The sequence below is a fragment of the Rhodococcus sp. GQ147 genome (assembly GCF_059759155.1).
The window spans coordinates 228,233-283,776 of record NZ_JCAXDU010000003.1; the positions used below are offsets into that span (position 1 = coordinate 228,233).

Annotated in this window: 56 protein-coding genes and 2 pseudogenes (2 of these 58 running past the window's edge); 26 read left to right on the forward strand and 32 right to left on the reverse strand. The window is 67.9% G+C overall.

Annotated features, from left to right (window positions below; translation table 11 throughout):
* On the reverse strand, nt 1-856 hold the 5' portion of the coding sequence (locus AC6CID_RS05540; protein WP_498353667.1) for a glycerol-3-phosphate 1-O-acyltransferase. The gene continues 1,547 nt to the left of window position 1, outside the view; 856 of the gene's 2,403 nt are visible here — the first part of the coding sequence; it begins with the start codon at nt 854-856; its stop codon lies beyond the left edge, outside the window.
* A gap of 162 nt (nt 857-1,018) precedes the next feature.
* Here AC6CID_RS05540 and AC6CID_RS05545 point away from each other — a divergent pair, with 162 nt between their 5' ends.
* On the forward strand, nt 1,019-2,530 hold the full coding sequence (locus tag AC6CID_RS05545; RefSeq protein ID WP_064255940.1) for a bifunctional aminoglycoside phosphotransferase/ATP-binding protein: 1,512 nt from the start codon (nt 1,019-1,021) through the stop codon (nt 2,528-2,530).
* Nucleotides 2,531-2,600: 70 nt separating this feature from the next.
* On the opposite strand, the gene AC6CID_RS05550 is transcribed toward AC6CID_RS05545, so the two are convergent.
* Both AC6CID_RS05550 and AC6CID_RS05555 read right to left on the reverse strand, forming a co-directional pair.
* Complete coding sequence (locus AC6CID_RS05550) at nt 2,601-3,494, reverse strand: universal stress protein (protein ID WP_494292725.1); 894 nt, start codon at nt 3,492-3,494, stop codon at nt 2,601-2,603.
* Nucleotides 3,495-3,642: 148 nt separating this feature from the next.
* Nucleotides 3,643-5,175, reverse strand: coding sequence for a CYTH and CHAD domain-containing protein (locus AC6CID_RS05555; protein ID WP_498353668.1), 1,533 nt, complete (start codon nt 5,173-5,175; stop codon nt 3,643-3,645).
* A gap of 163 nt (nt 5,176-5,338) precedes the next feature.
* Here AC6CID_RS05555 and AC6CID_RS05560 point away from each other — a divergent pair, with 163 nt between their 5' ends.
* Nucleotides 5,339-5,884: a flavodoxin domain-containing protein gene (locus tag AC6CID_RS05560; protein ID WP_037217072.1), complete on the forward strand. Its 546-nt coding sequence runs from the start codon at nt 5,339-5,341 to the stop codon at nt 5,882-5,884.
* A 46-nt stretch (nt 5,885-5,930) separates the two neighbouring features.
* Here AC6CID_RS05560 and AC6CID_RS05565 read toward each other — a convergent pair whose 3' ends face one another.
* Nucleotides 5,931-6,437 (reverse strand): SRPBCC family protein, encoded by a 507-nt coding sequence (locus AC6CID_RS05565; protein ID WP_006551738.1) that lies wholly within the window; start codon nt 6,435-6,437, stop codon nt 5,931-5,933.
* A 28-nt stretch (nt 6,438-6,465) separates the two neighbouring features.
* Nucleotides 6,466-7,386 (reverse strand): pseudouridine synthase, encoded by a 921-nt coding sequence (locus AC6CID_RS05570; protein WP_064062134.1) that lies wholly within the window; start codon nt 7,384-7,386, stop codon nt 6,466-6,468.
* Between the two features lie 174 nt (nt 7,387-7,560).
* On the opposite strand from AC6CID_RS05570, the gene AC6CID_RS05575 reads away from it, so the two are divergent.
* Both AC6CID_RS05575 and AC6CID_RS05580 read left to right on the forward strand, forming a co-directional pair.
* The gene (locus AC6CID_RS05575; RefSeq protein WP_051121583.1) at nt 7,561-8,550 is read left to right on the forward strand and encodes an alpha/beta hydrolase; all 990 of its coding nucleotides are present in this window, start codon (nt 7,561-7,563) and stop codon (nt 8,548-8,550) included.
* Nucleotides 8,540-9,406 (forward strand): oxidoreductase, encoded by an 867-nt coding sequence (locus AC6CID_RS05580; protein WP_498353669.1) that lies wholly within the window; start codon nt 8,540-8,542, stop codon nt 9,404-9,406. Before AC6CID_RS05575 ends, AC6CID_RS05580 begins: the two co-directional genes overlap by 11 nt.
* A 50-nt stretch (nt 9,407-9,456) precedes the next feature.
* On the opposite strand, the gene AC6CID_RS05585 is transcribed toward AC6CID_RS05580, so the two are convergent.
* From AC6CID_RS05585 to AC6CID_RS05605, 5 genes and pseudogenes are all read right to left on the reverse strand, one after another.
* Nucleotides 9,457-9,891: a GNAT family N-acetyltransferase gene (locus AC6CID_RS05585; RefSeq protein ID WP_072740567.1), complete on the reverse strand. Its 435-nt coding sequence runs from the start codon at nt 9,889-9,891 to the stop codon at nt 9,457-9,459.
* A gap of 53 nt (nt 9,892-9,944) precedes the next feature.
* Nucleotides 9,945-10,616 carry an aspartate/glutamate racemase family protein gene (locus tag AC6CID_RS05590; RefSeq protein WP_498353670.1) on the reverse strand — a complete coding sequence of 224 codons (672 nt, stop codon included), beginning with the start codon at nt 10,614-10,616 and terminating at the stop codon, nt 9,945-9,947.
* A 6-nt stretch (nt 10,617-10,622) separates the two neighbouring features.
* A pseudogene (locus AC6CID_RS05595) lies at nt 10,623-11,971 on the reverse strand (NCS1 family nucleobase:cation symporter-1).
* Nucleotides 11,972-12,111: 140 nt separating this feature from the next.
* A pseudogene (locus tag AC6CID_RS05600) lies at nt 12,112-12,546 on the reverse strand (GntR family transcriptional regulator); the annotation flags it as partial.
* A gap of 102 nt (nt 12,547-12,648) precedes the next feature.
* Nucleotides 12,649-13,824: an RNA polymerase sigma factor gene (locus AC6CID_RS05605; protein WP_498353671.1), complete on the reverse strand. Its 1,176-nt coding sequence runs from the start codon at nt 13,822-13,824 to the stop codon at nt 12,649-12,651.
* Between the two features lie 165 nt (nt 13,825-13,989).
* Between AC6CID_RS05605 and AC6CID_RS05610 the strand changes: the two genes are divergently transcribed.
* A complete protein-coding gene (locus AC6CID_RS05610) occupies nt 13,990-14,877 on the forward strand; it encodes an oxidoreductase (protein WP_024103050.1) in 888 nt (295 codons plus the stop codon).
* Between the two features lie 29 nt (nt 14,878-14,906).
* On the opposite strand, the gene AC6CID_RS05615 is transcribed toward AC6CID_RS05610, so the two are convergent.
* From AC6CID_RS05615 to AC6CID_RS05625, 3 genes are all read right to left on the reverse strand, one after another.
* Entirely contained in the window at nt 14,907-17,207 is a 2,301-nt protein-coding gene (locus AC6CID_RS05615) for a DEAD/DEAH box helicase (protein ID WP_064852768.1), read from the reverse strand.
* 75 nt (nt 17,208-17,282) lie between these two features.
* Nucleotides 17,283-17,705, reverse strand: coding sequence for an organic hydroperoxide resistance protein (locus tag AC6CID_RS05620; RefSeq protein WP_006551727.1), 423 nt, complete (start codon nt 17,703-17,705; stop codon nt 17,283-17,285).
* Entirely contained in the window at nt 17,702-18,166 is a 465-nt protein-coding gene (locus AC6CID_RS05625; protein WP_498353672.1) for a MarR family winged helix-turn-helix transcriptional regulator, read from the reverse strand. Before AC6CID_RS05625 ends, AC6CID_RS05620 begins: the two co-directional genes overlap by 4 nt.
* Before the next feature lie 150 nt (nt 18,167-18,316).
* Between AC6CID_RS05625 and AC6CID_RS05630 the strand changes: the two genes are divergently transcribed.
* Entirely contained in the window at nt 18,317-20,746 is a 2,430-nt protein-coding gene (locus AC6CID_RS05630) for an ATP-dependent Clp protease ATP-binding subunit (RefSeq protein WP_498353673.1), read from the forward strand.
* A gap of 64 nt (nt 20,747-20,810) precedes the next feature.
* On the opposite strand, the gene AC6CID_RS05635 is transcribed toward AC6CID_RS05630, so the two are convergent.
* Both AC6CID_RS05635 and treS read right to left on the reverse strand, forming a co-directional pair.
* A complete protein-coding gene (locus tag AC6CID_RS05635; RefSeq protein ID WP_228045099.1) occupies nt 20,811-22,145 on the reverse strand; it encodes a maltokinase N-terminal cap-like domain-containing protein in 1,335 nt (444 codons plus the stop codon).
* Between the two features lie 56 nt (nt 22,146-22,201).
* On the reverse strand, nt 22,202-24,025 hold the full coding sequence (treS, locus tag AC6CID_RS05640; protein ID WP_498353674.1) for a maltose alpha-D-glucosyltransferase: 1,824 nt from the start codon (nt 24,023-24,025) through the stop codon (nt 22,202-22,204).
* A gap of 125 nt (nt 24,026-24,150) precedes the next feature.
* On the opposite strand from treS, the gene AC6CID_RS05645 reads away from it, so the two are divergent.
* Together AC6CID_RS05645 and AC6CID_RS05650 are read left to right on the forward strand one after the other, a co-directional pair.
* Entirely contained in the window at nt 24,151-25,335 is a 1,185-nt protein-coding gene (locus AC6CID_RS05645; protein ID WP_183079167.1) for an acyl-CoA dehydrogenase family protein, read from the forward strand.
* Between the two features lie 148 nt (nt 25,336-25,483).
* Entirely contained in the window at nt 25,484-25,663 is a 180-nt protein-coding gene (locus tag AC6CID_RS05650) for an ANTAR domain-containing protein (protein ID WP_228044897.1), read from the forward strand.
* Here AC6CID_RS05650 and AC6CID_RS05655 read toward each other — a convergent pair.
* Together AC6CID_RS05655 and AC6CID_RS05660 are read right to left on the reverse strand one after the other, a co-directional pair.
* Nucleotides 25,605-26,066 carry a PPOX class F420-dependent oxidoreductase gene (locus AC6CID_RS05655; protein WP_006551722.1) on the reverse strand — a complete coding sequence of 154 codons (462 nt, stop codon included), beginning with the start codon at nt 26,064-26,066 and terminating at the stop codon, nt 25,605-25,607. The genes AC6CID_RS05650 and AC6CID_RS05655 overlap by 59 nt on opposite strands.
* Nucleotides 26,067-26,089: 23 nt before the next feature.
* Nucleotides 26,090-26,494: an SRPBCC family protein gene (locus AC6CID_RS05660; RefSeq protein ID WP_024103059.1), complete on the reverse strand. Its 405-nt coding sequence runs from the start codon at nt 26,492-26,494 to the stop codon at nt 26,090-26,092.
* 177 nt (nt 26,495-26,671) lie between these two features.
* On the opposite strand from AC6CID_RS05660, the gene AC6CID_RS05665 reads away from it, so the two are divergent.
* From AC6CID_RS05665 to AC6CID_RS05675, 3 genes are all read left to right on the forward strand, one after another.
* Entirely contained in the window at nt 26,672-26,806 is a 135-nt protein-coding gene (locus AC6CID_RS05665) for a hypothetical protein (RefSeq protein ID WP_498353695.1), read from the forward strand.
* A 233-nt stretch (nt 26,807-27,039) separates the two neighbouring features.
* On the forward strand, nt 27,040-28,137 hold the full coding sequence (locus AC6CID_RS05670; RefSeq protein ID WP_217580158.1) for a 3-deoxy-7-phosphoheptulonate synthase: 1,098 nt from the start codon (nt 27,040-27,042) through the stop codon (nt 28,135-28,137).
* 81 nt (nt 28,138-28,218) lie between these two features.
* Nucleotides 28,219-29,103, forward strand: a complete 885-nt coding sequence (locus AC6CID_RS05675) for a glycosyltransferase family 2 protein (RefSeq protein ID WP_064060235.1) — start codon at nt 28,219-28,221, stop codon at nt 29,101-29,103.
* Nucleotides 29,104-29,167: 64 nt separating this feature from the next.
* On the opposite strand, the gene thpD is transcribed toward AC6CID_RS05675, so the two are convergent.
* The 3 genes from thpD to AC6CID_RS05690 all read right to left on the reverse strand — a co-directional run bounded on the left by thpD (nt 29,168) and on the right by AC6CID_RS05690 (nt 32,450).
* Complete coding sequence (gene thpD, locus AC6CID_RS05680; protein ID WP_193903189.1) at nt 29,168-30,058, reverse strand: ectoine hydroxylase; 891 nt, start codon at nt 30,056-30,058, stop codon at nt 29,168-29,170.
* Between the two features lie 193 nt (nt 30,059-30,251).
* Complete coding sequence (locus tag AC6CID_RS05685; protein WP_006551717.1) at nt 30,252-31,256, reverse strand: AraC family transcriptional regulator; 1,005 nt, start codon at nt 31,254-31,256, stop codon at nt 30,252-30,254.
* Nucleotides 31,257-32,450: a pyridoxal phosphate-dependent aminotransferase gene (locus tag AC6CID_RS05690; protein WP_498353675.1), complete on the reverse strand. Its 1,194-nt coding sequence runs from the start codon at nt 32,448-32,450 to the stop codon at nt 31,257-31,259.
* 112 nt (nt 32,451-32,562) lie between these two features.
* Here AC6CID_RS05690 and AC6CID_RS05695 point away from each other — a divergent pair, with 112 nt between their 5' ends.
* Nucleotides 32,563-33,147: a carboxymuconolactone decarboxylase family protein gene (locus AC6CID_RS05695; protein WP_006551714.1), complete on the forward strand. Its 585-nt coding sequence runs from the start codon at nt 32,563-32,565 to the stop codon at nt 33,145-33,147.
* Between the two features lie 3 nt (nt 33,148-33,150).
* On the opposite strand, the gene AC6CID_RS05700 is transcribed toward AC6CID_RS05695, so the two are convergent.
* Nucleotides 33,151-34,077: a sigma-70 family RNA polymerase sigma factor gene (locus tag AC6CID_RS05700; RefSeq protein WP_498353676.1), complete on the reverse strand. Its 927-nt coding sequence runs from the start codon at nt 34,075-34,077 to the stop codon at nt 33,151-33,153.
* Between the two features lie 102 nt (nt 34,078-34,179).
* On the opposite strand from AC6CID_RS05700, the gene AC6CID_RS05705 reads away from it, so the two are divergent.
* Together AC6CID_RS05705 and AC6CID_RS05710 are read left to right on the forward strand one after the other, a co-directional pair.
* Nucleotides 34,180-34,821, forward strand: a complete 642-nt coding sequence (locus AC6CID_RS05705; protein ID WP_498353677.1) for a GyrI-like domain-containing protein — start codon at nt 34,180-34,182, stop codon at nt 34,819-34,821.
* Nucleotides 34,821-35,312, forward strand: a complete 492-nt coding sequence (locus AC6CID_RS05710; protein ID WP_217580155.1) for an NUDIX hydrolase — start codon at nt 34,821-34,823, stop codon at nt 35,310-35,312. Before AC6CID_RS05705 ends, AC6CID_RS05710 begins: the two co-directional genes overlap by 1 nt.
* A 197-nt stretch (nt 35,313-35,509) precedes the next feature.
* Here AC6CID_RS05710 and AC6CID_RS05715 read toward each other — a convergent pair whose 3' ends face one another.
* The 4 genes from AC6CID_RS05715 to AC6CID_RS05730 form a co-directional block, all read right to left on the reverse strand.
* Entirely contained in the window at nt 35,510-35,923 is a 414-nt protein-coding gene (locus tag AC6CID_RS05715; RefSeq protein WP_006551709.1) for a DUF302 domain-containing protein, read from the reverse strand.
* A gap of 33 nt (nt 35,924-35,956) precedes the next feature.
* Nucleotides 35,957-36,226, reverse strand: a complete 270-nt coding sequence (locus AC6CID_RS05720) for a metal-sensitive transcriptional regulator (RefSeq protein ID WP_006551708.1) — start codon at nt 36,224-36,226, stop codon at nt 35,957-35,959.
* A gap of 116 nt (nt 36,227-36,342) precedes the next feature.
* Nucleotides 36,343-37,167 carry a cytochrome c biogenesis CcdA family protein gene (locus AC6CID_RS05725; protein WP_498353678.1) on the reverse strand — a complete coding sequence of 275 codons (825 nt, stop codon included), beginning with the start codon at nt 37,165-37,167 and terminating at the stop codon, nt 36,343-36,345.
* Nucleotides 37,164-37,874 (reverse strand): DsbA family protein, encoded by a 711-nt coding sequence (locus AC6CID_RS05730; RefSeq protein WP_498353679.1) that lies wholly within the window; start codon nt 37,872-37,874, stop codon nt 37,164-37,166. Before AC6CID_RS05730 ends, AC6CID_RS05725 begins: the two co-directional genes overlap by 4 nt.
* Before the next feature lie 123 nt (nt 37,875-37,997).
* Between AC6CID_RS05730 and AC6CID_RS05735 the strand changes: the two genes are divergently transcribed.
* Nucleotides 37,998-38,489 carry a hypothetical protein gene (locus tag AC6CID_RS05735; RefSeq protein WP_254707582.1) on the forward strand — a complete coding sequence of 164 codons (492 nt, stop codon included), beginning with the start codon at nt 37,998-38,000 and terminating at the stop codon, nt 38,487-38,489.
* Here AC6CID_RS05735 and AC6CID_RS05740 read toward each other — a convergent pair.
* From AC6CID_RS05740 to AC6CID_RS05760, 5 genes are all read right to left on the reverse strand, one after another.
* Complete coding sequence (locus AC6CID_RS05740; RefSeq protein WP_455900642.1) at nt 38,479-39,435, reverse strand: M56 family metallopeptidase; 957 nt, start codon at nt 39,433-39,435, stop codon at nt 38,479-38,481. The genes AC6CID_RS05735 and AC6CID_RS05740 overlap by 11 nt on opposite strands.
* Entirely contained in the window at nt 39,432-39,809 is a 378-nt protein-coding gene (locus AC6CID_RS05745; RefSeq protein WP_006551702.1) for a BlaI/MecI/CopY family transcriptional regulator, read from the reverse strand. The genes AC6CID_RS05740 and AC6CID_RS05745 overlap by 4 nt, the downstream gene beginning before the upstream one ends.
* A gap of 127 nt (nt 39,810-39,936) precedes the next feature.
* Entirely contained in the window at nt 39,937-40,251 is a 315-nt protein-coding gene (locus AC6CID_RS05750) for a rhodanese-like domain-containing protein (RefSeq protein ID WP_006551700.1), read from the reverse strand.
* 57 nt (nt 40,252-40,308) lie between these two features.
* Complete coding sequence (locus tag AC6CID_RS05755; protein ID WP_006551699.1) at nt 40,309-41,187, reverse strand: sulfite exporter TauE/SafE family protein; 879 nt, start codon at nt 41,185-41,187, stop codon at nt 40,309-40,311.
* Entirely contained in the window at nt 41,175-41,789 is a 615-nt protein-coding gene (locus tag AC6CID_RS05760) for a rhodanese-like domain-containing protein (RefSeq protein WP_217580150.1), read from the reverse strand. Before AC6CID_RS05760 ends, AC6CID_RS05755 begins: the two co-directional genes overlap by 13 nt.
* A 235-nt stretch (nt 41,790-42,024) precedes the next feature.
* On the opposite strand from AC6CID_RS05760, the gene AC6CID_RS05765 reads away from it, so the two are divergent.
* The 8 genes from AC6CID_RS05765 (at nt 42,025) to AC6CID_RS05800 (ending at nt 49,471) form a co-directional block, all read left to right on the forward strand.
* Complete coding sequence (locus AC6CID_RS05765; RefSeq protein ID WP_220666681.1) at nt 42,025-43,404, forward strand: MBL fold metallo-hydrolase; 1,380 nt, start codon at nt 42,025-42,027, stop codon at nt 43,402-43,404.
* Nucleotides 43,405-43,435: 31 nt separating this feature from the next.
* On the forward strand, nt 43,436-43,810 hold the full coding sequence (gene trxA / locus AC6CID_RS05770) for a thioredoxin (RefSeq protein ID WP_006551696.1): 375 nt from the start codon (nt 43,436-43,438) through the stop codon (nt 43,808-43,810).
* A gap of 45 nt (nt 43,811-43,855) precedes the next feature.
* A complete protein-coding gene (locus tag AC6CID_RS05775) occupies nt 43,856-44,029 on the forward strand; it encodes a DUF8730 family Cys-rich protein (RefSeq protein ID WP_496559996.1) in 174 nt (57 codons plus the stop codon).
* A gap of 411 nt (nt 44,030-44,440) precedes the next feature.
* Nucleotides 44,441-45,526 carry an ABC transporter substrate-binding protein gene (locus tag AC6CID_RS05780; protein ID WP_498353680.1) on the forward strand — a complete coding sequence of 362 codons (1,086 nt, stop codon included), beginning with the start codon at nt 44,441-44,443 and terminating at the stop codon, nt 45,524-45,526.
* Nucleotides 45,523-46,350 (forward strand): ABC transporter ATP-binding protein, encoded by an 828-nt coding sequence (locus AC6CID_RS05785; protein ID WP_024103071.1) that lies wholly within the window; start codon nt 45,523-45,525, stop codon nt 46,348-46,350. The genes AC6CID_RS05780 and AC6CID_RS05785 overlap by 4 nt, the downstream gene beginning before the upstream one ends.
* Nucleotides 46,337-47,200, forward strand: a complete 864-nt coding sequence (locus tag AC6CID_RS05790) for an ABC transporter permease (RefSeq protein ID WP_024103072.1) — start codon at nt 46,337-46,339, stop codon at nt 47,198-47,200. Before AC6CID_RS05785 ends, AC6CID_RS05790 begins: the two co-directional genes overlap by 14 nt.
* Nucleotides 47,201-47,237: 37 nt before the next feature.
* A complete protein-coding gene (locus tag AC6CID_RS05795) occupies nt 47,238-48,563 on the forward strand; it encodes an MFS transporter (RefSeq protein WP_498353681.1) in 1,326 nt (441 codons plus the stop codon).
* Nucleotides 48,485-49,471, forward strand: coding sequence for an LLM class F420-dependent oxidoreductase (locus AC6CID_RS05800; RefSeq protein WP_498353682.1), 987 nt, complete (start codon nt 48,485-48,487; stop codon nt 49,469-49,471). Before AC6CID_RS05795 ends, AC6CID_RS05800 begins: the two co-directional genes overlap by 79 nt.
* 101 nt (nt 49,472-49,572) lie before the next feature.
* Here AC6CID_RS05800 and AC6CID_RS05805 read toward each other — a convergent pair whose 3' ends face one another.
* Nucleotides 49,573-50,241 (reverse strand): DUF3239 domain-containing protein, encoded by a 669-nt coding sequence (locus AC6CID_RS05805; protein WP_498353683.1) that lies wholly within the window; start codon nt 50,239-50,241, stop codon nt 49,573-49,575.
* Nucleotides 50,242-50,513: 272 nt separating this feature from the next.
* Between AC6CID_RS05805 and AC6CID_RS05810 the strand changes: the two genes are divergently transcribed.
* The 3 genes from AC6CID_RS05810 to AC6CID_RS05820 are packed head-to-tail and all read left to right on the forward strand — an operon-like array spanning nt 50,514 to nt 54,248.
* Nucleotides 50,514-51,884 carry a CitMHS family transporter gene (locus AC6CID_RS05810; protein WP_024103076.1) on the forward strand — a complete coding sequence of 457 codons (1,371 nt, stop codon included), beginning with the start codon at nt 50,514-50,516 and terminating at the stop codon, nt 51,882-51,884.
* A 49-nt stretch (nt 51,885-51,933) separates the two neighbouring features.
* Entirely contained in the window at nt 51,934-53,604 is a 1,671-nt protein-coding gene (locus AC6CID_RS05815) for an ATP-binding protein (RefSeq protein WP_498353684.1), read from the forward strand.
* Nucleotides 53,586-54,248, forward strand: a complete 663-nt coding sequence (locus AC6CID_RS05820) for a response regulator (protein ID WP_006551688.1) — start codon at nt 53,586-53,588, stop codon at nt 54,246-54,248. Before AC6CID_RS05815 ends, AC6CID_RS05820 begins: the two co-directional genes overlap by 19 nt.
* Before the next feature lie 40 nt (nt 54,249-54,288).
* Here AC6CID_RS05820 and AC6CID_RS05825 read toward each other — a convergent pair whose 3' ends face one another.
* Nucleotides 54,289-55,544: the 3' portion of a DNA repair helicase XPB gene (locus tag AC6CID_RS05825; RefSeq protein ID WP_019289944.1), read on the reverse strand. Its footprint extends 403 nt past the window's final position; 1,256 of the gene's 1,659 nt are visible here — the last part of the coding sequence; its start codon lies beyond the right edge, outside the window; its stop codon occupies nt 54,289-54,291.

A 55,544-nucleotide genomic window follows, 5' to 3' on the forward strand; every position in this document is an offset into this window, starting at 1 on the left:
CCAGCACGAAGGCATCGGCGTAGGACCGGTGCGAGGGGAGGAAGACCAGGGCGTACCGGCGGTTGGACTCGCGCAGTGCGCGCAGACCGGCCTCGTCGGCGTGCACGGTCCATGCCGACGCGTGCAACGGCCGCATCGCCTGCGTGAACAGGTCGGTGACCAATCGTGACTGCACGGCCACGAGTTCGTCGAGGGAACTGCGCGCCCGCGACTCGACCTCGGCGCGCGAGAGGCCGTGCTCGGCGGCGATCTCGTCGAGACGGCGCCGGAAGATCGGCGAGTCCATGATCTGGGCGGCGACGAGCCGCGGGACCTTGTAGCGGTCGCCGATCACCGCTCGCTCCGCGCGTTCGAGCGCGACGACGGCGCGACGGGTCACGTACCGCGCGAGTGCCCCGTCGTCACCGTCACCGCCCTCCGCTCTGAGCGCGTCCCGCAGTTCGGACAGGCGGGCCGGTTTCGCGACGACGATCCGGTAGCGGTCGGCACCCTTGCGCACGAGCCATTTCTGCAGCAGCAGATTCGGATTGCGTGGGTTCGTGAGGGCGAGGACGTCGGCGAACCGGATACGCCGCGCACCGTCGCGCTCCGCCGGGAGCCACACGACCCGCAAGGGCAGGATCAGCGGATCGTCGGTGCGGGTCACGAGCTCCTCGGTGAGCACCCGTGAGTCGAGGTCGAGCGACTCGGGGCGGGTCGGCGTGCGGTACTCGGCGGGAAGCTCGTCCGAGCGCAGCCAATCCTCGATCATCGTTCGTTCGAGAGCCGTCGTGTACGCGAGGACCGCCACCGTGGGTCCGTCGTCCGCCCGCACGGTGTCGTCTCCTCGTACCCGGCTCGGTTGATCGTTTCTCATCTCACCCCGTCCAGAAGTCACCTCGGTGTGAAAGCTACCTGTCGCGGCCGGTTCGTTCGGGCGATCCGGAGGAGAACACACACTGTGCGGATGCACCGGTGGGCGCTGTGCAGATGCACCGGGGGAGTGTCTGAACGACAATATGGTGGACGAGAGGACTCGGTGGGAGCCGCCGACGACAGGGAGGGCGCAGTGACCACAGGTGCCGGACCGGAGGGTGTCGGCTACGCGGGGGTGAGGGAGACGCATTCGTCGGTGGTCTTCTTCGTCGGCGAGCGCGTGCACAAGCTGAAGAAGCCGCTCGACCTGGGCTTCCTCGACAACCGCACGCGTGAGGCCCGTGAACGGATCTGCCACCGGGAGGTGGAGCTCAACCGGCGTCTCGCACCGGACGTCTATCTGGGCGTCGCGGACGTCCACGGCCCGGACGGACAGTTGTGCGAGCACCTCGTCGAAATGGTGCGGCTGCCCGACGACCGGCGCCTGGCCGCCGCGGTCCGCCGAGGTGAGGACGTGTCGGTGGTGATCGACGAGGTGGCACAGCAGGTCGCCGCACTGCACGCCTCCTCGCCGCACGGTCCCGAGATCGACCGGTGTGCCTCCGCGGATTTCGTCGCCGAGCTGTGGGATCTCAGTCTCGACCATCTCGGCCGGCTGGAGGTAGGGGCGGATCGTGCCGGGGCGTTGACGCGGATCCGGGAGTCCGTGCACCGTTACCTCGCCGGCCGGGCGGTGCTGTTCGACGAACGCATCGCGGCGGGCCGGGCCGTGGACGGACACGGCGACCTGCTCGCCGACGACATCTTCTGTCTCGACGACGGTCCGCGCATCATCGACTGCCTCGAGTTCGACGACGAGTTGCGCTACGGCGACGCAGTACTCGATCTCGCCTTCCTCGCAATGGATCTCGAACGTCTCGGTGCCGAACCCGCAGCACGGCGGTTGCTCGAGCAATATGGTGAGGTCTCGGGCGATCACCCGCCTTCCTCTCTTGTGCACCACTACATCGCCTATCGAGCGTTGGTGCGCGCGAAGGTGACCGCCCTACGCTACGAGCAGGGTGATGCAGCGGCGCGGGAAACGGCGACCGGTTTCGTCGAGTTGCTCGAGGGACATCTCGACCGGGGACGCGTGCGCATGGTGCTCGTCGGTGGTGTCTCCGCGACCGGCAAGACGACACTGTCGCGCACGGTCGGTGCGTATCTCGGAGCGGACGTAGTGCGCAGCGACATCGTCCGCAAGGAGTTGGCGGGTCTGCAACCCACCGACCGCACCGGCGACGGTACGGATGCCGGTCTGTACGCACCGACGCATTCGGAGGCGACCTACCGCGAACTGCTGCGCCGTGCCGAGACCGCTCTGGCCCGGGGACGATCCGTCGTGCTGGACGCGACCTGGTTGTCGTCCGGGCAGCGCGACGCGGCCCGCAAGGTCGCGGACGGTGCTTCCGTGGATGTGATCGAGATCGAGTGCCGTGCAGACAAGGGAATCCTGTTGCAACGGATGGCATCCCGAGCCGAGCGCGGCGACGATGCCTCCGATGCGACCCCTGCCGTGCTCGAACAGCAACTCCGCCGGCGGGATCCGTGGCCGGAGGCAGCGGCGATCGATACGGGTGTCGAGACCGTCGACGCGGCGCGACTGGAGAGCATGCTCGGTCCAGCGCCCTGGTGATCGCGCCCCGAGAACAGTGAACGGGGATCGCTTCGTCGAAGCGATCCCCGTCGGACCGGAACGATCGGTTCTAGACCTTGCGGGCGATGAGCACCGAGCACGGAGCCTTGTGCAGCAGGTTCTGGCTCGTGGATCCGAGCAGGGCGGCGCGGAACTGGCCACGTCCGTGGCTTCCGACGGCGACGAGTTGGGCGTCGTCGAGGTGCGCGAGCAGGACCTTCGAGGCCGGGCCCCGGTCGATCACACGCTCGACGGTGACCTCGGGGTGGCGATCACTCCAGCCGGCCAGCGTCTCGGCGAGAACCGCGGTCTCCGAGGTCTCCACGGCATCCCAATCGACCAGCGCGGCCGTGGCGCCGACACCGAGTGCGGCGTCACCGAGCCAGGAGTGCACTGCCCGCAGCGGAACCTCGAGGGCCGACGCGAGATAGAACGCGTGAGTGACTGCGGCAGAGGACAATTCGCTACCGTCCACACCGACGACGATCGGCCGGGAATCGGGCAGCGGAGAATCGGTGTTGCCGCGCCACACGACCACCGGGCAGGGCGCATGGTTCGCGACGCGCAGAACGGTGGAGCCGAGGAGGAAGTTCTCCAGCGCACCCGCGCCGGTGGCGCCCATGACGACCAGGCGTGCGTCCTCGGCGGCCTCGAGCAGCGACTTGGCTGCGGGACCGGGACCGATGAAGCTGCTGATCTCGAGCTCGGGGTGATCTGCGCGGACTCGCTCGGCGGCGTCGGCGAGGAGCTTCTTGCCGTCCTCCTCGAGCTGCTGGATCATCTGCGACTGCACGAGCACTGCGGCCTCGCTGTAGAAGATGCCCTCCGGGGGCATCGAGTGCACGAGGTGGAGGGGTGCTCCGATGCGCGACGCGACGGCACCGGCCCACCGCGCTGCCGCTACAGCCGTTTCGGAGCCGTCGACGCCTGCGACGACTGCCTTGCGGGTGCTCGGTGTGCTCATGGATGTCTCCTTCTCGTTGCGACGCGCGGCTTCCCGCGCGCAGGTCGGCCCGAGGCCACGTTACCGCCACGACGCGGCCGTGACCCGGTGTCGACGATCTTCATGATCCCCGATCGGGGAGGCCCCGACCAGAGCCTTCCGGCCTCGATCAGGTCCACAATCGGCGAGCGGCGCGGTATGCCTTCCGCCATCCGCTGTCCAGATGTGCGGCCTGCGCGTCGCCGATCTCGGTCTCGATCCGGAACAGGATCCCGAGCCCGAAACTGGTCTCGGCGGTGTGGCCCTGCTCGGAGAGCATGTCCAGGAGGTGTTCCCGCGCCACGACGGAGTCCTGGAATTCACCGAGCAGATCCTGGAAGTCGTCGAACCGGTCGAGGATCCGCCCGGAAAGCTTCGGATGCAGCGGCGCGATCACCTCGATGGCATACCGCATCCGTTTGGCGCCCTTGCGTGCCCGGTGCATCAGCGCGTCGCGCTCCGCCGGGTTCTCGGCGTCGCCGACCCTGTCGACGCGGCGCGAGACCTTTTTCGACAGCGCTGCGACCGCGCGCAACAGTTCCTTCCGTGCCACTTTCGGCCGTGCCCCCGCCGCTTCTGTGGCGGGCGCTATGTCGGTGATCGCCGCGTCGAGGCGGGTGAGCAGCCCGACGTACCGGTCCGAGTCCAGTGTGTCGACTGCTTCGAGGCGGGCGGCCTCCGACCGTGCCGAGAAGTACTCGTCGATACGGGCTCTCGTCGCTTCCCGGTGCGATTCGACCGGGATGTCGGCCACGCGATCCGTGAGCCGTTCCCATTGGACCTCGAGATCACGTGACGGGCTGAGACGTCTTCCGAGCCAACGGAGTTCGTCGACGAGATCGGGATCCACGACGATCTCGTCGGAATAGGTCTGCAGTGCGCTGCGCAGACGCCGCGCGGCCTTGCGCATGCTGTGCACCGCGTCGCGTGCGTCGCGGCGGACGGCGATGTCGGACAAACCCAGGGTGTGCAGTTCGCTCGAGAGATAGTCGCGTACCGGGATCAGGCCCTTCGCGATCGGCGGGCGGGCGGGGAGCAGGTCGCCGAGCACGCGGTGGAGCTTCGACGGGCTCTCCGAACGGGTGATCCCGACGGCCGCGAAGCGTTCCTCGAGTGCTGTGAGGAATCGGCCGATCGTCCTGTCGCCGAGGGTGGAATTCCACTCGACCTCGATCTCCTTCCAGCGGATCTCGGATCCGTCGGCGCTGCGCACGGCGTCGACGTCGTCGACCACCACCTCCGCGACGAAGCCGCCGTCGGACGACCGGAGCCGGTGCCGATGTCGTCGGGTCACGAGCAGAGCGGCCAGGCTCAACGGGGCGCCACGGCGGATGCCGCGCAACAGGGATCCGAGGTCTGCGGGAACGTCCTCGGCCGAGTCGTCGCCGAGGGGGAAGTGCAGTTCGGTGCGGGTGTCGACACCGGAGGGCAGTTTGAGATGCCATCCCGCGTCGTCGCCGCCCTCGCGCCTGCGGAGCGTGATCTTCGAGCGCAGCAGGCACAGGTCGGCGGTGTCGTAGTACTGGGCCGACAATTCGAACCGGTCGACGTCGATCGCATCGACGGACGGCAGTCCCGTCAGGTCCGGAAGCGGCCGGTCGCCGGTGGCGGAGTACTTGCGTTCCGCCTCCTCCGCGACGGTCGCCGACGATGTGCTGGGCATCCATCTGCTCCTCTCGGTGCGCGTTGCCTCCACCTTGCCACGCGGTCCGATATGAGGGGATTCGTCCGACTGTGATCTGCCGATACCGGGCAAAGAGCACTTCGGCCCTGGTCAAGGCCCGGTTTCGGGGTGATCATGGTTCGACGCGGGTCCGGAGGTAGTGATGAAGGTTCTTGTTTCGGTGGCCAGTCGGCACGGTTCGACCGCGGAGATCGCGACTGCGCTGGCCGCGTCGATGCGCCACCACGGCGCGCAGGTCGACGTGAACGCGCCCGAGCACGTCGACGAGGTCGACGCGTACGACGTCGTGGTGCTCGGCAGCGCCGTCTACCGCAGTCGCTGGCTGCGCAGCGCGCGGGAGTTCTCCGACCGGCACGCGGCCGAACTGCGCGAACGCGACGTCTACCTGTTCTCGTCGGGTCCCGTCGCCTCGGGCGGGAGGTCGGTGAACACGTGCTACGACGCGTGCGCCGTCGCCGAACGCATCGAGGCCGTCGAACATCGCACCTTCCCGGGGAAGCTGGATCCGGCGGTGCTCGGCACCGGCGAACGGATGGTCGTCAGGATGGTCGGCGCCCCTTCCGGTGACTTCCGGGACTGGGACGCGATCGGTGCTTGGGGTGCGCGCATCGTGGCGCGCACGACCGCGCGGGAGCGCGACCTCGACGGCATCGGTTCGGCTCCCGCGCGACGTGGGGCGCGCCGCTAGGCGGATATTCCACCCGGGTGATCGGCCCGAGTCCCGAGCCGGGCGATCAGCCCGAGCTGCCCTGGTAGTGCGTGCTCAGTTCGGCTGCGCGGTCCCAGATCGACCAGTCGACCGGGCGTTCCTCCAATTGGGCCTCGACCACCTCGAACCCGGCGTGCCAGGCGGCGCCGTGTGCGAGGGCGTCCTCCTCGTCGTCGGTGGTGTGGGTGAGGGTGAGCCAGCACCCGCCGGAGCCGTCCGGAGTGAGTTCCCAGTGCAGAACGTCGGTGTCCCAGAGGTATTCCAGGATCCGTGCGGGCCGTACCGTGAGGACACTGCCCATGCTGGTGTGCCCTTCGGGCAGGCCGAAACGGCGGGTCTGTTCCTGCGTCGAGCGGAATTCGAGTGTGGCGCCGGGTGTGAGCGCGAACTCGACGTCGGCAGGGAACCAGGCGCGGAGATGTTGCGGATCGGTCAGGACCCGCCACACCTTCTCCGGCGGGTGGGGGAACGAGCGTTCGAACCGCAGGGCCACCCGCCCGTCATAGGTACGCGAGATGCTGCCGATTTCCATGGAAACCTCCAAGACGAGAACTCGCCGGTCAGCGGGGTCCTGGTGTGCTGTTACTCCATGCTGCCAGGTTTCGTCGGCTTACGAAGCGGGTCGGCCGACCTGTGATCGGATCGTGGAACGACAAGGATCTGGCCAGAAGCTGCAGCGGATTCGAATAATCCTGTGGCTCGAGCTCGTACACCTCCGGATAGAGGTTGTCGCCGAGAATGGGGATTCCGAGCGAGTTCATGTGTACCCGGAGTTGATGCGTCCGGCCGGTCTCGGGACGCAGACGGTAACGCGCACGGTCGTCGGCCGTGTCCACCAATTCGATCGAGGTCACGGCGTTGACGGGACCGTCGACCTCGCGGGCCTGCAGCACGCCGCGCTCCTTGACGATGCGGCTGCGGACCTCGCGAGGGAAGTCGAGGCGCGGCGCGGCCGGGGCGATCGCCTCGTACTCCTTCTCGACGAGACGCCCGTCGAACAGCATCTGGTACGCGCGTCGCGCCTCGCGCCGGACGGTGAACACCAGGACGCCCGCCGTGAGCCGATCGAGCCGATGAACGGGGGACAGTTCGGGCAGGTCCAGATCCTTGCGCAACCGGACCACGGCGGTCTCCGTCACCCAGGAACCACGCGGGGTGGTCGCCAGGAAGTGCGGCTTGTCCACGACGAGTAAGTTCTCGTCACGGTGGAGGACGTCGATCTCGAAGGGAACGCGCGGTTCGGCGGGCGGATCACGGTAGAGATACACGAATTCGCGTGGGACGTACGGGGTCGAAAATGTGACCGCTGTGCCGTCCTGTACGACCACTTCGCCGGATTCGATCTTCTCCGCGATGCGCGCCGCATCGTTCGGGAAGCGTGTGAGCAGGAACTCCGCTATGGTCTCCCAGCTGGGATTTTCCGGCAGTCGCAGGCGGGTGGGGTTCAGGCCGTCGCGAACGGGGAGGGGAGCTTCGGGCACGGGTCGGAGGTTAGCGGTGCGCCCGGAATGCGAGCGCCGAAGGCCCGACGATAACGCTGCCGGACTTTCCACGATAACGATTGTGTGCAAGCCTGCTTAAGGTTTCTGCACCGTCGATACCCTGGGACGGAAGTGAAGAATGTTACTGGAGTGCAAGGGGAGCATGTTGTGACGATGTCGGCGAAAACCGGAACACGTCGGCGGGGGGGACGCGCTCTCGTGCGGCTGCTGGTGGCGGCACTGGTCCTTCCGCTGGCGCTCGCGTTCAGTGGGCTCGGCGCCGGCACGGCTGCGGCCGATCCGTACGATCGCTTCCACGAGGACATGGTCGCCGCCCCGGGTGGGGTCGGGGCGATCAAGGTACGCATCTGGCGGGCGAACAACGGCAGCAACAAGGCCGTCTATCTGCTCGACGGTCTGCGCGCCACCGACGATGTGAGCGGCTGGGAACACGAGACAAACGCGGCGTGGCTCGCCGATCACGGCGTCAACGTGATCATGCCGGTGGGCGGACAGTCGAGCTTCTACGCCGACTGGTACGCGCCGAGCAATTTCAACGGCCAGCCCTACACCTACAAGTGGGAGTCCTTCCTCACCCAGAACCTCCCCGACCATCTCGCGAACGTCTACGGCATCGACCGCAACAACAACGCGGTGGTCGGCCTGTCGATGGGCGGTAACGCGGCGCTGATCCTGGCCGCCTACCACCGCGACCAGTTCAAGTTCGCCGGCTCCCTCTCGGGTTACCTCAACCTCTCGGCCCCCGGTATGCGCGAGGCCATCCGTCTCGCCATGCTCGACGCCGGCGGATACAACGCCGACGCGATGTGGGGACCGCCCTGGGACTCGGCGTGGCTGCGTCACGACCCGTTCGTCGCGGCGCCGCAGATGCGCGGACTGCCGATGTGGGTCTCCGCGGCGAGCGGTCTGCCCGGCCAGTACGACCGGCCGAACTCGCTCGTGGGCAGCTTCAACACGACCAACGCCATGGGTCTCGAAGCGCTCGCCCGCACGCAGAACCGCGCCTTCCAGGTGCGCCTGCTGACCCTGGGTATCGATACCGCACACTTCTCGTTCCCGATCGTCGGTACCCATTCGTGGGGTTACTGGCAGGACGAGCTGTGGGCGATGCTCCCGATGCTCAAGTCCTCGATTGGCGCCTGACGCCACCACCTCGCTGGTCGGCCGCACCGTCGTCGTGACTGGGGCCACCAGCGGTGTGGGCGAAGCGACGGCCCGCGCCCTCGGGGCTGCCGGCGCCACCGTCGTCCTCGCCGGTCGCAACGTCGACCGGGGCAAGCGCATCGCCGACGAGATCGGCCCCCGGGCCGAGATGATGTCGCTCGATCTCGCCGACCTCTCGGCGATCCGTGCCTTCGCGGACGCCTTCGCCGATCGCCGGATCGATGTCCTGGTCAACAACGCCGGGGTCATGGCGGTGCCGCTGGGTCGCACCGCCGACGGGTTCGAGATGCAGATCGGAACGAACCATCTCGGACACTTCGCCCTGACCGGACGGCTGTTGCCGCGTATCACCGGCCGCATCGTCACGGTGTCGAGCGCCGCCCACCTGATAGGCCGGATCGATCTCGACGACCTCAACTGGGAGCGCCGCCCGTACAACCGCGCCGCGGGGTACGCACAGTCGAAGCTCGCGAACCTGTTGTTCGCGCTCGAGCTCGAACGACGCCTCGCCGCCGCCCGCTCACCGCTGCGCGCCGTCGCGGCCCATCCGGGCTACGCGGCCACCGAGGTGGGCAGCCACACGGGGACGTGGTTCGACCGGTTGTTCGGTTTCGGCAAGACGATCCTGCAGCGCACCCCGGATCAGGGAGCCGAATCGGTCGTGCTCGCCGCTTCCGATCCGGGCATTGCGGGCGGCTACATCGGTCCGCGTCTCCTGCTCTACGGAGCGCCCGGTGTCGCCGGCGTGGGGCGTCGGGCCCGCGACCGCGAGACCGCGACGCGGCTGTGGGAATTGTCGGAGAAGCTCACCGGAGTGCACTTCGAGATCGGCTGATAGCGTCGTCGCCCGCACCCCGTGACCGCCGCCCGACGGGCGCCCCGCGGTCACGGGGTGCGGCGCATCGGCACGTGGTCGATCCCCGCCTCGAGGTAGTTCGCTCCGGTGCGCACGAACCCGAATCGCGCGTACCAGTGCTCCAGGTACGCCTGCGCCGAGATGTCGACCACCCCCGGGCAGGTCCCGAGCGCCGCCTCGATCAGCTCCGCGGCGAGGCCGCGCCCGCGTGCGTGCCGGGCGGTGGCGACACGGCCGATGTGGGCGACGTCCCCGTCGTCGTGGAGCACGCGCAGCGTCGCGAGGACCTCGTCACCCTCCCGCGTCCAGAACAGTTCGGTGGTCGGGTCGAGATCGCGGCCGTCGAGTTCCGGTTCGCTGGTGATGCCCTGCTCGAAGACGAACACATCGGTCCGCAGAGCGACGATCCGATACAGACTCTCGGGGTCGGTCTTCCTCAACGGGGCATGGTGGATGGACAGCACGTCCCGATCGTAGGGGGCGGGGCTTCACCCGGCTGTGACGGTGGGGCGGGGCTTCACCCGCCCGTCGTGAACCCGTCGAGCAGTCCCGCATAGCGCTTCGGCGGGGGCGTCGCGAACTCTCCTCGCTTGCCGGTCGCCAGGCCCATCGTGACCAGCGACGGCACGGTCAGCGTCGCGGCCGCGACAACATCGACCACCGGCACCCCGATCTCCGCGGAGATGTGGGCGCACAGGTCGGCCATCCCGGCGCAGCCGAGCACAATGGTGTCGGAACCGTCCTCGCTCAGGGCGTCGAGGCACGCCTCGGTGACGATCTTGCGTGCGTCGGGATCGCTGTCGAGGGCCAGCACCGGCAGGTCGCACGCGTGCACGCCCCGGCACGCGTCGCGCATACCGTAGCGGTGCGCGAGGTCCCACGCGCGTCCGGTCGAGCGGGCCAGCGTCGTGACGACGGAGAAGCCGCGCCCCAGGACCGCGGCGGCGCGCATGGCGGCCTCGGCGATGCCGACGACGGGCCCACCGGCGAGCTCGCGCGCCGCGTCCAGTCCGGGATCGCCGAAGCACGCGATGACATAGCCGTCGACGCTGTCGCGTTCGCCCTTCTCGATCTCGGTGAGGATGCCCGGCACGGCGAGCGCCTCGTCGTAGTGGCTCTCGATCGAGGGTGGGTCCATCGTGGCGGTCATCGACCACGTGGTGTTCGGGTTGACGACCTTGATGAACATGGAGGATCAGGCTGCTTCCTGTGCGACCCGGTCGGGGAGACGGACTGCGAGGCGGGTACGGGTCGCGAGCAGGTGGTAGACGACGAAACCGAGACCGCAGCCGATGAACCAGCTGTACTGGGCGGCGGTTCCCATGCCGGGCGCATCGTTGAACAGCACAGGGATCATCGCTACCACGGCGCCGACGACGGTCGCGATCACCGCGGCCGGGTTGTAGCCCTTGCGGTAGAAGTACGCGCCCTTCTCCGACATCGTGAACAGGTCGTCGACGATCACCTTCTGCTTGCGCACGAGGTAGTAGTCGGCGATGAGGATGCCGAACAGCGGACCGATGAACGCGCCCAGGGTTTCAGGGTGTAGTGGATGACCTCGGGGTTGTCGTACAGATTCCACGGGGTGATCAGTTCGCCGTAGACGGGCAGCGTGAGCGACGCGGTGATCACCACGAGCAGCGAGAAGACCAGGAAGTTCACCGGCAGACCGAGGAAGTTGCCCTTCTTGACGGCGGCGTAGGACATCCCGTACCGGGAGAAGTCGCCGAAGTTGAGCATCGGGCCGGAGAAGTACGAGACCACCAGGGCGATCGCGCCGAGCATGACCGGCACCGACGCCCATCCGGCGTGCGTGACCTCATCGAGGGTCAGATCGATTGCGCTCCAACCGGACTGGGAGATCAGATAACCGCACAGCAGGAACATCACGACGTAGACGGCCGGCCCGCAGAAGTCGATGAACCGCCGGATCGACTCCATGCCGCGCCAGAACACGCAGGCCTGCAGCACCCAGAGCGTCAGGAAGCTGGCCCATCCGAGTGCGGACAGGCCGGCGAACCCGTAGTCCTCGACCACCGCATAGGGTGCGAGCGAGGGGAACAGCTTGATCAGCACCACGTCGAGTGCCGCCGAGGCGAGGAAGGTCTGGATCCCGTACCACGCCACCGCGATCAGACCGCGGATGATCGCGGGGATGTTCGCACCGAGGACGCCGAAGACGCTGCGGCAGATCACCGGAGAGGGCGCACCCGTGACCTGGCTGGGCTAGTGCGTTCCGGCGGTCTCGGGGGCCGACACCTTGGCGACGAGATTGCAGAAGAAGTAGACGATCGTGATGCCCACGAGCAGGGCCACGAGGACCTGCCAGCTGGCCAGACCGAGAGCGAACAGGCTTCCGGCGGTGACGTACCCGCCCACGCTGTGGACGTCGGACATCCAGAACGCGAAGATGTTGTACGAACCCCACCGCTGGTTCTTCAGCGGGGCGAGGTCGTCGTTGGTCAACCGCGGGTCGTATCCGGTCGCGGGCGGCGGGGCTGCGGCGGGGACGTTGCCGGCGCTCGGTGTCAGCACTTCGGTCATGCCTGCTCCTGTGCGAGGGGGAGCCGCCCGTGTCCCGGTGCGAGCCCGGTGGGCGGAGTCGAATCGATCGACGGAACATCAACGGCGGTGGTGAATTCCGATGTGCAGACCGTAATGGAGCGATATTGCCGGAGAGTTACCCGGCTCTCGCGGTGATAGCCACGCGAGTCGCCTTCCTGCACAGCGCATTCGAGAAGACGGTGCGACTCTTCGACGCGCCGGTCGTCCTCCTCGGTGGCGTTGCGCACGGCCGCCGTGAGCGACGCCGATTCGAGAGTCTCACGGACTGAATACATCTCGCGCAGCTCCGCGATCGTCAGCTGGGCGACGATGTATCCATGGTTCTGCCGGTGGGTCACGAGACCTTCGCCGATGAGGGTCTCGAGTGCTTCCCGGACCGGGATGCGACTCACCCCGAACAGCTCCGTGACCTCCCCGACGGGGATCGGTGTGCCCGGGGGTGCGGCTCCGGAGAGTAAGGCGCGGCGCAACTCTTCGAGGATCACGTCCTGCGGGCGGCCCGGTACGTCGACGCGGAGCTCGTCCAGCAACGCGGATCTACGGCGTGGTGCCACGACCGGGTCCTCCTTCGTCCCCGGAATGCGAGTGCTCGACTCCGCGAAGGTAGTCCCGTCGTGTTACGTCCTCGTCTCCGCCGTGTGACGGGGATGCCCACCTCATACCCCGCCGCGCGGAGGGAAGGTCGGCAGCGTCGGCATCGGCCGCGGTGAGGTGGGCGTCCCCGTGGTGGGGCGAGGCGTCCCGGTGTTCGGCGTGTCGCTCTCCTCGGTGTCCCGGCGCGGGCGGTCCTCGTCCGGCTCGGTCCCGCGACCCGGCCCGCCGCGCCTGGTGAAGCCACCGACGGTCGATGTCGCCGTGGTGGCGGAAGCGGCGGTGGATTCCGCAGCGGGCTCGGCGGTCGCTGCCGAGGTGGGGGTCACCACCGGTGCCTCGAACTCGGGTTCCCCCGTCGTCGTCTCCGCGGGCTCGGTGGGCGTGGTCTCGGTTGTCGCTGCGGTCGTGCTCGTCGCCACCGGCGACCCGATGTCGAGCGTCGGCTCGGCCGCAGGACGCAGGACCTGCCGCTCGACGGGCTCGGCCTGCGGGAACACGAACAACGCACCGACGCCCAGCACCGCGAACACCGCCACCGACGCCGCGATGACGGGAACGGTGCGCTTCGCCCGACGATCGCGACGGGGGAAGCCCTCCCGGTCCAGCGGTTCGAGCCGGCGCCCGAGATCGAGCAGTTCCGCCTCCGAGGGCTGCACCGTGAGCAGCCGTCCACGCAGGTGCGCGGGCAGAGGGGTGAAGGGGAGAAGCGAGAACGTTCCGAGCGCATTCGGCACGCGGGGCACCGCACGGTCGACGAAGTCCTGCGCATGGGCGAGGACATGTCCCTCGCCGGCGGAACCGAGCAACGCCTCGATCTCGTGGAACGAGAAGTGATGCCGGACCGTCAGGTCGACGACCTCGCGCGCGGTGCCGTCGAGCAGGTGGACCGCCTCACGGACGTCGAGCACGTCGGAAGCGGCCTGATAGGCGGGGTCGGCCGCGGGGAGATATTCGAGGGCGGAGCCGGTGCGCTCGAGCACGCGGATGCATTCGGCACGGACCACGGCGTAGAGCCAGGCCCGCAGGAGACTCTCGTCGCGCAGCGACCGGATCCGCGCGGTCGCCGTCCAGACCGCGTCGTACACCACGTCCGAGGCCGATGACACGGCGACGAAGCCGCACGCGTACGCGTACAGGCCGGGGGCGAAACGGTCGAAGACCGCTGCCGTGGCGTCCGGCTCCCCGTTCCGCAACGCTGCGGCGAGTTCGCGGTCCGGACGTCCGGGGTGGTGCCCCATCGATGGAACCTCCCTGTCGTGCATGCGCCCCCGCGCGCCTGCGGTCGTGAGTTCCGGGGAAGTCTACGAGCAGGTGCGCCCCACGGCGAGGATGCGATCCATCGGGACCGTCGACGCCGGAAACGGGAGTGTCGCCACGCGGCGCGCGTCCGTAGGGTGGCGGGCATGGGGTGGACCACGAACGATATTCCGGATCTGTCGGGACGCACGATGATCGTGACGGGGGCCAACAGCGGACTCGGTGCAGAGACCGCCCGGGCGCTGGCGCACGCCGGTGCCGAGGTGGTGCTCGCGTGCCGCGATGTCGCCAAGGGTGAGTCGGTCGCGGCCGATCTCGGCGACCGCGCCACCGTGCGCCGTCTGGACCTGGCGGATCTCTCGTCGATCCGTGCGTTCGCCGACGAGGTGCGTGCCGAGCACGAGCGTATCGACGTCCTGGTCAACAACGCCGGCGTCATGGCGGTACCGCTGCGGCGGACGGCCGACGGTTTCGAGATGCAGATCGGGACCAATCACTTCGGCCACTTCGCGCTCACCGGGTTGCTGCTCGACCGCATCACCGACCGGGTGGTGACGGTCAGCAGCACGATGCACCGCATCGGCAGCATCGATCTCGACGACATCGATTGGGAACGTCGCCGCTACGAGCGGTGGCTCGCCTACGGGCAGTCGAAGCTCGCGAACCTGTTGTTCGCGTACGAACTGCAGCGACGCCTGACCGCAGCCGGATCGAGCGTGAGTTCGCTTGCCGCGCATCCGGGTTATTCGTCGACGAATCTGCAGTACCGCAGCGAGTCATGGCACGGGAAAATCGTCGAACTCGTCACCCCGATCATCGGGCAGTCCCCGCAGCAGGGTGCGCTCCCGACGCTCTACGCGGCGACCTCACCGAATGCGGAGCCGGGTGGCTACTACGGGCCGGATTCCTTCTTCGAGATGCGCGGCCGGCCGAAGCGGGTGCAGTCCACCTCGCGGTCACGCGACGAGATCCTGGCGCGGAGGTTGTGGGAACTGTCGGAGCGGGTGTGCTCCGTCGAGTACTCGATGCCCTAGATCTTTCGATACCGTAGATCCTGCAGTTCTCAGGTCAGGGTGAACGAGACCGGCGGCAGATCGTCGCGTCGGCACAGTCCGGTCTGATCCACGAGGTCGAGGGTGCGCAGATAACGCCGGACCAGATCGCCTGCCGAGAGCCCCGCATCCGATGCGGTGCGCAGGGCGGCGGCGAGTCCGTCCCCGCGTGCCCAGCGGTGGATCGCGGCGACGGCGATCGGATCCGGATCCGGCCCCACTTCCAGGCCGAGACGCTCTTCGCGTCCGGCGAGTTCGCTCCACAGCCGTGAGGTGGCGCGCAGCGCCTCGTCGATCGCCGGGGTGGTGCGTCCCGGGACTCCGACGGTGCGGCGCCGGGTCTCGCCCAGAGCGCTCGAGGCGACGGCGGCGAGCTCGGCCGGTGTCAGCCCCGACCACGCGCCCGTCCGCACGCATTCGGCGACGAGAAGGTCGTTCGCGCAGTAGATCCGGCCCAGACGACGACCGTCGTCGGTGACGTAGGCCGACCCGCCCATCGGGTCGCGGAGCAGATAACCCCGCTCCTCGAGCAGATCCAGTGTGCGATCGAAGGTCTCGACGAGGCGTCCGGTGACCGTGTCGATCTGCGACCGCATCCGTTCGGTGTCGCCGTGCACCGCGGCGCGTCGCGCAGAGAGGGCGAGGAGGCGCTCCCTATCGCCGCGTCGATGTGCAGGATGCGACCGCACCGCCCGTGCCAGCGACGTCACCAGCTCGGCCGAACCGGAGCGTCGTGCCTCGGCGAGCCGGTCGCACAGGTGCCGGTACTCGGTGAAGCCCTCGGCGTCCCCGAGTTCGGTGTCGAGATCACGCAGCGCCGTCGTGTTCGCGCGGACGGCGTCGGTGAGCGCCGCGACGGATCGTTCGGCCTGGAACTGGGCGAACGAGCGTCGCAGGAACTCGCGGGAGCCGGGGATGCCGCGACCGGCGACCAGGTTGACCGCGGTGTTGTAGCCGACGCGCAGCGAACTGTGGAGCGGGTACGAGCGTGCGCCGGCGAGGCCGGCGACGGTCGCGGGGGCGGCCTCGGGACTCCACAGCACGACGGCGTGGCCTTCGACATCGATGCCGCGCCGACCGGCGCGACCGGTGAGCTGGGTGTACTCGCCGGGGGAGAGGCGCACCGGTCCGTCGGCGGTGGGTTTGACGAGGCGTTCGAGGACGACGGTGCGCGCCGGCATGTTCACCCCCACGGCGAGGGTCTCAGTGGCGAACACGACCCGCACGAGACCGCGGGCGAACAACTCCTCGACGGTGTGACGGAAGGCCGGGATCAGACCGGCGTGGTGCGCGGCGAAACCGCGTTCGAGTCCTTCGAGCCACTCGGCGTGACCGACGGCGTCGAGATCTGCGGGCGGCAGCGCAGCGGTGTGCCGGTCGGCGACCGCGCGGATCTCGGCGACGTCGGCCGCCTCGGTGAGCCGAACCGACGATTCGAGGCATTCGGCGACGGCGCCGTCGCACCCGTTGCGGCTGAACCGGAACCAGATGGCCGGCAACAGTTGTTCGGCCTCGAGCCGGGCGACGACCTCGGGCAGGTCGGCACCGGCCGGTCCGGGTGCTCCGCGCGCACGTCGCCGTCGTCGTCCACGGCCGGTCGCGGGGCCGGGCGCGGCCTCGACGAGCTGGCGGTGGGCGATGTACCGCTCGAGGGTCTCGTCGACGGTGCCGGACGGGGACAACAGGTCGAACAGCCGCCCGCCGGCGAGCATGTGCTGGGTGAGCGGGACGGGACGGGTCTCCTCGACGACGACCGCGAGGTCGCCACGGACGCCGCGCAGCCAGCCGCCGAACTCCTCGGCGTTGCTCACCGTGGCCGACAGGCTGGTCAGCCGCACGTCATCGGGAAGGGAGAGGATCGCTTCCTCCCACACCGCACCGCGCTCGCGGTCGGCGAGATAGTGCACCTCGTCCATGACGACGTGGGTGAGTCCGTGCAGGAGCGGGGAGCCGCCGTGCAGCATGCTGCGCAGCACTTCGGTGGTCATGACGACCACGGGCGCGTGCGGGTCCAGCGAGATGTCGCCGGTGAGCAGACCGACGCGGTCGTCGCCGAAGCGACGCGACAGGTCGAAGTACTTCTGGTTGCTCAGCGCCTTGATGGGGGTGGTGTAGAAGCAGCGTCCGCCCGCTGCGAGCGCGAGACGGGCGGCGAATTCACCGACGACGGTCTTGCCCGCCCCGGTGGGGGCGCACACCAGGACGTCGCGGTCGTCCTCGAGGGCGCGGCAGGCCTCGACCTGGAAGTCGTCGAGGGGGAAATCGAGTTCGGTCGCGAACAGCGCGAGCTGCGACCGGTCCTGCGTGCGCACGTGTCCACGCTACGGGTCGGCGCGGACATGTGCGCAGCGCAGGGTGACTCAGTCCTCCGTCACCTCGAGGGTGACTCAGTCCTCCGTCACCTCGAGGGTGACGTCGATGTTGCCGCGGGTCGCGTTGGAGTACGGGCACACCTGATGGGCCTTCTCGGTGAGCTCGAGCGCCTGCTCGCGGGGGAGGTTCGGAAGAGTCACCTCGAGGGTGACGGCGAGACCGAATCCGCCGCCGTCGGTCGGGCCGATGCCGACGCGGGCGCCGACCGCGGAGTCGCTGACGTCCGCCTTCTCCTGTCGGGCGATCATCTGCAGTGCCGAGTGGAAGCACGCGGCGTACCCGGCGGCGAAGAGTTGTTCGGGGTTGGTGCCCTTGCCGCTGCCGCCCATCTCGGTGGGGATGGACAGGTCGAGGTCGAGCTTGCCGTCGCTGGTGCGGGCGTGGCCGTCGCGGCCTGCTCCGGTGGCGAGTGCTTCGGCGGTGTAGATGATGTTCACGATGTCCTGCCTTTCTTCGAGAGTGCGCCGGGTGCTTCCTGCAACGCGGCGGTCAGACGGTGGAGCGTCTCGCGCAGCGCGACCAGTTCGTCGACGTCGAACCGGCTGTCCCGCGTCACGCAGCCGGGGATGTCCGTGGCCTCTGTCCGGAGTGCATCTCCCGATTCGGTGAGGTGGACGACGACACGACGTTCGTCGGTCTGCTGCCGGCGTCGTTCGACGTATCCGGCGGCCTCGAGCCGTTTGAGCAGGGGGGAGAGTGTGCCTGTGTCGAGATCGAGCGCGTCGCACAGATCCTGCACGCCTCGCGCATCGCGTTCCCACAGCGCCAGGAGCACCAGGTACTGCGGGTAGGTGATGCCCAGCCGATCGAGATGTGGCCGATATGCGGCCGTGATGGTGCGGGAGGCGCGGTAGAGCGCGAAGCACACCTGCTGGTCGAGTTCGAGTGGAGACGGCACGGGAATGAATGTAGCGCCCCGTTTTGTTGTGCACAACATTAATGGCCACAACTCGATACGTGTTCCGGATCACTTTCATGTGGGAATTGAGAGCGCTCTGGGCACGTTAGTTGAGTGAGAATGGCTCAAGTTCGACAGAAAGGCTTCGGAATGCCGGCATTCTTCGGGCCTGGTGGCCCCGGCCGAATCGACATCACACGTTTCATGAGCCGCGGTACCCAGGACCTCCTCGCCCACGCAGCGCGCTACGCCACCGACCGTGGTGACGCGGAACTCGACGTGCTGCACCTCCTCCGCGCGATGGCGGAGCAGGATCCGTCCCGCACGGTCATGACGCGCGCCGGAGCCGACCCCGCCGACGTCGCTGCCGCCGTCGACCAGCGGCTGCCGCAGAGCCGCCCCGGTGAGGCCGTCTCCGCACCCGCACTGACCGGTGCCGTGAAGACCGCACTCCTCGAAGCGCACCAGCTCTCGCGTGCGCTCGGCTCCACCTATATCGACCCCGAGCACCTGTTCTTCACGCTCGCGGCCGACCAGACCCGCGCTCCCGGACGCCTGCTGGCGTCCCTGGGCGTGACCCCGCAGGCGTTGCAGACCGCACTGCAGCCCACCCCCGCGGCTCCCGCCGCGGAGGAGACCCCGACGCCGACGCTCGACAAATTCGGCGTCGACCTCACCGATCGGGCGCGCGGCGGCGGCATCGACCCCGTCATCGGCCGTACCGACGAGATCGAGCAGACGATCGAGATCCTCGCGCGACGCACCAAGAACAACCCGGTGCTCGTCGGTGAGGCCGGCGTCGGCAAGACCGCCATCGTCGAAGGACTCGCCCAACGCATCGTCGACGGGGACGTCCCGGACATCCTGCAGGACAAGCGGATCGTCCAGCTCGACCTGACGGCGATGGTCGCCGGAACCCGATACCGGGGCGACTTCGAGGAACGTCTCACCACAGCGCTCGACGAGATCACCGCCCAGCAGGGCAAGCTCATCGTCTTCATCGACGAGATCCACACCGTCGTCGGCGCAGGCGCCGGCAACGAGGGCGCGATGGACGCGGCGAACATCCTCAAGCCGAAGCTCGCCCGCGGTGAACTGCATGTCGTCGGTGCGACCACCCTCGACGAGTACCGCAAGCACATCGAGAAGGATCCGGCGCTCGAACGCCGTTTCCAGCCCGTCACGGTCGACGAGCCAGCACGCGACGACGCCGTCGCGATCCTGAAGGGTCTCGCCGATCGGTACGCCGAGTTCCACAAGGTCCGGTACACCGACGAAGCGCTCGAAGCGGCCGTCGACCTGTCGATGCGGTACCTGCCCGACCGGCACCTGCCGGACAAGGCGATCGACCTCGTCGACCAGGCCGGTGCACGACTGCGCCTGCGGGTGCCGCGCACCGACGTGACCGAACTGCGTTCGAGGCTGGACGAACTCGAAGCGGAGAAGGATCGCGCCGTCGAGGCCGAACAGTACGAGGATGCCTCGCGCATCCGCGACGAGATCGTTCGCGTCCAGGCTCGGATCGACGGTGGCGACAGCGAGGGCAACGGAGAGGGAACTCCGACCGTCGACCCGGAGCTGATCGCCGAGATCGTCTCGCGGGCCACCGGAGTCCCCGCATCGCGGATGACCCGCGCCGAGAAGGAGAGGCTGCGCACTCTCGAGGACGAGCTGCACAAGCGCGTCGTCGGACAGGACGAAGCCGTCCACGCCGTGGCACGTGCCGTGCGGCGCAGCCGCTCCGGCATGAGCGACCCGCGTCGTCCGGTGGGCAGCTTCCTGTTCCTCGGTCCCACCGGCGTCGGCAAGACCGAGCTCGCGAAGGCCCTCGCCGAGGTGCTCTTCGGTGACGAGCGCACCATGCTGCGCATCGATATGAGCGAGTTCGGCGAACGCCACACCGTGAGCCGTCTCGTCGGCGCCCCTCCCGGTTACGTCGGTTACGGCGAGGCCGGACAGCTCACCGAACAGGTGCGTCGCCACCCCTACTCGGTGGTGCTGCTCGACGAGATCGAGAAGGCGCACCCGGACGTGTTCAACACACTGCTGCAGGTCCTCGACGACGGTCGCCTCACTGACGGTGAGGGACGCACGGTGGACTTCACCAATACCGTCGTCATCATGACCAGCAACCTCGGTTCGGACATCATCTCGAGCCGCGGAGGCGCGCTCGGCTTCACCACCGGTGACGCCGAGGCGGCCGAGAAGCCGCTGCGTGACCGGGTCATGGGACGGCTGCGCGAATCGATGCGGCCGGAGTTCCTCAACCGCATCGACGAGATCGTGATGTTCCGCAAGCTCGACGACGACCAGCTGCACCGGATCACCGAGCTGCTGCTCGACGACAGCCGGAAGCGGCTGCAGAGCAGGGGGATCGACCTCGAGTTCACCGCCGACGCGGTGGCGTGGATCGCCCGCAACGGTCACCAGCCCGAGTTCGGTGCCCGTCCGTTGCGCCGCTCGATCTCCCGGGTGGTCGACGACCGCATCGCCGACATGCTGCTCGACGACGTGCTCGCCGAGGGCAACCGGGTCACGGCGGACGTCGTCGAGGACGAACTGCTGCTCCAGGTGAGCTGACCCGCACGACGAGGAAGGGGAGAGATGCCACGGCATCTCTCCCCTTCCCGCGTTCGGGGGGTGGTCAGCGGGCGGTGAGACGACGGATCGCCTCGAGCGGCAGATGAAGCCACGAGGGACGGTGCCGAGCCTCGTAGACCACCTCGTAGACCGCCTTGTCGAGCTCGTAACCACGCAGCAGGACGTCGGAGCCCCGTGGATCCGTGCCCGAGGCAGCTGCGTAGCCGTCGCAGAAGGCGGCACAGTTGCGTTCGGCCCACTCCCGGGCCCGGAACTCCCGCTGCGACTCCACCGCCGTGCCTTGTTCGGATTCACGGATCGAATGATGCGCGGCGTAGTCGAACGACCGCAGCATTCCCGCCACGTCCCGGAACGGACTGTCGGGCTTGCGGCGCTCCTCGAGCGACTTCGCGGGTTCGCCCTCGAAGTCGATGAGCAACCAGCGCTCGGGGGTACGCAGCACCTGCCCGAGATGCAGGTCGCCGTGGATGCGGTGCACCGGAACCTGACCCAGCGCCGCAACCTCATCGAACCGGGCCCGGACCGCGTCGGTGAGTTCGGCGAGCTCGGGGACCTCGGCCGCCGCACCCTCGAGCCGGCGGATCATGCCCTCGGCCAGTTCGGCGGCGGCGCGCTCGTCGGTGCCGAGCGCGGAGCCGAGATGGGCGTGCACATCCGCCACGGCCGCACCGATGCGATGGGATTCCCCGGCGAAGTCGGTGCCCACCTCGTCGGCGCGCAGGTCTCCTTCCAGGAGCAGGTCCCGGACACTGCCGAGTGCCATCGACCAGCCGTCGGCCGAGTTCGCCGCGAAGTCCTGCACCATCGCCAGCGTGGTGCGGACCCCGTCGACCTCCGCTTCGATCCATGCCCGGATCGGGGCGATCGACCGACATCCGTCCTCGCCGAGCGCGAGCGGCAGTTCGACGTCCGGATTGATGCCGAGCGTGAGCCGACGAAACATCTTGAGCAGCAACTTCTCTCCGAGGACCACGGAGGTGTTGGACTGCTCCGCGCTCAGCGCACGCCCACGCAGGCCCGGTTCGATGACCGCACCCGGCACGGTGTGGAGATCCACCGGGCCGGCGGGGGTGCCGCTCGCCAGATTGCGCGAATACCGGTCGAGGATCTCCTGATCGCGGAGGCCGTCGTAGACGTGCAGGCCGTGGTCGTGGGAGTCGTCGGGGCCGACCACGCTCCACGACTGCAGTTCCTCGGGGAGATGGGAACGGAAACCGAGGGGCACCTGATAGATCTGGTCCGCGGTCGAGTCGAACGAGACCTTCACGATCAGATGGTCGGCCCCGAAACCGGACTCCTCCACGAGCGGATGACGCAGGACGACACCGATCCCGGTGATGGTGTGGCCCTTGGCCGCGAACCATCGCTGGTGCGGCATCCATTCGCGCAGATCCTCGACGAGCCGTTCGTCCGGGTAGAGCTCGTTGTTGGTCGTCACGGCTGCACCGCCGCTTCCGCTTCGCTGCTCACCGGGTGTTCGCCCGGTCCCTCCTTGGACGGATCGGGTTGCAGCGCGAACCAGAAGAATCCGTGACCGGGCAGGGTGATCATGTAACCCTCCTCCGTGATCGTCGGGAACGGGACGGACCCGGTCAGCTCCACCGGGATCCACCCGGCGAAGCGCGACAGATCGAGGACGACCGCCTGCGGATAGCGCGACAGGTTGTTCACGCACAGGATGACGTCGCTGTAGTTGCGTTCCGGGCTCGGCGACATCTCGCGCAGATAGGACAGGATCGCGGGGTTGGCGCTGCCGAGTTCGGTGAACGAGGCCTCACCGAAGGCCGGATGCTGCTTGCGGACCTGGATCATCCGCCGCGTCCAGTGCAGCAGAGAGTTCGTCGAATTCATCTGCGATTCGACGTTCACCGCCTGGTATCCGTAGGTGGGATCCATGATGACCGGCAGATACAACCGGCCCGGATCGGCGCGCGAGAACCCCGCGTTGCGGTCGGGGGTCCACTGCATCGGGGTCCGCACCGCGTCGCGGTCGCCGAGCCAGATGTTGTCGCCCATGCCGATCTCGTCGCCGTAGTACAGGACGGGGGAGCCCGGCAGGCTCAGCAACAGAGCGGTGAAGAGCTCGAGCTGGTTGCGGTCGTTCTCCAGCAACGGCGCCAGACGACGGCGGATGCCGATGTTCGCGCGCATCCGCGGGTCGGTGACGTACTCGGCGTACATGTAGTCGCGTTCCTCGTCCGTCACCATCTCGAGGGTCAGCTCGTCGTGGTTGCGGAGGAAGATGCCCCACTGGGCGGTCTTCGGGATCGGCGGGGTCTGGGCGAGGATCTCCGAGATCGGGAAACGGTTCTGTCGCCGCACCGCCATGAAGATGCGCGGCATCAGCGGGAAGTGGAAAGCCATGTGGCACTCGTCGCCGATTTCGGGTTCGCCGAAGTACTCGACGACGTCGGTGGGCCACTGGTTCGCCTCCGCCAGCATCACCCGGCCGGGATATTCGGCATCCATCACCGCACGGCACTTCTTGAGGAAGGCGTGCGTCTCGGGGAGGTTCTCGCAGTTGGTCCCCTCACGCTCGAACAGATAGGGGACCGCGTCGAGGCGGAACCCGTCGATGCCGAGATCGAGCCAGAACCGCAGGACGTCGAGCATCGCGTCCTGTACTTCGGGGTTGTCGTAGTTCAGGTCGGGCTGGTGCGAGAAGAACCGGTGCCAGTAGTACTGCTTGCGCACCGGATCCCACGTCCAGTTGGACGTCTCGGTGTCGACGAAGATGATGCGGGCTTCCTGGTATCGGTCGTCGACATCCGACCACACGTAGAAGTCGCCGTACGGCCCGTCGGGGTCGCTCCGGGATTCCTGGAACCACGCGTGCGTGTCGGACGTGTGGTTCATGACGAGGTCGGTGATGACGCGGATACCGCGTTTGTGCGCCTCGTCGAGGAAGATGACGAAGTCCTCGACCGTGCCGAATTCCGGTAGCACCGCCCGGAAGTCGCGGATGTCGTAGCCGCCGTCGCGGAGCGGTGAATCGTAGAAGGGCGGCAGCCAGATGCAGTCGGCGCCGAGCCATGCGATGTAGTCGAGTTTCTCGGTCAGCCCCCGCAGGTCGCCGGTGCCGTCGTTGTTCGAGTCGTTGAAAGCGCGGGCGAGAACCTCGTAGAACACCGCGGTCTTGAACCAGTCCGGGTCGACGGGCAGGCTGCGCGCATGGGCGAAGTCCTCCGCCCGGCTCTCGACGAGATGACCGTCTTCGGTGTGTTCGTATTCGGGTACTCGGTCGGACGGATCCGGCATGGCACCTCCGTGCTCGTCGCGTCGCAGGATGGACTCGCCCCAGAATGCCCCGGCGGACGGATTTCCACACCCGGGCCGGACGGAACGCTATGTGAGTGCACGTGTGCGCCGATAGATTGGCGGGCATGACTGCGAACCGGCCCGAAGGGCGGGTGGCCGAGCTGTGCACCCGCATGCGTTCGTTCATCGACGACGAGGTGATTCCTCTCGAACCCGTCCTGAGCCGTCACGACGACAAGGCCGCCGAGGCGCTCGTCGGGCTGAAGGCCAGGGCGAAGGAACTCGGGCTGTGGGCTCTGGGGCATCCCGAGGAGATGGGAGGGGGCGGGGTTCCCTTCCTCGACTTCGTCTACCTCAACGAGATCATCGGCCGCTCCGAGTACGGTCAGCTCGCGGTGGGATCGGTGTCCATGCAGGACGCCCTGATGATCCAGCGGCACGGCACCGCCGAACAACGCGAGCGCTGGATCCCAGGGCTCGTCTCCGGCGACATCCTGCCCTCTGTCGGCATGACCGAGCCGGAGGTGGCGGGATCCGACCCCGTGCTCGTGCAGACCACCGCCCGGCTCGAGAACGGCGAATGGGTGATCGACGGGCACAAGTGGTTCACCACCGGCGCCGCGCAGGCCGGCTACTGCACGGTCTTCGCCCGGACCGAACCCGAGTCGACTCCGCTGCACCGCAGCATCAGCGCGATCATCGTGCCCATCGACACCCCCGGACTCGAGATCGTGCGGGCGATCCCCACGATGGGGCACGACCCGAGCGATCACTACGAGGTGCGGTACGACGGTGCGCGCGTTCCCGAGGAGAACGTGCTCGGTGAACGCGGCAACGGCTTCGTCGTCGCGCAGGACCGGCTCGGGCCGGGACGGATCTTCCACTGCATGCGGTGGCTCGGCCAGGCCCAACGGGCCTTCGAACTCATGTGTGCGCGCGCCAACTCCCGCTTCGCCCACGGATCGCTGCTCGCCGAGAAGGGTGAGATCCAGCGCTACATCGCCGAATCCGCCGCCGACATCCAGGCCGCCCGTCTGATGACGCTGGACGCCGCGCGGGTGATGGATGCGGGGGAGGACGCCCGGGTCCGGATCGGGCTCATCAAGTTCCGCGGCGCGCAGATGCTGCACGATGTCGTCGACCGTGCGATCCAGGTGTACGGGGCGCTCGGTCTCACCGCCGACACGCCGCTCGAGGGGATGTACCGGCGGGCGCGCTACGCCCGTATCTACGACGGCCCCGACGAGGTGCACCGGATGTCCACGGCACGGCGGATGCTGCGCGACCCGGAACGCGTGCCGTGGCGGTAGACCGCCGGCCGCTCGTGACCAATGCGACCTGCTCTTCGCACTAGGGTTCTTCGGCACGCCGGGAGGTCGATGCAAGTATGTGGCGTGGCATCGGGGGAGGTCGGCAACAGGGAGCGGTCGAGCGGCGCGCGGTCCGAAGGGTGATCTCATGGAACGCTTCGCGGTGGGTGCCGACGATGCGTTCGTCCTGCTCCGGAAGTTGTCCGAGGAACGCAACGTGCCCCTGCGACGGATCGCGGGGCACGTGGTCGACGCGGGCGGTGAGGTATCTATGCCAGTTCGGGTGGGAAGCCTCCCGTGGCCACCGGGCTCCAGCGGGTCGGGGTGATCCGGATCAGCGACTTGCGCTGATCGCGCATGGCCTGCCGGTACTCGTCCCAGTCCGAATGTTCCCCGGCGATGTTGCGGAAGTACTCGACGAGCGGTTCGACGTCGTCGTGGGCATCGATCACCTCCGCGGTTCCGTCGACCTGCACCCACGCGTCGTTCCAGTCGTCGGACAGCACGACGACACCGACCTCGGGCCGGCTGCGGGCGTTGCGGGTCTTGGCGCGCCGGGGATAGGTCGCGATCACGATGCGTCCGCGGTCGTCGACGCCGCCGGTGACGGGGGAGGCCTGCGGTGTGCCGTCGTCGCGTTGCGTCATGAGGATCATTCGGTGCCGGGGCCGGACGAAGTCCAGCAGTTCCTGCAGGCCGACTGCGGTGTTGGTGGCGATCTTGCGGGCCATTCACGTTCTCCTGTTCCGAAGGGTCACGACTCGAGGAGCGCCGCGAGTCGCGCGAGGTCCTCTTCCACCATGCGCGTGTCGCGGTCGAACTCGTCGTCGGTCAGTTCGATCTGCCGGACGGTGAGGACGACTTCGGCACCGTCCGGATGGGGGAGTACCCGCATCGGGTTGTGCACCGTCGTACCCGACGGCAGTGTCACCTCGTGGTCGAGCACCCCGTAATCGTTGGCGCCGACGAACCGCACGGTGACCTCGCCCATCGGGGAGTCCGCGACGAGGGCGTCGCCGATCCGCCGCACCTCGCTTTGTGCCAGACCGGCCGCCCACTTCGGCAGGTTGTCGGGATCCGCGGCGAACTCGTAGACCCGGCGCGGTGGGCATCGGACGACCCGAGCGACATGGCGGCTGCGGACGACGTGCGTGCTCATGCTCGCCACATTAGAAGTTCGGGAGGTCGATCGCCGTCGGAATGTGGGAGTTCCTGAAGCGCAACGTCTTCGGAGCGACGGCGTTCAGCCGGTACCCGGATCGGCGCGGCCCCCTTCGTCACCTTCTCGGTACTCCTCGCCGTCTTCGTCTTCGTCTTCCTCGCCCTCGGAGCGCTACTGGAGCAGACCGGTCCGACGAGGGTCGGGGGTTATTTCGGGCTCGCCGCTGCCGCCGGCGCCTGGTACACCTCCGCTGCCGGGGTGCTGAGCACGACCTTCGGGCGTGTCGTCCTGCCCACGGGCCCACGCTGACGGGGCACCTCTTCGTTCCCGTGCGGGGGCGGTTTGACAGGCGCATCGGCCGTCCTGGTACAGTCCGGGGCTATGCAGCGTGCATATTTCTGGTTTAGCAGGCCGGCCCGGGGTGGGTCGGTCGGCGTGACCGCGCGCTGACTTCTTCACCTACGAGCCGGATCCAGACCGGCTCGTCGGAATCTCAGGTTCTCTCGGGTCGGAATCCGAACCACCGAGAACAGGAACCATCGATGAGCCCCAGCACCGGAACCGCGACCACCGAAATCTCCACGTCGAATCTCGACGAACAGCGCACCGTCAAGGTCAGCCCTCTCGTCGCACCCTCCGAGATCCGTGCCGAGTACGCACCCGACGCCGTCGTCGCAGCGACCGTCCGTTCGGGCCGCGCCGGCACCGTCGACATCCTGAACGGCACCGACGACCGTCTCGTCGTCGTGGTCGGCCCCTGCTCCGTGCACGACCCCGCCGCTGCGATGGACTACGCGCGCCGTCTGGCCGCCAAGGCCGAGGAGCTGCGCGACGACCTGCACGTCGTGATGCGTGTGTACTTCGAGAAGCCGCGCACCACGCTCGGGTGGAAGGGCCTGCTCAACGACCCGCACCTCGACGGCACCTTCGATATCAACACCGGTCTGCGCATCGGCCGTAAGCTGCTGCTCGACGTCTCCGGTCTCGGCCTGCCCGTCGGCTGCGAGTTCCTCGACCCGATCCTTCCGCAGTACTACGCCGACCTGGTCACCTACGGAGCCATCGGCGCCCGCACCGCCGCGAGTCAGGTTCACCGCCAGCTGTGCAGCGCGCTGTCCATGCCCGTCGGCATCAAGAACTCCACCGAAGGTGACGTGCAAGTCGCGGTCGACGGCACCCGTGCCGCAGCGGCCAGCCACGTCTTCCCCGGCACCGACCTCGACGGTCAGGCCGCGCTGATCGAGACCGTAGGCAACCCGGACTGCCACGTCATCCTGCGCGGTGGCAGCGCGGGGCCGAACTACGACGCCGAGACCGTGGCCGACACGATGGCCCGCCTGCGCAAGGCCGGTCTGCCCGAGCGTGTCGTCATCGACGCAAGCCACGGCAACAGCCGCAAGGACCACAACAAGCAGGTCGACGTCGTCACCGATGTCGCCGAGCGCATCGAGGCCGGCGAGAAGGGCATAGTCGGACTGATGCTCGAGAGCTTCATCGAGGCGGGACGTCAGGACCTGACCCTCGGCGAGGCCGACAAGCTCGACTACGGCAAGTCGATCACCGACGCGTGCATCGACTGGGACACCACCGCCGCGCAGCTCGACCGCCTCGCGCAGGCCGTGCGCACCCGTCGCGGCTGAACCGTCTGCGGCGCGAAGGGCCGGCGGAGTCGTCAGCGATGACGAACCGCCGGCCCTCGTCGGTTCGGTAGCGTCGTTTCCATGACTACGAACAGGTTGTCGATCGTCGTGCCGGCCCACAACGAGGAGCGTTACATCGCGAAATGCCTTGCGGCGCTGCTCGCCCAGAAGTCGGAGATCCACGAAATCCTGGTCGTTGACAACAATTCGACCGATCGCACCGCGCAGATCATCGAAGCCATCGCCGCCGGCGAGCCCCTCGTGCGACGGATCGTCGAGCCAAGACCGGGTGTCGCATTCGCGCGCAATGCCGGATACGACGCGGCCACAGGAGATCTCATCGGACGGATCGATGCGGACACGCGGGTTCGTCCCGATTGGGCGCACACCGTCCGCAGTTTTTTCGCCCGCGACGACACCGCCGAGGTGGGAGCGATCAGCGGACTCAGCAACTCCTACGATTCCCCCTACCGCAGGCTCAAACAGTGGTACATCGACAAACGGGTCGCGCAAGGAACATTCGGCGGGGAACGGCGGATCGACAATCTGCACGGCGCGAACATGGCACTGCGACGCTCGGCGTGGGAGCGTGTCCGGGAGGTCGTCAGTACGGACCCGAGAATCCACGAGGATCTGGATCTGGCACTGTGTCTGCGTGAGATGGACATCGAGATCGCCCAGCTGACCGATCTGTACGCCGACCTGTCGCCGCGTCGGGCCTACACCCCGCCCCGTGAGTACGCGGCCTATATCCAGTCGGGAATCGACACCTTCGAACTGCACGGCCGCCTGACGCCGGAGATCCTCAGGCTCATCCGTCTACAGTCACGTCTCCACGTCCTCGTGTATGCGGCATACCGGCCCTACGACCCCGACCTGGGCAGATTCACCCTCCGGCGAGCGATCTTCGGCTCCGGCGGACGTGCGATGCCGATCGACACGAAGGGCCGCACGCCGTCCCCCTGACGACGGGTGGCCGGGACGCCGCAGGACCGTCCCGGCCACCATCGTGGGATCTTCTCGCCTCAGGTCACCTCAGCGGCGTGAAATCGCGGCTGCCGAGATAGGGAGGACGCGGCCTCGAGGCGGCGAACGGCTCGACGAGCGTGTTCTCGACGCTGTTGAACACGACGAACAGATTCGAGCGCGGGAACGGAGTGATGTTCCCGTTGGAACCGTGCATGCAGTTCGAATCGAAGACCGTCGCCGACCCCGCCGGGCCGGTGAAGGTCGCGATACCGTGCTCGGCGGCCAAACGGGTGAGGGTGTCCTCGTCGGGCGAACCTGTCGGCGGAACGTGGGTGACCAGCGACTCCCGGTAGTAGTCGTCGGGCGTCTCACCGGCACACGAAACATACGTCTTGTGCGAACCCGGCATGATCATCAGACCGCCGTTGTAGCCGTAATTCTCGGTGAGGGCGATCGAGATGCTCAGAGCACGCGGCTTGGGCATGCCGTCCTCTGCGTGCCACGTCTCGAAGTCCGAATGCCAGTAGAACGGTCCACCGCGGAAGCCGGGCTTGACGTTGAGCCGCGACTGGTGGACGTACACCTCGGATCCCAGCAGTTGCCGTGCGATTCCGGCGATTTCGGGCCTGCGGACGATCGAGTCCACAAGATCGCTGAGCCGGTGCACGTCGAAGACCGAGCGGACGTCGCCGCTGCCCTTTTCGCGGACCACACGGTCGTCGTCGCCGAGTTCCCGGCCGAGTCGTGAGGTCTCCTCCAGAAGGTTCCCGACGTCGTGGGCGGCGAGAAGTCCTTCGGCGGTGTGGAACCCGCGGCGGTCGTATTCGACCACGGCCTCGGCGTCGAGCGGCCCGCCGGCAGCCGAACCCCAGACGACGGGATCCTTCCTCTCGACGGACTCGCAGGCGGTGCGACCGCGGGTCGGATAGTCGTCGCGAACGGTCGTGCGCATAGCTCGTAGATCACCCTCTCGAAAGTCGATGACGGTTCGCTTCCGACGTTCCCACTGAAAATGCAGGAATGCAAGCCGGGCCCCGACATGTCCGCGTACCGACTCCTCGCCCATAACTCCTGGTCGAATCGAGTTTCGTTCCGGAACCGGCCGGGTATCCGGCGGCGTCGCGACGGTCGGCAGCCGGTGCGCGTCAGCGGTGCTCTCGGTATGCGCGAGGGGTGTTTCCGGTCCACCTCTTGAACGCACGGCGGAAGGCGCTCGGCTCGGAGAAACCGAGCCGGGACGACAGATCGTCGACCGCTTCACCGCGTCTCAGGCCCGCGATCGCGAGGTCGCGGAGGACCTCCTCGCGCAACTGCCCCAGCGACGTGCCCTCCTGGCGGAGCAGGCGTCGCAGATGGGGAGGGCTCACCGCGAGCCTGCCGGCGATGTCCTCGGCGGTCGCCGTCCGGCCGTCGATGCCCGATTCGAAGATCCGCCGCACCTGGGACGACACCGTCGACTCGTATTCACGTTCGGAGAGAATGAGATTCGGAGAATCCCGCAGGTACTCCTCGAGTGATTCCTCGGTCTGCACGAGTGGCGACTTCAGTGCAGCATTGTCGATCTCGAGCGCGGCCCGTCCCGCACCGAAGGTCACCGGCACGCCGAAGATCGCGTCGTAACTGCGGGCCAGGACGGGATCGGGTTCGGTGTACGGCAGGAACACCGACCCGAGGGGGACACGCCCACCCACCAGCCACGCGGCGAAGCGGTGCAGCAGCATGAGAAGGAAATCCACCACCACGCGGGTCTTGTCGTCCACGACCTCCGGCAGTTCCACGTCCAGGAAGGTGGTGGACGCACCCGGGGTCAGGCTCAACTGCGGCAGGGACCGGATGACATGGTTCACCTCGATCATCCGTTGCAGAGCGTGGTCGAGATCGGGTCGGTGGATGAGGGTCAGGCACATAACCCGGAAGGTGCCGCGGGGCACGGGAGCCGCTGCGATGCCGAAGAGTTCGTCGTCGGTGATCTGCCAGACCACCTGCGTGAAACGACTGACCTGGGCGGGCGTGAGCCGGGCATGGGGATGGGTGAGCACCGCGCGGCTGATGCGTGCTGCCTCGAGGGCCGGTTGCAGATCGATGCCCTCCTCGGCTCCCACCTGTACCGCTCGCGACACGAAGTCCGACGGGATGGTCGGTCGCAACATCTAGCGCGCCTCCTGCAATCCGTTCAGACGTGCCACCGCTTCGGTGAGCACCTCGTCCCGTTTGCAGAACGCGAAGCGCACCAGATGGTTCCATGACGCGGTGTCGTCCACGAAGACGCTCACCGGTACCGCGGCCACCCCGATGCGGCCCGGAAGTTCCCGGCAGAAGGCCACCGCGTCGGTCCGGCCGAGGGGTGTCAGATCGGCGCACACGAAATACGTTCCGGCGGAGTCGAACACTTTCAGGCCGGACTCGGAGAGTGCGTGGGACAGGAACGTTCGCTTGCGCTCGAGGTCGGCGCGCATCGACGCGATCCATTCCTGTTCGTGCGTCAACGCATGTGCGACCGCCGGTTGGAAGGGCGCCCCACCGACGAACGTCATGAACTGTTTCGCGGCGCGCACCCCGTCGATCAGCTCGCGCGGGCCCATCGCCCACCCGATCTTCCATCCGGTGACGTTGAAGGTCTTGGCGGCACTCGAGACCGTGATCGTCCGTTCGGCCATGCCGGGCAACGATGCGAGCGGGATGTGCGTGCGGCCGTCGAAGACCAGATGCTCGTACACCTCGTCGGACAGCACCAGCAGTTCGCGTTCGCAGGCGAGCTCGGCCAGGGCGGTAAGCGCTTCACGGTCGTAGACGGTGCCGGTGGGATTGTGCGGGCTGTTGACGACCAGCATCCGTGTCCGGTCGGTGACGGCGGCGCGCAGGGCGTCGACGTCGAGCACGAAACCGTTCCCGGAACGGGTCAGCGGCACGGTCCGTCGCGTCGCGCCGGCGAGCGCCACCGAGGCCGCATACGAGTCGTAGTACGGCTCCGTGAGGAGCACCTCCTCTCCGGGTTCGACGAGCCCGAGGATGGCGGCGCTGATCGCCTCGGTGGCACCGACGGTGACGAGCACCTCGGATTCGGGGTCGTGGTGCAGGCCGTACCGTGCGGCGCGGTCGGCGGCGATCGCCTTGCGCAGGACCGGCATGCCGGACCCGGGCGGGTACTGGTTGACCCCCTCGGTGATGGCGCGGCGGGCGATCTCGAGCATTGCGGGCGGGCCGTCGACGTCGGGAAATCCCTGCCCGAGGTTGATCGCGCCGTGCCGGACGGCGAGTTCGGTCATCTCGGCGAAGATCGTCGAGGCGAACGGTCGTAACCGGGAGACCGTACGAACTCGTCCCGAAGTCGTCGAATCAGCCATTCCTGCAGCGTAGCGCCCGCGGTGTCACATCCGTGAGGTCTGCCTCGTCTCCATGATGTAGGCCACCTCGAACCGGCGGAGTATCCGTCGGTCGCACCGGAAGGACACCGTCATGGCACGACTCGAAGCCGTCGCTCCCGACCGCACCGGTCCGATGACCCGTGCGATGTATGCGCTCGCCCGCCGCAGGTTCGGTTCGGTCCCCGAACCCTTCGCGGTGGCCGCGCACCATCCGCGGTTGATGCGTACGAGCGGAGTCCACGAGATGCTCGCCCAACGCGCCTCCACCGTCCTGCCCGCCGCGGTCCGGGAGATCGCCGTCTACCGCGTGGCGTGGACCGTCGGATGCTCGTGGTGCATCGACTTCGGGACGATGCTGCAGCGACTGGACGGACTCGACACCGAACGACTCGCCCACATCGCCGAGTACGAGACCTCCGATCTCTACAGCGACGACGAGAAAGCCGCGATCGCCTATGCCGATGCGATGACCGGCGACGTGGCGAAGGAGGTCACCGACGAACAGGTCGCCGACCTCGAGCGTCGTTTCGGGCCGGCGGGCGTCGTCGAACTCACCTATCAGATCGCGCTCGAGAACATGCGTGCGCGCATGAACTCGGCGCTGGGCATCCACGATCAGGGATTCAGCACGGACGCCTGCCGGGTACCCTGGGCCGACGAAGCCGGGAACGCGTGACGCCTAGTCGAAGATGCTGTCGGGCAGGAGCACTCCGCGTCCGAGCTTCTCGGGGTTCGCGATGTCGTAGGCCGCCCAGATCCGTCCGTCCCGCACGGTCCACGCCGTCACGCGCGGAGGGAAGCCCAGCCGACCGTCCTCGGCCGGGCGACCGCGGTTCAACAGACCCATCTCGCCGTTGACGAGGACCGGTTCGAAGGCCGTCAACGCCTCGGCTCCGTAGAGCCGCAGCAGTCCGAGGATGAACCGCGCGACCTTCTCGGCTCCGACCACGACGTTCAGCGCCGTACGGGTCGTGCCGCCGGCGTCGCCGATCATGCGGGCGTCGGGATGGAGCGCGGCGACGACGGCGTCGAGGTCGGCGCCCGCGAAGGCCGCGACGAGCCGCCCGACGGCCTCCTCGTGTTCGGTCGGTGAACTCGGCGGTGGAACGGCCGAGACCGTCCGGCGGGCGCGGGAGGCCAGCTGGCGGGCGGTCGGGGTGGCGACGCCGAGGATGCGGGCGATGTCGTCGAACGAGATGTCGAACGCGTCGTGGAGCACGAACGCCACGCGCTGTGCCGGTGTCAGGCTGTCGAGGACGACGAGCGCGGCCAGGCGGTTGTCCTCGTCGCGCACGATCTCGTCGAGCGGGTCCGGGGGAGCGAGGGAGCCGAGGGGCGCCACGACGGGTTCGGGCAGCCACTGGCCCACGTAGGTCTCGCGGCGCACCGCGGCCGAGCGCAGTCTGTCGAGGCACAACCGTCCCACGACTGTCGTCAGCCAGGCACGCAGGTCGCGCACCTCGGAGACATCCGCGCCCACGAGTCGCAGCCATGCGTCCTGCACGGCGTCCTCGGCGTCGGCGATGCTGCCGGTGAGGCGGTACGCCACCGACAGCAGGTGGGTGCGGTTCTCCTCGAATGTCTTCTGGGTGCTCTCGTCGAGCATGGGGACGATGCTAGACGCGATCGGCTGCGGGGCGAAGGGGTGTCGATCGCGCGTACGGATGCTGTCGGGCGCCTATTCTCGTCCTCGAACGGAAGGGGCGCCGTGGACAAATACGACATCAAGCGTGAGCACCGCGAGCTGTACTCGTGCTCGGCCGAGGATTTCGCCGAGGTGCACGCTCCCGAGTTCGACTACCTCGCCGTGGACGGCAAGGGTGATCCGAACGGTTCCGAGGAGTACGCCGATGCCGTCGAGGCCCTCTACTCGGTGGCGTACATCCTGAAGTTCACCTCCAAGAAGGAACTCGGGCGGGATTTCGTCGTCGGACCTCTCGAAGGCCTGTGGTGGAGTGAGGACATGACCACCTTCCTCACGCGGGACAGGGACTCCTGGTTGTGGCGCATGCTCATCGCGCAGCCGCCCTGGATCACCGACGACATGATGAACGACGCGATCGAGACGGCGGGCGACAAGGCCCGGGCGAAGAAGAATCCGCTCCCGTCCCTGCCGCGTGTGCGGCCGTTCCGGCTGGCGGAGGGCAGGGCGCTGCAGATCCTGCACGTCGGGCCGTACGACGACGAAGGCCCCGTCCTGCAGTGCCTGCACACGCAAGTGATGCCCGAACGAGGGGTGACGTTCGCCGGCGACCACCACGAGATCTATCTGTCCGACCCTCGCCGCACGGCCCCCGAGAAGCTGAAAACCATTCTGCGTCAACCTGTCGCAGGCATACAGGAGCAATGATGGCCGTCACCAGCGCAGGTCTGATGTTCTACCGCGTCGACGACACCGGTCTGCTCAGCGTGTGGCTCGTCCACCCGGGCGGCCCGTTCTGGAAGGGAAAGGACGAAGCGGCCTGGTCGGTGCCGAAGGGGGAGTACGGGCCGGAGGAGGACCCCCGGGAGGTCGCCCTGCGCGAGTTCACCGAGGAGTGCGGGATCGAGCCCCCGGATGTGCCGTTGTCGTTGCTGGGTCGCTACCGGCAGTCGTCCGGCAAGATCGTCAGCATCTACGCGGGGGAGACGACGGACGAGCTGGAATTCGTCGAAAGCAACACGTGCGAGGTCGAATGGCCGCCGAAGTCCGGTAAGCGGATCACCATCCCGGAGGTCGACGAGGCGCGCTGGGTCGTCGCGGCGGACGCCGAGACGAAGCTGCACAAGGGGCAACGGCCGGCAATCGACGCGTTGCGTGCACGATTGGACGACGCCGGGCGGTACTACCGCGTCGACTGAACATCCGGCAGCGCAATGGGAACGAGGAACTGCCGGGCGGAAGAACTCTCGGCCGTCGCCCTGAGGACTTCCGAACGACCTGCGCGACTTCATGGAACACGCCCGGCAACTTCCGTCCTGGTCCGACCCGGCGGAACTCGAGACGGCCGGCGAAGGCCGGCACAGCTCTGTGCCGGCCTTCGTGGTTTCTGTCGCCTTCAGTTCTTCGGTACGTCCGCCTTCAGCGAATCGATTGCGGCCTGCAGGGCGGTGGTGGCGTCGTCGGCGACCTCCGCGAGTCCCGGTTGATCGGCGACCTGCACCATCATCTGCGGGTTCATCGCGTCGACCACGACCGTTTCCGGGTTGTTCGGATCGGTGCGGACCACGACGTTGCAGGGGAGCAGGAGCCCGATCTGCCTGTCGACCGTCACTGCGCGGTGTGCCAGTGGCGGATTGCATGCCCCGAGGATCACGTAGTCCTCCATGTCCTCGCCGAGCTTCGCCTTCAGGGTGGCCTTCATGTCGATCTCGGTGAGCACGCCGAATCCCTGCTCGGACAGCGCCTTACGGGTGCGTTCGACCGCGTCGGGGAACGAGGTGTGCAGGGTGGTCGAGAGTGCGAGTGTCATGGGTGTCCTGCTTTCTCTCGGAAGGGGGAGGGGTCAGGCCAGGGCGAGGAAGAGCTTCTCGAGTTCGACCTCGGTCATCGGTTCCTTGCCGTCCTCGGCATTGCCGTTCATGCATTCCTTCAGCCCGCTCGCCACGATCTTGAAACCGGCGCGGTCCAGCGCGCGCGACACGGCTGCAAGCTGAGTGACGACGTCCTTGCAGTCCCGGCCCTGTTCGATCATCGCGATCACTCCGCCGAGCTGACCCTGTGCGCGGCGCAGTCGGTTGAGTACCAATGCGATGCTGTCTTCGTCGCCGACCATGGAGGCGTCCTTTCCTAGTTCTGCAGACCAGTGTACCCCCGGGGGTATCAAATCGGCGTGTGAGTCGTGCGACCGACGGCACCCGGCGAGCGACCCGACGATCGCGGTGGCGCGTATCAGCGTCTTTGCCGTTGACGCACCACGCGGAGCATGACGACGAAGAACGCGACGAGCGTGACGATCAGAAGAATCGGGACGACGGGCACCTCCTGTGTCCACCGGCCGAGTGCTACTTGCAGATCGAACTGCTCGTCGACACCCATCGGCCCGGTGAGATTCGCGGTGCCGTCGGTGACGAGGAAGAGCACGCCGATGCCGATGAACAGCAGCCCCGAGATCAAAGACGTGGTATGGGTTCGCAGGGGGCCGAGGGTGATGGGACGTCCTCGTAGCCAGGTGCGCTTTCGCAGCTCGAATCGTTCCCACGCGAGGGCCAGTGCGAACAGCGGCAGCGCCATACCGAGGGCGTAGACGGCCATCAGCACGGCCCCGTGCAGCGGGTGCCCCCCGGCGACCGCGATGGTCAGCACGCTCCCGAGCAGGGGTCCGGAGCAGAATCCTGCGAATCCGTACACGGCTCCGAGCGCGAACACCGACAGGGCGCCGGAGCCGGTCAGCGAGGTCGCGGCTTGCTGCGCCGACTTCGATGCGAAGCCTCCGCCGGCAACGGTCATGATGCCGAGACCGATGAGAATGATGCCGCTGACCAGGGTGATCACGGAGCGGTGCTGGGTCAGGAGCGCACCGATCAATCCCAGTCCGGCTCCCAGGGGCGCGAGTACCGAGGTCAATCCGGCGTAGAAGAGTGCGGTGCGTGCCGCCAGGCGCCCCGCACCGTCGAAGGCATACGCGAAGAACGAGGGCAGCAGCAGCGCCGAGCACGGGCTGAGCAGGGAGAGCACGCCGCCGAGCAGAGCGCCGAGCAGGCCGATCTCGGTCACTCCGCCGCCCCGGCTGCTGCCTCGATGGCCTGCTCGAAGACTCCGAGCGGCTGTGCGCCCAGGATCGGGGTGCCGTTGATCACGAACGACGGCGTACTCGATACGCCGATGGTGTTCGCCTCGAGCATGTCGGCGTAGATGGACTGGTCGACGGACGGGTCCGCGGCCTCCCGGTCGAATCGATCCAGGTCGGGCACTCCGGCCGCAGCTGCGAAGCTGCGCAGAGATTCCGGCGTCAGGTCGGGATGGCCGCGATCGGGGGAAGCTGCGTAGACGGTCGCGTTGAATTCCCAGAACTTCCCCTGTGCGGCAGCGGCGCGTCCGGCACGGGCAGCGGCCATCGATTGGTCGCCGAAGATCGGAAGATCGCGCCATTCCATGCGCAGAATGCCCTCGTCGACGTACTTGTCGATCAGAGCCGGCTCGACGTCTCGGCTGAACTTGGCGCAGAACGGGCAGCGGTAGTCGGAGTACTCGACCAACACCACGGGAGCATCCACCGCACCGATCGCCAACGGGTCACCGTCGATGCGCCGGGACTTATCTCCGACCGGTCCCATCTGCGGAGCCGTCACAGGGTCGGCCGCATCTTCGGCGCCGGTGCGGCCGACGACGAGAAACGCGAGCAGAACCGCGACGACGACGCCGAGCGCGCCGAGCAGCCACAGGTCCCGCCGGGTGCGGACGGTGTGTTTCGTCGGGGTCATGCGTGCCTCCACGGTCGGTCGTGCCGGAGTGGATCGACCGCCCCGAACTACTAAGCAGGATAGTAGATCGAGCTACTAAGCTGGTTAGTAGTTGTGCCGCTCTCCGTCGACAAGGATCCCGATGTGACCACCCCTCCCGCAGCTCTCGAGACTCGCAATCCCGCAATCGCTCAGAAGAATTCGTATCGGATCAGAGCCCTGCTCCGAGCGGTGGCCGCGGGGGTGATCACTCTTCTGGTCGTCGGCGTACCGACGGACATCCTCGCGAATCCGTGGTTCGGCCGGCAGATCCCGGTGCGCTGGTGGGAATACCCGGTGCTCGGCGCGACCGTGGTGCTGACCGCGCTGTGGTTCGGTCTACAGAACTCCCACTCCGGCAGTCCGCGGACGGCGACACCCGCGGCCGGAGTGATGCTGACCGTGTTCGCCGTGGGCTGCCCGGTCTGCAACAAAGTGGTGCTCGTCACGATCGGCGCGTCCGGAGCACTCGGATGGTGGGCCCCGCTACAGCCGATCCTCGCCGTCCTTTCGCTGGCCCTGCTCGCCGGCGCCGTTCTCTACCGGTGGCGGCGACGTCCCTGCGACGACTCCTGTGAATCGCCGATCACACGGTGAGGCAGGACGCGGTCACGATTCCGACGACGGAGACTCCCGTGAGGAATGCGGGAAGAGCGGACAAGGCCACTGCGAAAGGACGAGTGGCGAAAGGACGAGCGAGTACGCCGTGCGAACGGCCGGACCGGCGAACCGGACTCAACCACCGGAGCCTCGCGTCGAGATACCCGTCGGATGCTTCTTCTCGTGCCGCCGGATCGAGCGTCGTTGCGCACCGGAGCAGAGCATCGCGGACCGCATCGTGTCCGCAGGACTGCGCGGCCCGGCGATCTGCTGCCAGCTCGACGAGCACACGTATCCACGGCGCTCCCTGGCGGCACAGCGGCACGAACGGCAACGCCGTCCTCAGGGCCCCGCTGATCGCCACCAGCACATGGTGGCGACCGCGGATGTGTGCGTACTCGTGATCGAGTACCGCCCGACGCGTCGGTGGGTCCAGCGCTTTCAGTCCCTCGCCGGCCACGACAGTGCCGTTACGGCCGCCGATGCTGTATGCCGCGCAGGCGGTGTCCTGCAACCAGATGACTTCACCCCCGGCGTGTCTCCGGATCCTTCCGAGGATGCGGACCAGGTTGAGGTGGGCAACGGTTTCGCGGCGGTGCCTGCGGTACGAACGGGACACCACCACGGCGATCCGCACGAGAACCGCGCCCGCGACCACCCACAGCGCTGTCTCCAGATAGGGCAGCCACGGCAGTAATCCTTCGTCCCGCGCCGTACGCACACACGACGCCGGTACCGGCAGATGATCGATCTGCAAGCCGGGTCGCGTGGCTACCGCCAGGGGACCGCCGGCCAGTGCCGCGACGAACAGGACCTCGGTCGACACCCACGCGGTGAGCGCACCGCGCGGATCGCGGCCCGGGGAGGCCAGATGCGAAAGCCATCGCGGCGCTGCGAAACCGAGGACGAGCGCTGCCACGAACAGTGCTGCTGCAACGATCACGAGGGCAGATTCCTGCGGTTGCGGGCCGTGGTCCGCCGGGCGGCGCGGCGCAGGATCCGGGATTCGTCCTCCGTCGCAGAACTGGCGAAGTGCAGCATGACCTGTTCGGCGTCGCCGGACGTCCGGAGCACGTGCCGCAGCAGTTCTGCCGCGGTTTCCTCGCGGCTACGGGTTGCGCGGTAGCTGTAACCACGGCCGATTCGGCTGCGGGTGACCATGCCCTTGGTGTGCAGGTTGTCCAGGACCGTCATCACGGTCGTGTAGGCCGGCGACCGGTCGGGCTCGAGGCGTGCCAGCACATCGCGTACACGAAGGGGTTCGTCGCTCTGCCACAGCACGTCCATGATCGCCGATTCCAGCTCGCCGAGGCCCATCACGTCCGTGTCACCGCTTTCGTTTCACCATCGTCCGGGCCCGGCCCGGCGAAGTTCCACTCTACGGCCTGCATGCCGTCATCGAAGGCGGCATGCAGGCCGCTGGTGAAGAAGTTCGGCGCGGCGCTCAGGGGGTGGGTCCGCGCCGCACTTCCCGACCCGCGGAGACCCACGCCCTCGTCCCGCCGGCGACGGACACTGCGGACCGTCCCGCGGATTCGAGGATCTCGGCTCCACGCTTGCTCCGGTTTCCGGACGCGCAGATCACATAGACGGTCCCTCCCGGCGGTACCTCCCCTACGCGGGCGGACAGTTCGGGGAGGGGGATCGACCGAGCGCCGGGGACGTGGCCCCGGAGGTACTCGTAGTCCTCGCGGACATCGAGCACCGGAGCTCCGGACTCCCACGCCGTGATCAGAGCGACAGTGTCGACTTCCTGCATGGTGAACTCCTCGGTTCGGGTCTGTCGAGAACGGGTGAGCGCTTCCGCGTCGTGCGTTCAGCCCGCCGCCGCGGCTGTGCGAGAGCGTCCTCCGAGGCGTTGCAGTGGGCAGTGCTCGCTGCGGTTGCAGACATAGGTGGCGCCGGCGGCGACCATAGTGAGTGCCGCCGTGGCAATGCCGACGCCGGGGTGGATCTCCTGCGCGAGGATGACGGAGGACATGATCAGCACGAACCAGCCGAAGCTCTTGCGCAGGGTGTCCGGATCGACCAGCGAGGTCAGGCGGCCGCCGATGAGGCTGCCCACGACGGCGGCACCGGTGACCATCGCCGCGAGACGCCAGTCGATCTGCACGGTGGACAGATAGCCTCCGAGTCCGGCGAAGGACTTCATGGCGATCACGATCAGCGACGTGCCGACCGCGATCGGCATGGGCAGGCCGCCGAGCAATGCCAGGGCCGGCACGACGAGGAAGCCGCCGCCGGCACCGACGAGACCGGTGACCAGGCCGACCACGACACCGTCGAGCAGGATCTTGCCGACGGGCATCGCAGCGTCGCCCTCACCGGCCGCGGCCTTGTTCTTGCGGCCGCGGAGCATGGCGATCGCTGTGGCGATCATCATCACGGCGAAGCCGAGCAGCAGTACGGTGCCCGGAATGAAGCGCGAGAGCAGACCACCGCCGTAGGCGCCGACCATGCCGGCCAGGCCGAACAGGATGCCGGTACGCCACTGCACGCGGCCGGCGCGAGCGTGGGAGATCGCGCCGACCGCGCTGGTGACACCCACGACCAGCAGCGAGGTGGCGATCGCCTCCTTTGCGTCCATCCCTGCGACGTAAGCGAGTAGGGGGACGGTGAGAATCGAGCCCCCGCCACCGAGCAGTCCGAGGGTGACGCCGACCAGGACCGCCAGGGCTACGGTCAGCGCGACCATGCCAGTTTCCTTTCGGCCGGGCAGGACGGACCTCCGGTCAACTGGGTGACGACGTTCTGGAGATCCCACTGGGCCCCGCGGTTGTAGGGCAGCTTGGACAGCAGCATGCCCATCGCGCAGGTGTCCGACAGTGCGGCGAAGGTCAACCCGCCGCCGATGCCGGCAGCGAGCCACTTGAGTTTCGGCACGGCGATGCTTCCGAGAACCGAGCCCAGGACGAGCGAGCCGGCGACGAGCCGGACCTGGCGTTCGAGATCCCAGCGATCTGCGCCGCGGTTGACGGGCAGGCCGGCCGATTCCCAGCCGAGCATGCCGCCCTCGAGGATGTGGAGGTTCGGCAACCCTGCTTCACGCAGGGCCTGTTCGGCCTGGCCGGCACGCTGCCCGGAGCGGCACACCAGTACGACGTTCTCGTCGAGATGGGCGCAGAACTCGTCGCGATGCTCACGCAGCAGGCCGAGGGGGACGTTGTAGGCGCCGGGAATGTGCACGGACTCGAATTCGCCGGGAGTCCGGACGTCGACGATCCGTACGGGCCCGCCCGAATCGATCGACTCGTGCAGCGAATTCGGATCGACGGTGGCGGTAGGGGACTCGGTCATGAGTGGCCTTTCGAGCGTGAGGATCGGTAGGGGTTCGAGGAGGTGCCCCCGGGGGTATTGCAGGACCATCGTATGCATACCCCTGGGGGTATATGCAAGAAATGTGATCGTCCCGGCAGGGCCGGGCTCCGGGGGCGAACTGATACCCCAGGGGGTACTTGACATACCCTAGGGGGTATATGCCACGATGTCCATATCACCGGAACGCCATCCGGATCCAGCAACGGAGGAATCCATGATTCTCGAGCAGTACTACATCGAGTGCCTCTCCCATGCGTCCTACCTCATCGGTGACGAGAACACGGGCAGGGCGGTCGTGGTCGATCCCCGCCGCGACATCACCGAATATCTTTCCGACGCAGAGAAGTACGGCCTGACCATCGAGGGTGTGATCAACACCCACTTCCACGCGGACTTCGTCTCCGGTCATCTCGAGCTGGTCGACGCCACGGGTGCGTGGATCGGATTCGGTGAAGCGGCGGAGACCGACTACCCGATCCGCCGTCTGCGTGACGGCGAGAAGTTGTCGCTGGGGGAGGTCGAACTCGAGATCCTGTCCACCCCGGGCCACACCTGGGAGTCGATCTCGGTGCTGGTGCGCGAGCATTCCGGCGCCGTCCCGGCCGCAGTGCTCACCGGGGACTCGCTGTTCATCGGCGACGTCGGACGTCCCGATCTGGTCAACCTCGGCGACGGCTCGAGTGCCGATCTGGCTCGCGCGATGTACCGCACCGTGCACGAGAAGCTGCTGACATTGCCCGACGAAGTCGTCGTCATGCCTGCTCACGGTGCCGGTTCGTCCTGCGGGAAGAACCTGTCGACCGAACTCACCTCGACCATCGGCGAACAGCGCGCCACCAACCCGTCCGTGCAGCCGATGAGCGAGGACGACTTCGTCGCCCTGGTCACCGAAGGTCAGCCGGCCGCACCGTCGTACTTCTCGGTCGACGCCGCGATGAACAAGCGGATGCACCCGCTTCTGGCGCAGGATCACACGATTCCCGAGCTGAGCCCCGAGCGGATGAAGGCGGAACTCGCCGCCGGCACGCGTGTCCTCGATGCGCGCAGCGTCGACGACTTCGCCGCCGGGCATCTGCGCGGTTCGATCAACGTCGGATTCGACGGGCGTTTCGCCGAGACCGGCGGCATGGTCGCCGAGGTGGGCGAGAAGATCGTACTGATCACCTATCCCGGCGAGGAGCAGGACGCCGCGGTGCGTCTGGCCCGAATCGGATCGGACGGCGCTGCAGGCTATCTGAACGTCGATCGGGACGGGGTGTTCCCGGCGGAACTGGCCGATCTGGTCGAGACCGCATCCAGGACATCGGTCGACGAACTCGACCGGTTGCTCGCCGCCGACGCGGTCACCCTCGTCGACATCCGCAATCCCGGTGAGCGCGAGTTCGGAACCATTCCGGGTGCGATGCCGATCCCGCTGGCCCAGTTGCGTACCCGCTTGGGCCAGGTCCCGTCCGGCAAGCCGATCGTCGTGCACTGTGCAGGGGGATGGCGTTCGAGCGTCGCGGCCTCACTGTTGCGGGCCCAGGGCTTCGAGAACGTCACGGATCTGCTCGGAGGCTACAACGCATGGGCCGAATCCCACGTCCCCGCCTGATCGTGCCGACCCCGAGAAGGAAGCAGAACTCATGACGACGAAGAACCTCACGATGGCGGACTTCGAATCCACCGTTCTCGGCAACGACATCGTGCTCGTCGACTTCTGGGCATCGTGGTGCGGCCCGTGCCGTGCCTTCGGGCCGGTCTTCGAGAAGTCGTCGCAGGCGCACCCCGAGATCGTGCATGCCAAGGTCGACACCGAAGCCGAACAGCAACTCGCTGCCACGGCGAACATCCGCTCGATTCCGACGATCATGGCCTTCCGGGAGGGTGTGCTCGTCTACTCGCAGCCCGGGGCGTTGCCGGCGCCGGCTCTCGAGGACCTGATCACCCGGATCGAGGCCCTCGACATGACCGAGATCCACAACCGGGCTGCCGAACGACGTGCAGCCTCGCGCTCCTGACCCCGTCGCCGGGTCCGTAGCGAATTCTCATCGAGGAGGACTCTCATGTGTTACCCCGTCGCCTGTCCGAACTGCGGAAAGACCGGATGGGGTGGATGCGGACAGCATGTCGACGCCGTCCTGCGTTCCGTCCCCGCCGCCGATCGCTGCACCTGCGGTCAGGACACCGTCCCGACCCGCGCCGAGCGTCGGAGCATACGGTCGCTCTTCCGTCGCTGACCTCGGCCGCAACAGGGAGACGGTGTACGAAACCCACCCACCGCTCCCGGCCGATCGGTAGGGGGCGGAAGACGGACACGATCCGAGGCGGTGAAGCGCCCGCGCGGATCGTGTCCACCACGGCGAAGGCCGGCACAGTCGATGTGCCGGCCTTCGTCGTGTGTGGACGAGGATTCACCCACTTCGGATCACTCTGCGCACAATCGTTGTGACCACCTCTGCCGGGCGGGGATGCTGTCACCGTCGCAGAACATCGAAGGGGGACGAACCGTGTCCGAGTGTCGGTTGTGTTGTCGCTGAGCGACAGTCATACCATCGTCGCACCACCGGTGCGTAGTTCCTGTACCCGGAAGGGCCGGGTACCCATCACCGCGCCCGTACCCTCGGGCCGATACGAGGACTCGAATCCTGATGCCCGCATCCCCTCTGCGCAGAAGTAGTCTGCGCGTCGTCGCTGCCGCCGCAGCGTTTCTCACCCTCGCCTCCGTCGCGACCGCGTGCTCGGGTTCCGGGGCGACCACCACCGCGGACGGAAGAACCGTCCTCCGCTACGAGGGTTCGGCCGGCCAGGTCGGATTCCCCGAACTCGCCGAAGCGCTCGGATACTTCGAGAACGTCGGGCTCGAATGGATCGGCGACAACGGCAACGGCCCCCAGTCGCTCCAGAACACCGCGACGAACCAGGTCGACTTCGGCGGCGCGTTCAACGGTGCCGTGATCAAGGCGCAGGCCGGCAACTCACCGCTGACCTCCGTGCTCGCCTACTACGGGTCCGACGAGCAGACCTTCAACGGCTACTTCGTCCTCGAGGACAGCCCGATCCGCACCGCGCGCGATCTGATCGGCAAGAAGGTCGGCATGAACACCCTCGGTGCCCACCACGAATTCCTGGTGCGGGAGTGGCTCGCTCAGCAGGGCCTGACCCCCGAGGAGATCGCGCAGGTAGAGCTCATCGTGGTCCCGCCCGTCAACACCGAGCAGGCTCTGCGCGAAGGACAGATCGACGTCGGGACGCTCGGCAGCGTGTTCCGCGAGACCGCGGTGGAACGGGGCGGCATCCGGCCGCTGTTCACCGACGAGTCCCTCTTCGGGTCGTTCTCCTACGGGACACTCGTGTTCCGCAACGACTTCATCGAGCGGAACCGCGATGTCGTCGCCGACCTGGTGCAGGGCACGGCCCGTGCCATCCGCTGGACCCAGGTGACCCCGCGCGACGAGGTGATTGCGAAGTTCGAGGAGATCATCGACGGTCGTGGACGCAACGAGTCGACGAGCTTCGTCGCGTACTGGCGCAGCCCCGGCGTCGCCGGCCCCGGTGGGGTGATCACCGACCAGGAGATCCGGACGTGGATCGACTGGCTCACGCGCAACGGCGAGCTCGACGAAGGGCAGATCGAACTCGACGACGTCTACACGAACGAATTCAACCCCTACGCCAACGGCACCTACGAGCCCACCAGCGGCCCGAACGGCGAACCCCTCGAGGAGGCGAATTGAGCGAGCCCAAACTCCGGATCGACCACGTCACCAAGAAGTTCCCGGTGCGCGGCACGAACGACACCTTCACCGCGCTCGACGACATCAGTCTCGACCTCGCCGACGGGGAGTTCCTCGTCCTGGTCGGACCGAGCGGTTGCGGAAAGTCCACCCTGCTCGACCTTCTCGGTGGTCTCACCACACCGACCTCGGGGCAGATCCTGCTCGACGGCCGGCCCATCTCTGGCCCCGGCCTGGATCGTGGAATCGTCTTCCAGCAGTACGCACTGCTCCCGTGGCGCACGGCCCGTAGCAACATCGAATTCGGTCTGGAGGCGAAGGGTCTGCCCAAGCGGGAGCGTCGCGATCTCGCCGGGCACTACCTCGATCTCGTAGGCCTGCACGGATTCGGCGACCGCTACCCGCACGAGTTGTCGGGAGGCATGAAGCAGCGCGTCGCCATCGCACGCAGCCTCGCCTTCGATCCCGAAGTGTTGCTCATGGACGAGCCGTTCGCGGCACTCGACGCCCAGACCCGCGAATCCTTGCAGGACGAACTGCTCCGCATCCGGCGCGAGACCGGCAAGACGATCCTGTTCATCACCCACGGCATCGACGAAGCCGTCTATCTGGGACAGCGCGTCGCGATCCTCACGTCCCGACCGGGTCGGATCAAGACCGTCGTCGACGTCGACATCGACCGGAACGTCGACGACGTCCGCTCGAGCGAAGCATTCCGGGCGCTGCGGCACGACATCTGGTCGCTGCTGCACTCGGAGGTGGCCCGCGCGCACGACCTCGAACTCGCCACAGCAACGGAAGAGGCCCAGCATGTCCAGCACTAGTGCCGTTCTGACGAAGCCCGAGCTCGACGACCGCATCACACCCGCAGTCACGCCGGCCGGATCCCCGGTGCGCAGCGTCGGGCGGCGTACCGGTGCCCTGGTGTGGCGTTTCGTCAAGCCGGCCGTCGCGATCGTCGCCTTCCTGGCGCTGTGGGAGATCGCTCCCCGGGTCGGGCTCGTCGACGAGGTGTTCCTGCCGCCGTTCACCACCGTGGTCGGAGCGTTCCTCGACCTGATCGGCAACGGTCAGCTCGCCGACCATCTGGCGGCGAGCCTGTCCCGCGCGCTCGTAGGGTTCTTCGTCGCCGTCGCGATCGCGGTGCCGCTCGGGGTGGCGATCGGTTGGTACAAGCCGGTCGCGGATCTGCTGAACCCGATCCTGGAGGTCTTCCGCAACACGGCCGCCCTCGCGCTGCTCCCGGTGTTCATCCTGATCCTGGGTATCGGGGAGACCTCGAAGGTCGCGCTGGTGATCTATGCGTGCACCTTCCCGATCCTCCTCAACACCATCTCCGGTGTGCGCACGGTGGATCCGCTGCTGGTGAAGTCCGCGCGATCGCTCGGTCTTCCGGCGCACCGCCTGTTCCAGAAGGTCGTGCTGCCCGCTGCCGTGCCGACGATCTTCACCGGTGTCCGGATGGCGGCGGCATCGTCGATCCTGGTGCTCATCGCCGCCGAGATGGTCGGCGCGAAGGCCGGTCTCGGCTACCTGATCACCGCGTCGCAGCTGAACTTCCGGATCCCCGACATGTACGCGGGCATCATCGCGATCTCGCTCGTCGGGCTCGTCTTCAACGGCGTCCTCGTCGCGATCGAACGCCGCCTGTCGCGGTGGCGCGCCGACCAGTGATCCCCGCCGAACCGTCCGAGCCCCGAGTCGTGGCCGCATGACGGAGGGATTCGACCCGAAATCGCTGATCACCACGGTCTTCGTGCCGTCGGCGATCTTCGGGATCGGCCAGGGTGCCGGTGCCCCCGTCGTGGCACTGCTCGCGCGCGAACTCGGCGCGTCGGTGCCCGTGGCGGGGGTGGTCGTCGCACTCGTCGCGCTCGGCGCCGTGATCGGCGACCTGCCGGCGGGAAGCATCGTCGCGCGGTTGGGGGAGCGTCGCGCGATCCTCGCAGGTACCGCCCTGGGAACCGTCGGTGTCCTGGTCTCCCTCACGGCCTGGACACCGGCGGTTCTCGCCGCGGGCGCGGTGCTCACCGGGTTCGCCAACGCGGTGTGGGGTCTGGCGCGACAGAGCTATCTCGCCGAGGCCGTGCCGATCGAGCGACGAGCACGGGCCATGGCGGCCTTCGCCACGATGTGGCGACTCGGTTTCTTCCTCGGTCCGTTCCTCGGCGCCGGTGTCATCCACCTTGTGGGAGTTCGGGGCGGCCTCGCGGTACAGGCCGTGGGTGTGGTGCTGTCGGGCGTCCTCATGGCGCGGGCGCCGGACACCGGGCGACGAACGGACGCCGGAACCGGCGAGCGCACGCACACCTCGCTCGGCACGATCCTGCGACGGCACCGCCGACTGCTCGGCACACTCGGCGTCGCGTCGCTGCTGATGGGTGCGGCCAGGGCATCGCGCGAAGCGGTGCTGCCGCTGTGGGCGAGTCATATCGGACTCGACGCGGCCACCGTCTCGATCGTCTTCGGGATCGGCGGTGCCGTCGACCTGCTCTGTTCGTATCCGGCCGGGCAACTGATGGACCGGTACGGGCGACGGGCCGTCGCGGTGCCGTCGCTGCTCGTGATCGGGGTGGCCTTCCTGATCCTGCCGGTCGCCGACGACCTGGCGTCTCTCGCGGCGGTCGCGGTGGTGCTCGGCATCGGCAACGGTCTGGGCAACGGGGTGATCATGACGCTCGGTGCCGACACGGCACCACCTGCGACCCGGGCAGAGTTCCTGGCGGCCTGGCGGCTCACCCACGACACCGGCATGTTCGTCGGTCCGTTCGCCGTCGGCGCCGTCGCCACCCTGTCCCTGGCCGCCGCTGCCCTGACCGTGGGCGGTCTGGCTCTGCTCGGAGCGGCCTGCATGTTCCGCTTCGTTCCGCGATACTCGCCATGGCCGCGGCGCACACTGGAACAGGTGGCGCCGGCCGAACCGGCACTGCACAACATCACTTCGACCCTAGGACACGTATGCGTTTCGGATTGTTCGTCCCCCAAGGTTGGCGACTGGACCTCGTCGGCATCGACCCCTCCGACCAGTGGCAGGTGATGCGCGATCTCGCGCTCCGCGCCGATCGCGGACCGTGGGAATCGATCTGGGTGTACGACCACTTCCACACCGTCCCTGCGCCCACCGACGAGGCCACCCACGAGGCATGGAGCCTCGTGTCGGCTTTCGCCGCCGTCACCGAGCGTGTGCGCATCGGCCAGATGTGTACCGCCATGGCCTATCGCAACCCCGCCTATCTCGCGAAGGTCGCGGCCACCGCCGACATCATCTCCGGCGGGCGCATCGAGATGGGGATCGGTGGCGGATGGTACGAACACGAATGGCGCGCATACGGTTACGGATTCCCGTCGCCGGGTGAGCGGCTGCGCCGACTCGACGAGGGCGTGCAGATCTTCCGACAGGCGTGGACCACGGGTTCCGCGACGTTCTCAGGTAGGCATTACACCGTCGATGGAGCCATCGTCCGCCCGCTTCCGCTGCAGGAGGGCGGTATTCCGCTGTGGATCGCCGGCGGCGGCGAGAAGGTGACCTTGAAGATCGCCGCGAAGTACGCGCAGTACACCAACTTCGACGGCACACCCGAAGGGTTCGCGCGCAAGTCGGAGATCCTGCGCGAGCACTGCGCCGAGGTCGGCACCGACTTCGACGCCATCGTGCGATCGGCCAACTACAACGTGGCGATCGGCCGCACCGAAGTCGAGGTGCAGGACCGGCTCGAGGCACTGCGGGCCCGTCTCGAACCGATCGTCGGAGCGGAGAAGGCCGACGGGGCGCTCGACGCTTTCCGGGGGATGCCCGCCGTCGGCACCCCCGAGCAGATCGTCGAGAACCTCACCGCGCTGAAGAAGCAGGGGCTCGAGTACGCGATCTTCTACGTTCCCGAGGCCGCCTACGACACCTCGGGGCTGGAACTGCTCGAGAAGGAAGTGCTCCCGCACCTCGCGTGATGCCCACTGCCCCTGAGAGCCGGAGGGCCCAGCCGTTCACGGGCCGTGTGGGTCGTCGGCCGACAATCCGGCGACCCACAACGTCCCGCGGCACGCCCCCGTCACCGCAGTTCGGGCGGCAGTTCCTTGCTCGCCAGTTCGAGGCGACGCTCGTCGGTGGCGTCGACCTGGTCCACCATCTTCAGCTTGTCCTTCAGCACGCGCCACTCCACTTCGGGGATCTGCGCGACCGCGTCGGCGATGACCTTCTGATCACGGGTACCCCAGGCGATCGGCATGGGGCCGACCATCTGCCACACCCCCGAGTCGTTGCGGGTCGTGCGGTCGGAAAGGACCGCGGCACACGGCACGCGCTCACCGATCGCGATCCGGTGACCCGGCACCGCCTCCACGTTGCGGGTGACCAGGGCGAAGTGCTGGCCGGACGTCTCGGGCTTGGCGATGTCGACGAGCGCGAGCAGCGTCAGCCCGCGGGCACGCTCGGCGGCGACGACGGCCGGGACGAGAGGGCTGTCGCGGTAGAGCTGTTCGATGGTCCCCACCTTGCGCGGCGCCCACAGCGCCACCCACACCGACGTCGCGGCCGCGACCGCCAGCACGGCGGCGACGATGTACGCCCAGGCTTCGCCGAGCAGGAACAGACCCACCGCACCCGCGACGCACACCAGGCCGACGAATATCGCCGACCACCGCAGACGACGGACATCCGCGAGGGTCTGGTTCACGGCCTTGGCATGGGGCAGGTCCACAGGGAAGTCGAAGCGGCGCACGCCACCAGCTTATTGGAGCCCTTGGGCCGACCACTGTCGGCCTCCGGCGGCGAGCCCGACCACGACGGGCTCGAGCAGAATGCGCACAACGGCGCTTTCGTGCGCAACGGTGACTCGGTGAGGGACGTGGCCACACACTCTGCTGTAGCAGAGATCACACAACCCTCACGGCTTCGAGCCGGACCCCCACACCAGACCTCCGGTCGCGCCCGCGACCCGTGGTCGACGTGTGCCCGGACCGGCCCCGATCACGTCAGAAAGTGGGCACCGCCATGCTCGTCGTCCTCGGCTTCCTGATGGTCGCCACGTTCATGTACCTGATCATGTCGAAACGGGCCACCCCGGTCGTCGGCCTGATCCTGATCCCGGTCGCGTTCGGCCTGATCGCCGGAGCCGGCACCGACATCGGCGACATGATCGTCGACGGCGTCGAAAGTCTCGCCCCCACAGCGGCGCTGCTGTTCTTCGCGATCATCTTCTTCGGCATCATGATCGACGTCGGCCTGTTCGACCCCCTCGTGCGGCTCATCCTGCGTCTCGTGCGCGACGACCCGGCACGACTGGTGATCGGAACCGCTGTGCTGGCGATGGTCGTCTCCCTCGACGGGGACGGGTCCACGACGTTCATCATCACCACCTCCGCACTGTTGCCGCTCTACCTGAAACTGAAGGTCAGCCCGGTCGTCCTCACCGTCGTCGCGGGCCTGGCGAACGCCACGATGAACATCATCCCGTGGGGCGGGCCGACGGTCCGTGCAGCCAGCGCGCTCGGGTTGTCCCCGTCCGACGTGTTCGTCCCGATGATCCCGTCGCTCGTCGTCGGACTCGTGGTCGTGCTGGGCTTCGCTGCTCACCTGGGCTTCGTCGAACGTCGCCGTCTCGGAAAGCTCACGTGGAAGCCCGACCTGATGCCGCTCGGCGCTGGTCCGTCCGGAGTGGGTACGACGGTCGGAAAGGGCACCGATACGACCGACGGGGAGGTCGGTCGGTTGGCTGCCGGACTCGACCCCGACCGTCCGACCCTGCGTCCGCGTCTGCTGCCCTTCAACGCGATCCTCACGGTGGCGCTGCTCGTCGTCCTCGGCCTCGACATCCTGCCGATCCCCGTGCTGTTCATGATCGCCGCCGGTATCGCGCTGGCCGTGAATTTCCCTCGCGTCGTCGATCAGTCCGCCGCGATCGCACGCCATTCGTCGAGCATCGTGTCGGTCGTCGCGATGGTGTTCGCCGCCGCCGTCCTGACCGGCGTGTTCCAAGGCACCGGCATGGTCGAATCGATGGCGTTGTGGCTCACCGGCGTCGTCCCCGACGCACTCGGCCCGTTCCTCGCCGTCATCACCGGCCTGCTCAGCATCCCGATGACCTTCTTCATGACCAACGACGCCTTCTACTTCGGGGTGCTCCCGGTGCTGGCGGAGACGGCAGCGCAGTACGGCATCGAACCGGTCGAGATGGCGCGCGCATCGATCACCGGACAGCCCGTCCACATGCAGAGCCCGCTGGTCCCGGCGATTCTGCTGCTGGTGACCCTCGCCGGGGTGCCACTGGCCGACCATCACCGCAAAGTGCTGTGGCGCGCCGGAGTGGTGTCGGTCGTGATGCTCGTCGTCGGGGTGGTACTCGGGCAGATTCCGTTCGGATGAGATCGGCCCCGGGCCACACTGGACGGATGGGACGAACGGGAGCGACGCCGTGAAACTTCGCACCCAGGTACTTCTGCTCCAGTCCGCGGTGGTGGCGGTGGCACTCGGCATCGGATTCACGGTGTTCGCCACCACCACCGAGGACCGAGTCACCGACGAGCACGGTCAGCGGGCGCTCGCGATCGCACGGTCGGTGTCCGCGGACCCGACCGTGCGGGACGAGGTCGCACGCTATTCGGCCGGCGACGACGGGGTGGTTTCCCCGGACAACCCGGAACTCGCATCCGGTGCGGTGCAGGAGGCCGCCGAGGACGTCCGCACCGCCACCGGAGCGTTGTTCGTCGTGATCACCGACGACCAGGGACTCCGGCTCGCGCATCCCGATCCGGAGCAGCTCGGCCGGAGGGTGAGCACCGACCCCACCGAGGCACTCGCCGGACGGGAGGTCGTGACCAGCGAGTCGGGCACGCTCGGCGATTCGGTCCGGGCCAAGGTGCCGGTGACCGATCCCGTCTCGGGCAGGGTGGTCGGGGAGGTGAGCGTCGGCATCGCCACCGACCGGGTGCGCGCCGACCTGCGCAGCGACCTCGCCGATGCCGTCCTGATCGCGCTCGCAGCACTCGTGTGCGGTGCTGTCGGATCGTTGCTGCTCGCCAACCGCTGGAAGCGGCTCACTCTGGGACTCGAACCCGAACAGCTCACCGAGCTGGTCCGCGAACAGGAGGTCGTGCTGCACGGGATCTCCGACGGGGTCGTCGGCACCGACGCCCGCGGTATCGTCACCGTCGTCAACGCCGAGGCGCGTCGCCTGCTCGATCTCGACGACGGAATCGGTCGCAGTGTCGACACCCTCGGAATGACCCCGCGGTTGCTCGACGTGCTGCGCTCCGCGGAGGGCATCCCGGTTGCGGCGACCACCGGCGACCGGGTCGTCGTCGCCGTTTCGCGGCGTGTGGTGCGCGACGGCCGGGATCTCGGCACGGTGATGTCGGTGCGGGACCGGACCGACATCGAGACGCTCACGCGCGAACTCGACGCGGTCAAGGCGATGAGTACGGCACTGCGGGCCCAACGGCACGAGTTCGCGAACCGGCTCCACCTGCTCGACGGACTGCTCCGCCGGGGGCATGCGGAGCAGGCGCTCGAGTACATCGAACAGATCCTCGGTTCGGGTCCGCTCGGTGAACAGCTCGAGGGCATCGACACGATCACCGACCCGTACCTGCACGCCTTCCTCGTCGCGAAGGCCGCGCATGCGCGCGAGCAGGGAGTCACGCTCGTGCTCGGCGAGAACACGTGGGCGCACGCCACCGTGCGGGCACCCGTCGACGTCACGACGGTGCTCGGCAACCTGCTCGACAATGCGATCGAGGCGGCACGCACGAGCGGGCGCGCTCCGGCCGAGGTCGAGGTGGAACTGATGGAGGACGGTGCCGACCTGCACGTGAGTGTCGCGGACACCGGCGACGGCGTCGATCCCGCGCTGCCCGACGTCTTCGCCGAGGGCGCAACGACCCGCAGCGATCCGACGGTGCCCGGTGGCCGGGGAATGGGGCTGGCGCTGGCACGGCGCATCGCGCGGCTGCACGGCGGCGACGTCGTGCTGGCGGACCGTGGCGGGCAGCGCACGCCGGAGAATCCGACCGGGGGTGCGGTCTTCCTGGCGACACTGCCCGGGATGCTCGACGAAAGGGACACGGGATGGGCGGAACGGATCTGAAGGTCCTCGTCGTCGACGACGACTTCCGGGTCGCCGAACTCCACGCCTCCGTGGTCTCGGGTGTGGCGGGATTCGAGGTCTGCGCGGTCGCCGGGAGCATCGCGGCGGCCCGGGACGCCGTTCGGGCCGGTCCCGTCGATCTCGCCCTCGTGGACGTGTACCTACCGGACGGCTCCGGGATCGACCTGATCCGGAGCCTCGAATGCGACAGTTTCGTGCTCGGTGCCGCCGGCGAGGGCACGACGGTGCGCGCGGCACTCACCGCCGGTGCGCTGGTGTATCTGGTCAAGCCGTTCGCAAGCACCGAACTGGCCCGGCGGCTGGCGGCCTACGCGCAGTACCGCAGGGTCGTCGCGGGGGAGGAGCTCACCCAGACCGAGATCGACACGGCGCTGGCCGCACTGCGGCCGGTGTTGCCGGCCGCCCGCCCGGCACCCTCGCGTTCGATGACCGAAGAGCTCGTGATGCAGGCGCTCCGGGAATCACCGGAACCGATGTCGGCGGGGGAGGTGGCCGTGACGATCGGGGTGTCGCGCGCGACCGCACAGCGCTATCTCGCGGCGCTCGTCGCGAAGAAACGCCTGCGGATGCAGTTGCGCTACGGCACCACCGGCCGTCCCGAACAGGAATACCGGCCGCAGTGACACGAAGTCCCTGTGACGCGTCGCGCAGGGACGCTCCGCGTCAGCCGATCTGAGGTCCGAGCAAATCGTCGGCGTCGGTGATCCGGTACGCGTAACCCTGCTCGGCGAGGAACCGCTGGCGATGCGCGGCGTATTCGGCGTCGAGGGTGTCGCGCGAGACCACGGAGTAGAAGTGGGCCTGCCCGCCGTCGTGCTTCGGACGCAGCAGCCGCCCGAGACGCTGGGCCTCCTCCTGACGCGAGCCGAAGGTGCCCGACACCTGGATCGCGACCGAGGCCTCCGGCAGGTCGATGGAGAAGTTCGCGACCTTCGACACGACGAGCACCTTCAGCTCGCCCGACCGGAACCGGTCGAACAGCGCCTCGCGTTCCTTCGTCTTCGTCGAACCCTTGATGACCGGGGCGTCGAGCGCTTCACCGAGCTCGTCGAGCTGATCGATGTAGGCACCGATGATCAGTGTCGGGGCGTCCTGGTGCTGCTCGAGGATCGACTTCACGACCGGGATCTTGGTGCGCGCGGTCGAGCACAGCTTGTACCGTTCCTCGGGCTCGGCGACCGCGTACGCCATGCGCTCGGCGTCGGTGAGGGTCACGCGGACCTCCACGCAGTCGGCGGGGGCGATCCAGCCCTGGGCTTCGATGTCCTTCCACGGCGCGTCGAACCGCTTCGGGCCGATGAGCGAGAAGACGTCGCCTTCGCGTCCGTCCTCGCGCACGAGGGTCGCGGTGAGACCGAGGCGGCGGCGGGACTGCAGGTCTGCGGTCATACGGAAGACCGGCGCCGGCAGTAGGTGCACCTCGTCGTAGATCATCAGCCCCCAGTCGCGGGAGTCGAACAACTCGAGATTGCGGTATTCACCCTTCGACTTGCGGGTGATCACCTGGTAGGTGGCGATGGTGACCGGGCGGATCTCCTTCTTCTCGCCCGAGTACTCGCCGATCTCGTCCTCGGTGAGGGAGGTGCGGGCGATCAGCTCGCGCTTCCACTGGCGCCCGGCGACCGTGTTCGTCACGAGGATGAGCGTCGTCGCGCCGGCCTTCGCCATCGCGGCCGCGCCGACCATCGTCTTACCGGCACCGCACGGCAGCACCACGACACCCGAGCCGCCCGACCAGAACGAGTCGGCGGCCAGTTCCTGGTAGTCGCGCAGGTGCCAGGGGTTCGTCTCGAAGTCCAGCGAGATCGAATGGGCCTCGCCGTCGACGTACCCCGCGAGGTCCTCGGCCGGCCAGCCGATCTTCAACAGCATCTGCTTGACGCGTCCGCGCTCGCTCGGATGCACGATCACGGTGTCGT

Coding starts and splice junctions, on each gene's coding strand:
- AC6CID_RS05550 (WP_494292725.1), bottom strand. CDS start 3,494: ATGAGCACACCGAGCACCCGCAAGGCAGTCGTCGCAGGCGTCGACGGC.
- AC6CID_RS05555 (WP_498353668.1), bottom strand. CDS start 5,175: ATGCCCAGCACATCGTCGGCGACCGTCGCGGAGGAGGCGGAACGCAAG.
- AC6CID_RS05560 (WP_037217072.1), top strand. CDS start 5,339: ATGAAGGTTCTTGTTTCGGTGGCCAGTCGGCACGGTTCGACCGCGGAG.
- AC6CID_RS05565 (WP_006551738.1), bottom strand. CDS start 6,437: ATGGAAATCGGCAGCATCTCGCGTACCTATGACGGGCGGGTGGCCCTG.
- AC6CID_RS05575 (WP_051121583.1), top strand. CDS start 7,561: ATGTCGGCGAAAACCGGAACACGTCGGCGGGGGGGACGCGCTCTCGTG.
- AC6CID_RS05590 (WP_498353670.1), bottom strand. CDS start 10,616: ATGTTCATCAAGGTCGTCAACCCGAACACCACGTGGTCGATGACCGCC.
- AC6CID_RS05605 (WP_498353671.1), bottom strand. CDS start 13,824: ATGGGGCACCACCCCGGACGTCCGGACCGCGAACTCGCCGCAGCGTTG.
- AC6CID_RS05610 (WP_024103050.1), top strand. CDS start 13,990: ATGGGGTGGACCACGAACGATATTCCGGATCTGTCGGGACGCACGATG.
- AC6CID_RS05630 (WP_498353673.1), top strand. CDS start 18,317: ATGCCGGCATTCTTCGGGCCTGGTGGCCCCGGCCGAATCGACATCACA.
- AC6CID_RS05635 (WP_228045099.1), bottom strand. CDS start 22,145: ATGCCGCACCAGCGATGGTTCGCGGCCAAGGGCCACACCATCACCGGG.
- treS (WP_498353674.1), bottom strand. CDS start 24,025: ATGCCGGATCCGTCCGACCGAGTACCCGAATACGAACACACCGAAGAC.
- AC6CID_RS05645 (WP_183079167.1), top strand. CDS start 24,151: ATGACTGCGAACCGGCCCGAAGGGCGGGTGGCCGAGCTGTGCACCCGC.
- AC6CID_RS05650 (WP_228044897.1), top strand. CDS start 25,484: ATGGAACGCTTCGCGGTGGGTGCCGACGATGCGTTCGTCCTGCTCCGG.
- AC6CID_RS05655 (WP_006551722.1), bottom strand. CDS start 26,066: ATGGCCCGCAAGATCGCCACCAACACCGCAGTCGGCCTGCAGGAACTG.
- AC6CID_RS05660 (WP_024103059.1), bottom strand. CDS start 26,494: ATGAGCACGCACGTCGTCCGCAGCCGCCATGTCGCTCGGGTCGTCCGA.
- AC6CID_RS05670 (WP_217580158.1), top strand. CDS start 27,040: ATGAGCCCCAGCACCGGAACCGCGACCACCGAAATCTCCACGTCGAAT.
- AC6CID_RS05675 (WP_064060235.1), top strand. CDS start 28,219: ATGACTACGAACAGGTTGTCGATCGTCGTGCCGGCCCACAACGAGGAG.
- thpD (WP_193903189.1), bottom strand. CDS start 30,058: ATGCGCACGACCGTTCGCGACGACTATCCGACCCGCGGTCGCACCGCC.
- AC6CID_RS05685 (WP_006551717.1), bottom strand. CDS start 31,256: ATGTTGCGACCGACCATCCCGTCGGACTTCGTGTCGCGAGCGGTACAG.
- AC6CID_RS05690 (WP_498353675.1), bottom strand. CDS start 32,450: ATGGCTGATTCGACGACTTCGGGACGAGTTCGTACGGTCTCCCGGTTA.
- AC6CID_RS05695 (WP_006551714.1), top strand. CDS start 32,563: ATGGCACGACTCGAAGCCGTCGCTCCCGACCGCACCGGTCCGATGACC.
- AC6CID_RS05700 (WP_498353676.1), bottom strand. CDS start 34,077: ATGCTCGACGAGAGCACCCAGAAGACATTCGAGGAGAACCGCACCCAC.
- AC6CID_RS05710 (WP_217580155.1), top strand. CDS start 34,821: ATGGCCGTCACCAGCGCAGGTCTGATGTTCTACCGCGTCGACGACACC.
- AC6CID_RS05715 (WP_006551709.1), bottom strand. CDS start 35,923: ATGACACTCGCACTCTCGACCACCCTGCACACCTCGTTCCCCGACGCG.
- AC6CID_RS05720 (WP_006551708.1), bottom strand. CDS start 36,226: ATGGTCGGCGACGAAGACAGCATCGCATTGGTACTCAACCGACTGCGC.
- AC6CID_RS05730 (WP_498353679.1), bottom strand. CDS start 37,874: ATGACCCCGACGAAACACACCGTCCGCACCCGGCGGGACCTGTGGCTG.
- AC6CID_RS05745 (WP_006551702.1), bottom strand. CDS start 39,809: ATGGGCCTCGGCGAGCTGGAATCGGCGATCATGGACGTGCTGTGGCAG.
- AC6CID_RS05750 (WP_006551700.1), bottom strand. CDS start 40,251: ATGCAGGAAGTCGACACTGTCGCTCTGATCACGGCGTGGGAGTCCGGA.
- AC6CID_RS05755 (WP_006551699.1), bottom strand. CDS start 41,187: ATGGTCGCGCTGACCGTAGCCCTGGCGGTCCTGGTCGGCGTCACCCTC.
- AC6CID_RS05760 (WP_217580150.1), bottom strand. CDS start 41,789: ATGACCGAGTCCCCTACCGCCACCGTCGATCCGAATTCGCTGCACGAG.
- AC6CID_RS05765 (WP_220666681.1), top strand. CDS start 42,025: ATGATTCTCGAGCAGTACTACATCGAGTGCCTCTCCCATGCGTCCTAC.
- trxA (WP_006551696.1), top strand. CDS start 43,436: ATGACGACGAAGAACCTCACGATGGCGGACTTCGAATCCACCGTTCTC.
- AC6CID_RS05775 (WP_496559996.1), top strand. CDS start 43,856: ATGTGTTACCCCGTCGCCTGTCCGAACTGCGGAAAGACCGGATGGGGT.
- AC6CID_RS05780 (WP_498353680.1), top strand. CDS start 44,441: ATGCCCGCATCCCCTCTGCGCAGAAGTAGTCTGCGCGTCGTCGCTGCC.
- AC6CID_RS05790 (WP_024103072.1), top strand. CDS start 46,337: ATGTCCAGCACTAGTGCCGTTCTGACGAAGCCCGAGCTCGACGACCGC.
- AC6CID_RS05795 (WP_498353681.1), top strand. CDS start 47,238: ATGACGGAGGGATTCGACCCGAAATCGCTGATCACCACGGTCTTCGTG.
- AC6CID_RS05800 (WP_498353682.1), top strand. CDS start 48,485: ATGCGTTTCGGATTGTTCGTCCCCCAAGGTTGGCGACTGGACCTCGTC.
- AC6CID_RS05810 (WP_024103076.1), top strand. CDS start 50,514: ATGCTCGTCGTCCTCGGCTTCCTGATGGTCGCCACGTTCATGTACCTG.
- AC6CID_RS05820 (WP_006551688.1), top strand. CDS start 53,586: ATGGGCGGAACGGATCTGAAGGTCCTCGTCGTCGACGACGACTTCCGG.